Origin of the sequence: Allobosea lathyri, from assembly GCF_900108245.1 — a bacterium.
In the GTDB taxonomy this organism is placed as follows: Bacteria; Pseudomonadota; Alphaproteobacteria; order Rhizobiales; family Beijerinckiaceae; genus Allobosea; species Allobosea lathyri.
In genome coordinates this window covers 1-56,317 of the sequence record NZ_FNUY01000013.1, presented here as the reverse complement: position 1 = coordinate 56,317, position 56,317 = coordinate 1, and the positions used below count along the sequence as shown (strand labels likewise).

The following is a 56,317-nucleotide window of genomic DNA, read 5'->3' as shown; positions in this document are numbered from 1 at the left end:
GAAAACGCCATGTCGATCGTCGCCAATTTCGACCTCGTGAAAGGCAAGCTCGGACGCATCAAGGGCCGCAAGATCGAGGCGCCTGAGTTCAAGGCCCCGATGGTCAGGCGTCCAACCGGCCGCAGCCTCGATGCCTTCCATGGCTGGCGCCGCGAGAACGGTCGCGTCGGCGTGCGCAATCATGTGCTGCTGCTGCCGCTGGACGATCTCTCCAACGCAGCCTGCGAGGCCGTCGCCAACAACATCAAGGGCACGCTGGCAATCCCGCATGCCTATGGCCGCCTGCAGTTCGGCGAAGACCTCGACATCCATTTCCGCACGCTGATCGGCACCGGCTCGAACCCCAACGTCGCCGCCGTCGTGGTGATCGGCATCGAGGATGGCTGGACCAAGCGCGTCGTCGACGGCATCGCCGCGACCGGAAAGCCTGTCGTCGGCTTCGGCATCGAGGGCCATGGCGACATCGCCACCATCGCCAAGGCGTCTTATGTCGCCAAGGAGTTCGTACAGTGGGCGAGCGAATTGCAGCGCGAGAAATGCGGCATCGAGGAGCTCTGGGTCTCGACCAAATGCGGCGAGTCCGACACCACCACGGGGCTGTCCTCCTGCCCGACCGTCGGCAACATGTACGATAAATGGATCCCGCGCGGCATCCATGGCGTCTTCGGCGAGACCTCCGAGATCACCGGCGCGGAGCATCTCTGCAAGGCCCGCGCGGCGACGCCGGAAGTCGGCGAGCGCTGGTACAAGATGTGGAAGGCCTATCAGGACGACGTGATCGAGGCCCACAAGACCGACGATCTCTCCGATTCGCAGCCGACCAAGGGCAATATCGCCGGCGGCCTGACCACGATCGAGGAGAAGGCGCTTGGCAATCTCGAGAAGATCGGCCGCGAATGCACCTATATCGACATCCTGCAGCCGGCGGAGACGCCGACCAAGGGGGCAGGGCTCTATTACATGGACACCTCCTCTGCGGCGGCCGAATGCGTCACGCTGATGGCGGCGGGCGGCTATGTCGTGCACACCTTCCCGACCGGGCAGGGCAACGTCATCGGCAACCCGATCGTCCCGGTCATCAAGATCACCGGCAACCCGAAGACGATGCGCACCATGCCCGAGCATATCGACGTCGACGTCTCCGGCATCCTGCGCCGCGATCTGACCATCCCGCAGGCCGGCGACGCCCTGATCCAGAACATCGTCAGGACGGCCAATGGCCGCCTCACGGCGTCCGAAGCATTGGGACACCGCGAATTCTCGATGACCAAGCTCTACCGCTCGGCCTGAGCCGCTGCTATCAGCCAAAGCGGCTCGGGCAACCTGCCGCTTTGGCCTCCATTCTGCTTCCAGATCGGCAAAACGAGCCGGAGCCGCCTTCTTGTCTGTTGCGACCATCTCACCGCTTATCGCCTGGCGCCCGCGCCTCGACGGCATCGTGCTCTCGGTCGCGGTCGCCATTGCCTCGGTGGTCGCCGAGCCGCTGTTGAAGGCCGCTTTGGGAGGGCGCGTCGGCGTTCCCGCCATCGTCATCGCGCTGGTCATCGGCATGCTGCTGCATCCCCTGGCCAATACCGCGCGCTTCGAGCCGGGCATGACCTTCTGCGTCAAGAAGCTGCTGCGCTGGGCAATTGCGCTTCTTGGCCTGCGCATCGCATTGGGCGACATCATTTCGCTTGGCATCAGCACGGCGCTGCTGGTCGTGGGTTCGATGGTGATCACCGTCGTGACCGGGATGCTGCTGGCACGCTGGCTCGGCCGGGAGGCGGGCATGGGCGCGTTGGCCGGTGTCGCGACGGCCGTCTGCGGGGCATCGGCGGCGCTCGCCACGGCGACCGTGGTGCCGGACTATCGTAACAAGGCCGCCGACGTGGCCTTTACCGTCATCGCGATGAACGTCTTGGCCACGATCGCGATGCTGGCCTATCCGCTGATCTGCGTCTGGCTGGGATTTTCGACCGAGCAGACCGGCATCATGCTGGGCGCGACGATCCATGACGTCGCGCAGGTCGTCGGCGCGGGCCAATCGGTTTCCGACGAGGCCGCGAATGCCGCGGTCATCGTCAAGCTCTTCCGCGTCTTCATGCTGCTGCCCGCGGTCCTGATCGTCGGCTGGTGGCTGGTACGCGACAGTGCCAAAACTGCGGACGTGACCGCCAAGGCCAAGGTCCCGGTGCCGGTCTTCGCCATTGTGTTCCTGTGCCTGTGCCTGCTCAACAGCTTGATGGCTACGCAACCGGCGCTTACCGGGATCTATCAGCCGCTGCGAGACGCATTGCTCGAGGCGTCGCGCTGGGGCCTGCTGATCGCGATTGCGGCGCTGGGGCTGGCCACGTCGATGGGCGCCATGGCGCGGCTGGGTTGGCGCCACCTTGCTCTGGTCACGGGCACGACCCTTACGATCCTGTGTATCGTCACCGGTGGCCTGTTGATGCTGGGCTGAGGCTATCGTGCTTTAGGGCATCGGCCCTGAAACTGGATTGCGATTTCCGGAAAAGGCCGATGCGATAACAGAGGTCTGGCTCATCGGAACGGATGCGATATCCGGCCCGATGATCTGGGCCGGAAGCCAAGGCGGGAGATCCATGACCGACATCGTCATCACCGAATTCATGGACGAGGCTGCCGTCGCCACGTTGAAGGCGCGCTACAAGGTCCATCACGATCCCGAGCTTTTCGGCAAGCCAGACGAACTGGCTGGCCTGCTCGCCAATGTCCCGGCCCTGATCGTGCGCAATCAGACGCAGGTGAGGGGGGCTGTGCTGGAAGCCGCCGGCAAGCTGAAGGTCGTCGGCCGGCTCGGCGTCGGCCTCGACAATATCGACATGGACGCTTGTGCGAAGCGCGACATCCGGGTTTTTCCCGCGACCGGGGCCAACAGCCTTTCAGTCGTGGAATATGTGATCTGCAGCGCGATGGTGCTGTTGCGCGGGGCCTATTTCGCCAATGCCGCGATGCTGGCCGGCGAATTCCCCAAGACGAAACTGATCGGCCGCGAGATCGCCGGCAAGCGTCTGGGACTGGTCGGCTTCGGCGCGATCGCGCGCGATGTCGGCCATCACGCCCGCGCGCTCGGCATGGAGGTCGTCGCTTATGACCCCTATGTCGCGGCCGACGATCCCGCCTGGCAGTCGACGCAAGCGCTCGATCTCGACGCCGTTCTGGGGAGTGCCGACGTCATCAGTCTCCACCTGCCGCTGACGCCGGAGACCCGCGGGCTGATCGGCAAGGAAGCCTTCGCCAAGATGAAATCCGACGCAATCCTCGTGAATGCAGCCCGGGGCGGCGTCATGGATGAAGCGGCGCTGGTCGCCGCCTTGAAGGGCGGCAAGCTCGGAGGTGCCGCGATCGATGTCTTCGACGAGGAACCGCTTCGGGACGGGGCAAAAATCTTCGCAGGCGCGCCGAACCTGATCCTGACCCCGCATATCGCCGGCAACACGGTCGAATCGAACAGCCGTGTTTCCGGCCTGGTGGCCGAGCGCGTCATGGCGGCGCTGGAGGGCCGGACATGATGCGGCTCTCGCTGTCCGAAGCCGAAGGAGCGGTCAGCGCGCTGTTCGTGGCGGCCGGTGCCTCGCCGGCCAATGCGGCCTCCGTCGCCTGGGCGCTCGTCATGGCCGAGGCGGACGGGTTGAAGGGGCACGGACTGTCGCGCGTGCCGACCTATCTCGCGATGCTGAAGGCGGGCAAGATCGACGGGCAGGCGGTGCCGATCGCGCGCCGCCCCCGGCCCGGCGTGCTGGCGATCGACGCCGGCCATGGTTTTGCCTATCCGGCGATCGATCTCGCTGTCAGTGAATTGCCTGCGATTGCGCGCGAGCAGGGCGTGGTCGCTGCTCCGATCCGCCGCTCGAACCATTGCGGCGCGGCGGGCCTGCATGTCGAGCGCCTGGCCGAGCAGGGGCTGGTCGCTCTGCTCTTTGCCAACACGCCGGCTGCGATTGCGCCCTGGGGTGGCGCAAAGCCGGTCTTCGGCACGAATCCGATCGCCTTTGCCGCCCCGCTCGCCGGTCGCGAGCCTGTGGTCATCGACATGGCCCTGTCCAAGGTCGCGCGCGGGCCGATCGTCGCCGCCAGGCAGAAGGGCGAGGCCATCCCCGAGGGCTGGGCGCTCGATCCATCGGGCAAGCCGACGACCGACGCGGGCGCTGCGCTGGCCGGAACCATGGTGCCGCTCGGCGATGCCAAGGGCGCGACCTTGGCGATGATGGTCGAAATCCTGGCCGCCGCGCTGGTCGGCACGCATTTCGCCTTCCAGGCCTCGTCCTTCATCGACGACAAGGGCGGACCTCCCGATACCGGCCAGCTCATCCTCGCGATCGACCCTTCGAGCATGGGCGGCCACTGGTTCGACGAACGCATGCGCATGCTCGCCCACGCCATCGAGGATCAGGGCGGCACAAGGTTGCCCGGCGTCCGGCGCTTGAATCTGCGTGCGAAGGCTAAGGCGGAAGGGATTGAGGTCGCTGAGGAAATCCTCGCGGTCTAGTGCGATATCCGCTCTACCTGCCCCGTCATTGCGAGCGAAGCGCAGAAGCTCGGTCATCCCGGGCACAGCGAAGCGGAGACCCGGGATCCATTCCGGAGCCTTGACGATTGAGGATCCGGAATGGTTCCCGGATCGGCGCCGCTATGCGGCTTGTCCGGGATGACCGCCCTCTAAAGCGGCCTGAAGGCGAAGCGCTCCTCGCAATGACGGTTCCTGATCTCACACCAGGCTGAACCGGTCGACATCGACCAATCCTTTGTCGGTGATCTTCAGATGCGGGATCACCGGCAGCGTCAGGAATGCCACCTGCAGGAATGGCTCGGCCAGCACGACGCCGAGCGCCTTTGCCGCCATGCGCAGGGCTTCCAGCTCATGGCGAACCGCCTCGAAGGGCTGGTCGCTCATCAGCCCCGCGACCGGGAGCGCCAGTTCGGCCGTGACCTCGCCATCATCGGCGACGGCAAAGCCGCCCCCGATCGCGATCAGCCGGTTGGCGGCCGCGGCCATCGAGACCTCGTCGACGCCGACGACGCAGAGATTATGGCTGTCATGCCCGACTGAAGAGGCGATGGCGCCGCGCTTCATGCCAAAGCCATGGACGAAGCCGGTCGCGATGCCGCCATTCTTGCCGTGCCGCTCGATCACGGTGACCTTGGCGACATCGTTCGTCAGATCCGGCAAGGCCTCCCCGTCCAGCGACGGCAGGGGCATGCCAAGACGTTCGGTGATGATGCGGCCGGGCACCACGCCGATGACGGGCGTGTCACCGCTGCGCGCCACCGCCTTGAAATCCTCCGGCGTCAGCCTGCGGCTATGGACGCTGCCGAGGCCCACAGGTGCGATCGTCGCTCGATCCTTGAACAGGGCATCCTCGACAAGCCTGCCGGCGGCGAAGACCTGCCTGACCGAGCAAGTGGCGAGATCCTCGACGAGAACGATATCGGCGCGCTTGCCGGGCCCGATGAAGCCGCGGTCGAACAGCCCGAAATTCCGCGCCGCCGACAAGGTCGCGACGCGGTAGGTCGCCAGCATGTCGGCTCCCTCGGCGATCGCGGTGCGGATCATGTAATCGAGATGGCCTTCCTCCGCGATGTCGAGCGGGTTGCGGTCATCGGTGCAGAAGGCGAGCAGGGGCGATGCGTCGCGCGTGATCAACGGGATCAGCGCATGCAGGTCCTTCGAGACAGAACCTTCGCGGATCAGGATCGCCATGCCCTTGGCCAGCTTTTCGCGGGCCTCGTCTGCCGTCGTGGTCTCATGGTCGGTGCGGATGCCGGCCGAGAGATAGCCGTTGAGGTCCTTGCCCCGCACCAGCGGCGCGTGGCCGTCGATATGCCTGTGCGAGAAAGCCGCGAGCTTGTCGAGGCAGCCCTGATCGCGGTGCAGCACGCCCGGAAAATTCATGAATTCCGCGAGGCCGATGACCTTGGGATGGTGCATCAGCGCGACGAGGTCCGCAGCTTCGAGCCTTGCGCCGGCGGTCTCCAGATGCGTTGCCGGGACGCAGCTCGAAAGCTGCACCCGCAGATCCATCCGCATCGCCTCGGCACAGGCGAGGAAATAGGTGATGCCCTCGACGCCCAGCACGTTGGCGATCTCGTGGGGGTCGCAGATCGCGGTCGTCACGCCATGGGGTAGCACGCAACGCTCGAATTCGAGCGGGGTCACCAGCGAGGATTCGACATGCAGATGCGTGTCGATGAAGCCGGGCACAGCGATCAGGCCGGCAGCATCGAACTCCGCCTTGCCGCGATAGCTGCCGTAAGTGCCGACGATGGTGTCGCCGCACAGCGCGATATCGCTCTCGACGAGCGCGCCGGTGACGAGATCGAGGAGCCTTGCGCCCCGGATGACGAGATCGGCCGGCTCGTCGCCGCGTCCCTGGGCGATGCGTCGGGCGAGCGTCTGGGTGTCGGTCATGGCGCTGATTCCGTGCGATGCGGGAGCTGAAGCCTGCACGCGCATCTGCCGAATGTCGACTTGGAGGTGAGCCCCTCCCGGCTTAGAACGACGGGCGCCATTCCTTTCGTCCGGAGCCCGCAATGAAACTGACCTGGTTCGGCCATTCGGCCTTCCGCATCGACCTTGTCGACGCGTCCCTGCTGATCGATCCCTTCTTCACCGGGAATCCGGCGTTCGAGGGCGATATCGCGACCGCTTCGAAAGGTATCAGCCACATCGTCATCACCCATGGCCATGGCGACCATATCGGCGATTCGCTTGCGATCGCGGAAGCGACAGGCGCGACCGTTGTCACGAATTTCGACCTGTGCATGTACTTGGCCTCGAAAGGCCTGAAGAGCTTCGAGCCGATGAACACCGGCGGCACGGTCGATCTCGTCGCCTTCAGCGTCAGCCTGGTCCGGGCCGATCATTCGGCCGGCCTGGTCGAGGGCGGCGTCAATTTTCCGCTGGGGAACGCCAATGGCGCGGTGATCAAGGCCAAGGGCGAAAAGACGCTCTGGCATATGGGCGACACCGACATCTTCGCCGATATGGCGCTGATCAGCGAGCTCCATGGTGTCGAGGCCTGCATCTGCCCGATCGGCGATCGCTTCACCATGGGCGGCAAGACCGCGGCGCTCGCCATGACGCGCTTCGTCAAGCCGAAGGTCGCGATCCCCTGCCATTACGGCTCGTTTCCGATGATCGATCCGAATGCCGGCGCCTTCCTCGACGGACTGAAGGGCAGCGATGTCCAGGCCCTGGTGCCGGAGAAGGGCGAGGCGATTTCGCTTTGATTCGGATGATTTCGATCATCCCGCCGTCATCCCGGACGCAGCGAAGCGGAGATCCGGGATCCATCGGAGGCCGCTGCACTCTACGATGGATCCCGGCGCTTCGGCCGGGATGACGAGGATAATTCAGTAATGACTTATCGTTTCGTCGTTGGCGCGCTATAGCGCGGCAACTCATTCTCGACGCTGTTCAAGCCGTCCATCTCAGGAGTCCGCCATGTCGGTCGATCTCGCCACCGTCAAGCGCGTCGCGCATCTCGCGCGCATCGCCGTCCCGGAGGCTGACCTGCCGAAGCTGCAAGGCGAGCTCAATGCCATTCTCGGCTTCGTCGAGCAGCTGAACGAGGTCGATGTGACCGGCATCGAGCCGATGACCTCGGTGACGCCGATGGCGATGAAGCAGCGCGAGGATGTCGTGACTGACGGCGAGATCGCCGACAGGATCGTCGCCAACGCTCCTGCGTCCGAAGACAACTATTTCATGGTGCCGAAGGTGATCGAATAGGCGCGCAGCCCTCTTTCGATCACCCCGGACGCGCGAAGCGTGATCCGGGGCCGCCAGCCGCATGCAGAACCGGATATCTCCCGTGACCGATCTCACAAGCCTGACCCTGACCGAGGCCCGTGACGGCCTGAAAGCCAAGACCTTCTCCGCCACCGAGATCGCCACGGCGCATATCGCCGCTGTCGAGAAGGCAAGGGCGCTCAACGCCTATGTGCTGGAGACGCCGGAGCATGCGCTGAAGCAGGCCGCCGCTTCCGATGCGAAGCTGGCCAAAGGCGAGGGCGGCCCGCTCGAAGGCCTGCCGCTCGGCATCAAGGACCTGTTCGCGACGCAGGGCATTCGCACCACCGCCTGCTCGAAGATCCTCGGCAATTTCGTGCCGCCCTATGAGTCGACCGTGTCGGGCCAGCTCTGGCGCGATGGCGCGGTCATGCTCGGCAAGCTCAACAATGACGAGTTCGCCATGGGCTCGTCTAACGAGACCAGCGCCTTCGGCAATGTCGTCAATCCCTGGCGGCGTAAAGGCTCCAATGTCGGAGCAGCCGGCACGGGCTCGGTCGAGGGCAACCACCTCGTTCCCGGCGGCTCCTCGGGTGGCTCGGCATCAGCCGTTGCAGCCGGTCTCTGCCTTGCTGCAACCGCGACCGACACGGGCGGCTCGATCCGCCAGCCCGCGGCCTTCACCGGCACGGTCGGCATCAAGCCGACCTATGGCCGCTGCTCGCGCTGGGGCATCGTCGCCTTCGCCTCTTCGCTGGATCAGGCAGGGCCGATCGGCAAGACCGTGCGCGACTGCGCCGTGATGCTGCGCTCCATGGCCGGTCACGATCCCAAGGACACGACCTCGGCGAACCTGCCCGTACCCGATTACGAGAAGGCGGTCGGCCGCTCGGTCAAGGGCATGAAGATCGGCATTCCCCGGGAATATCGCTTGGACGGCATGTCTCCGGAGATCGAGGCGCTCTGGCAGCAGGGCATCGCCTGGCTGAAGGCGGCCGGTGCCGAGATCATCGACATCTCGCTGCCCCACACGAAATACGCCCTGCCGGCCTATTACATCGTCGCGCCGGCGGAAGCCTCGTCCAATCTCGCCCGTTATGACGGCGTGCGCTACGGCCTGCGCCATCAGGGCCGCGACATCGTCGAGATGTATGAGAAGACCCGCGCCGATGGTTTCGGCGCCGAGGTCAAGCGCCGCATCATGATCGGCACCTATGTGCTCTCGGCCGGCTATTACGACGCCTATTATCTGCGCGCCCAGAAGGTGCGGACGTTGATCAAGCGCGATTTCGACGAGGCCTATGCGGCCGGCATCGACGCAGTGCTCACGCCGGCGACACCCTCGGCGGCGTTCGGCATCGGCGAGAAGGGCTCGGCCGACCCGGTCGAGATGTATCTCAACGACATCTTCACGGTGACGGTGAACATGGCCGGCCTGCCGGGCATTGCGGTTCCGGCGGGGCTGGACAGCCAGGGCTTGCCGCTCGGTCTCCAGCTCGTGGGCCGGCCCTTCGACGAGGAGACGCTGTTCTCGCTCGGACAGGTGATCGAGGACGCGGCCGGCCGCTTCAAGGTCGGTGAGCGCTGGTGGGGCTGATGGTCGAGCCGGTCGCCCCCGATACACTCCCGGCCCTGCGCCGGGAGATCGACGCTGTCGATGCCGGGCTGATAGACCTGCTGAGCAAGCGCTTCGACATCGTGCAGCGGGTCATCGTGGTGAAGCAGCGCGACGGACTTCCGGCCAATATTCCCGAGCGCGTCGAGGACGTCGTGCGCGCCGCACGCGCGTTGGCGGGGGAGGCCGGCTTGCCGCAGGATCTGGTCGAGACCCTCTGGCGTTCGATGATTTCCTGGACGATCGACTATGAGGACAGCCATCTCGCACGTTCGTCCTGAAGCGAGCGGGATGCAGGCGGACGTACCGAGCGGCTCAACCTGAGACTTGAATGTGAAAAGAGCGCCCCGTCACCGGGGCGCTCTTTTCTTGTTTCAACGCGACGTCGATCAATGCGTCGCGGGACTGACCTTGCTCTCCGCGGCCAGCTTGCGCCTCCTGCTGCCGAGATCGGCCAGCCAGCGCACCACGACGTAGAACACCGGCGTGAAGATCAGGCCGAAGACGGTGACGCCGAGCATGCCGGAGAACACGGCGACGCCGAGCACCTGCCGCATTTCCGCGCCAGCGCCGATCGAGATCGTCAGGGGCAGCACGCCGAGGATGAAGGCGAGCGACGTCATCAGGATCGGGCGCAGCCGGGTCCTGGCCGCCGCGATCGCGGCCTCGCGCCGGCTCATGCCTTCGTCCTCGGCCTGCTTGGCGAACTCGACGATCAGGATCGCGTTCTTTGCAGCGAGGCCGACGAGCACGACGAGACCGATATCGACCAGCACGTTGCGATCGAAGCCCTTGTAGCCGACGCCGATCATTGCCGCGAGAATACACATCGGCACGATCAGGATGACGGCGAGCGGCAGGGTCCAGCTCTCATACAGCGCCGCGAGCAGCAGGAAGACGAAGACGACGGCGAGGCCGAAGGCGACGATCGCCGTGTTGCCGGCGAGCTTCTCCTGCAGCGCGATTTCGGTCCATTCGAAACCGAACCCGGTCGGCAGCACCTGCTCCGCGATCTTTTCCACCGCCGCAATGCCCTGGCCGGTCGAGTAGCCGCGCGCCATCGAAAGCTGCACTTCGGCTGCCGGGTAGAGATTGTAGCGCGGCACGCGATAGGGGCCGGTCGTGTCGGAGAAGGTCGCGACCGAGCCGATCGGCACCATCTCGCCATCGGTATTGCGCGTCTTCAATGCCGCGACGTCGCGGGTGTCCAGCCGGAAGGGATTGTCCGCCTGCGCCGTCACCCGGAAGGTCCGGCCCAGGATGTTGAAGTCGTTGACATAGGCCGAACCCATATAGATCGACAGGGTTTCGAACACGCGGGTCACGGGGACGCCCAGCATTTCCGCCTTGGTCCGGTCGATATCGGCGTAGACCTGCGGCGTCTTGGTCGAGAACAGGGTGAAGGGCTGCTGGATTCCCGGCGTCTGGCCCGCCGTTCCCGCCACGGCCCAGGTCGCGCCTTCCAGCGCCACGAGACCACGCCCGCCACGATCCTGGACATAGCCCTTGAGGCCGCCGCCATTGCCGATGCCGGGAACGGCTGGAGGCTCGATCACCAGGGCGAAGGCTTCGCTGATCTGGAACAGCTGGGTACGCAGGTCGTTGAGGATGCCCTGGGTCGTCAGGCCGGCCTTGGCCCTTTCCCGGAAGTCGGTGAGGGTGACGAAGGCGACGCCGGCATTGGGCGCCAATGTGAAGGTTGCCCCGTCGAGGCCGGCGAAGGCAACGGCATGGGCGACGCCGGGGCGCGACAGCAGCACGTCGGTCGCCTTGCGGATCACCGCGTCGGTTCGCGGCAGCGAGGAGCCCGGAGGCAGCTGGAAGACCGCGATGAAATAGCCGCGGTCGAGCTGCGGCACGAGACCCGTCGGGATTGCAGCGAGGCGCTGGCCGGCGACCGCGATCAGGGCGGCGTAGACGAGCAGCATCACGACGCCGAAGCGAATCAGGCGCGAGGTGACCGCACCATAGCCGCGCGAGAGCCAGTCGAAGCCCATGTTGAAGTACTTGAAGAACCAGCGGAGCGGCGCACCGAGCGCCGCGAAGAAGCCGGTCGGCTTCTCATGGCTGTGCGGCTTCAGCAGGATTGCCGACAGCGCCGGCGACAGCGTCAGCGAGACGAAGCAGGAGATCGCCGTCGAGGCCGCAATCGTCACCGCGAACTGCTGGTAGAACGTGCCTTGCAGGCCGGTGATGAAGGCGGTCGGGATGAACACGGCGCAGAGCACGAGCGCGATCGCGAGCAGGGCGCCGCCGACCTCGTCCATGGTCTTGTGCGCCGCGTCCTTGGCGCTCATGCCTTGCGCCAGATAGCGCTCGACATTCTCGACGACAACGATCGCGTCATCGACGACGATGCCGATCGCTAGCACCAGTGCCAGCAGCGAGATCGTGTTGAAGGAGATGCCGACTGCGCTCATCACCAGGAAGGTACCGACCAGCGAAACCGGGATCGCGATGATCGGGATGATCGCGGCGCGCCAGGTCTGCAGGAACAGGATCACGACGAAGACGACGAGTACGATCGCCTCGAGCAGCGTCGTGACCACGGCGGAGACGGATTCCGCGATGAACTCGGTCGGGTTGTAGACGATCTTGTATTCGAGCCCGGCCGGGAAGTCCTTCGACAGCCTGTCCATCGTCTTGATCAGCGATTCCGAAGCCGCCAGGGCGTTCGAACCAGGACGCTGGAAGACGCCGATCGCGACGGCTTCCTTGTTGTCGAGATAGGAGTTCGACAGGTAGTCCTGCGCGCCGAGTTCGACGCGTGCGACATCGCGAATCCGGATCGTGCCGGCATCCGCGTCAGAGCGGACGACGATGTTGTAGAATTCCTCGATGCTGGTGAGGCGTCCGAGCGTATTGACCGAAAGCTGGAACGCGCCGTCGGACTTGGCCGGTGGCTGGTTGATCGCGCCCGCCGCGACCTGGATGTTGGCGGCGCGGATCGCAGCGACGACATCGCCGGCCGTCAGGTTGCGCGATGCGACCTTGGCCGGATCGAGCCAGACGCGCATCGAGTAATCGCGGGCACCGAAGACCTGAACGTCGCCGACGCCGTCAACGCGGGTCAGCACGTCCTTCACATTGAGCGTCGTGTAGTTGGAGACGTATTGCTGGTCGCGCGAGGCGTCGGGCGACAGCATGTGGATGACCATCAGGAAGTCCGGCGAGGCCTTGCGGACCTGCAGGCCGAGCAGACGCACATCCTGCGGCAGGCGCGGCTCGGCCGCGGAGACGCGGTTCTGCACCAGCACCTGAGCCTGGTCGACATCGGTGCCGGCCTTGAACACGACGCTGATCGTGACGCGTCCGTCGCCGGTCGATTGCGACGAAATATAGAGCATGTCGTCGACGCCGTTGACTTCCTGCTCGATCGGGGCCGCGACCGTCGCGGCGACAACCTCGGCCGAAGCGCCCGGATAGGTCGCGGTGATCGTGACGGTCGGCGGCGCGATCTCGGGATATTCGGCGATCGGCAGACCGCGTTGGGCGATGGCGCCTGCGATCGTCAGCAGGATGGACAGCACCGTGGCGAAGATCGGCCTGTCGATGAAGAAATGCGCGAAGCGGAACATGAGGATGTCCTGGCCTTAAGACGGCGGCGGGCGCCCGGAGGCGCCCCTGGCTTATGCTGGGAGAGGCGCGATCAGTTCGTCACGACGGGCTTGATCTCGCCCGGCTGCGGCGTGACCGTCCCGCCAGGGCGCACCATCGGATTGGCGAAGCCGCTGATGATGACCTTGTCATCGGGGGTCAGGCCTTTGGTGACGACGCGAAGTCCCTCGGTGAGCTGCCCGAGCACGACGGGCTTGGGCACGACCTTGTTCTCAGGCCCGACCGTCAGCACGATCTTGCTGGCCTGGTCCGACACGATGACGGTGTCGGGCACCAGCAGCGCATCGACCTCTCCGGCATAGACGCGCAGCCGCCCGAAGGTGCCCGGCGTCAGGAACTGATCTTGGTTTTCGAAGATCGCGCGCCGGCGAATGGTGCCCGAGCGGGCATTCAGGGCGTTGTCGACGAAGTCGATCTGCCCCTTGCGATTCCAGACGGCTTCATCGGACAGCCGGGCCTCTGCCGGGATGTTCTGGCTGTTGGTCGCCTTGCGGATGTCGCCGGCAAGCCGCGACGAGCGCAGGTAGTCCGCTTCGGAAGCGTCGAAGGTGAAATAGATCGGGTTCACGGCGACGATCGTCGTCAGCAGCGTGGCGCCCGATTGTCCACCGGCGATCAGGTTGCCGGGGTCGACACGGCGGTTCGAGATGCGGCCCGCCAGCGGCGCGCGCACCTGCGTCCATTCGAGATTGAGCTCGGCCGTCTTGAGATTGGCCTCGGCGCCTTGCTGCGTGCCGATCGCGCTGTTGAGGTTGGCGCGGCGCTGGTCGACATCGCGCGCCGTGATGGTGCGGTTCTGCGTCAGTCCTTCGGCGCGCTCGACTTCGTTCTGTGCGAGCTCGACCTGCGCCTTGGCACGCGCGACATCGGCGCGGGCGACATCGACGGCCAGCTTGTAGGGGCGCTGGTCGATCGTGAAGAGCAGGTCGCCCTTCTGGACAAGCGCGCCGTCGCGGAAGTGCAGCGAGTCGAGGAAGCCGGAGACGCGGGCGCGCACCTCGACCTGCTCGCTGGCCTCGAAGCGGCCGGTGAACTCGTCCCAATTGGTGACGCGCTTGGCGAGCGGGGCCGAGACCTGCACCGGCGGGGCGGGCGGCGCCCCCTGCGCGAGCGCGATTGACGCTGAGACGATGGACGCCGAAAAGGCGGTGAGCATCAGACCGATTGAACGGCTGCCTGACATAGCGGAACTCCGGATTACGGGGCCGTTGCAACCAAAGCGGGTTTCCGGCCTGTGGCGCAAGAAGCGCGGACCCTGACGAATGTCAAGTTCCATCACTCGACACGAATGGCGATCGGTAATGAATAAGCAACAATCCGGCCAGGAGATGACAGGAGGCAACAGGTGCTTGCCGCCCGGCCGCCGAGGTCGTAACGCGTAAGGCAGCAAACCAAGCCGCAAGCAAACCAAGTCGGAAGACCAACGATGAACGCGCATGCCCGCCCCGCCGACCCGAAGAAGCTGATCAAGGGCGCGACTGGCGATTGGGAAGTTGTGATCGGCATGGAGATCCATGCACAGGTTACCTCCAACGCAAAGCTGTTTTCCGGCGCCTCGACCACGTTCGGCGCCGAACCCAACGAACATGTCAGCCTTGTCGACGCCGCCATGCCCGGCATGCTGCCGGTCATCAACGCCGAATGCGTGCGTCAGGCGGTTCGCACCGGACTCGGGCTCAATGCCCAGATCAACAACCGCTCCGTCTTCGATCGCAAGAACTACTTCTATCCCGATCTGCCGCAGGGCTACCAGATCAGCCAGTACAAAAGCCCGATCATCGGCGAAGGCGAGATCATCGTCGACCTGTCGCCGACCGAACAGATCACCGTCGGCATCGAGCGGCTGCATCTCGAGCAGGATGCCGGCAAGTCGATCCACGATCAGCACCCGACGATGAGCTTCGTCGATCTCAACCGTTCGGGCGTCGCACTGATGGAGATCGTCTCGCGGCCCGATCTGCGCTCAGCCGACGAGGCCAAGGCCTATGTCACCAAGCTGCGCACCATCCTGCGCTATCTCGGCACCTGCGACGGCGACATGGAGAAGGGCAATCTGCGTGCCGACGTGAACGTCTCCGTGCGCCGGCCCGGCGAGGAGCTCGGCACGCGCTGCGAGATCAAGAACGTCAATTCGATCCGCTTCATCGGCCAGTCGGTCGATGTCGAGGCCCGCCGCCAGATCGGCATCCTCGAAGACGGCGGCAAGATCGACCAGGAGACGCGCCTCTATGATCCCGGCAAGGGCGAGACCCGCTCGATGCGCTCCAAGGAAGAGGCCCATGACTACCGCTATTTCCCGGATCCGGACCTGCTGCCGCTCGAATTCGACGATGCCTTCGTCGCTGAGCTGAAGGGCTGCCTGCCGGAGCTGCCGGACGCCAAGAAGACCCGCTTCATCGCGGAATACGGCCTGTCGCCCTATGATGCATCGGTGCTGGTCGCGGAGCGCGAGCAGGCCGATTATTTCGAGGCGGTCGCCAAGGGGCGCGACGGCAAGGCTGCAGCCAACTGGGTGATCAACGAGCTCTTCGGCCGCCTGAACAAGGAAGGCCAGGACGTCACGACGTCGCCTGTCTCCGCCGCACAGCTCGGCGGGCTGGTCGATCTGATCGGCGAGGGCGTGATCTCCGGCCGGATCGCCAAGGACTTGTTCGAGATCCTCTGGTCGGAGGCAGGAAACGGACCTCTGGACCCGCGCGAGATCGTCGAGGCCCGCGGCATGAAGCAGGTCACGGATACCGGCGCGATCGAGAAGGCTGTCGATGAACTGATCGCGGCCAATCCCGACAAGGTGGAGCAGGTCAAGCTGAAGCCCACCATGCTCGGCTGGTTCGTCGGCCAGGCGATGAAGGCTTCGGGTGGCAAGGCCAACCCGCAGGCACTGAACGAGATCTTGAAAGCGAAGCTGGGCATCGAGTGACGCCAAAGGGTCTGATCATCCGCGATGCGCTCGCCGCCGATCTTCCGGCGGTCCGCGGTCTGCTGGTCGAGACCTGGCACGCGACCTATGACGGCATCTATGGCTGGCAGCGCGTTGCCGAGATCACCAATGCCTGGCATTCGCTGGAAAATCTCGGTGCCCAGCTCGAACGCGAGGGCGAGACCTTCCTCATCGCCCTGGTCGGCGAGGAGGTCATCGCCACATCGTCGGCGCGGTTGGAACGTGACCGCGCGGCGCTGCTGACGCGGCTTTACGTCCTGCCGGCCTATCAGGGCATCGGTATCGGCCGCACCCTGCTCCAGGTCACGCTTGCCTGCTTTCCGCAGGCTCCCGTCGCGCGCCTCGAGGTCGAGAGCCAGAACGAGCCGGCGATCACCTTCTACGAGCGCATGGGCTTCTTCCTGCAGCGGCAGGCCCGTTTCGATGGGCGCGAGGACACTCCCAACACCCTGATGATGGCCAAGCGGCTCTTTGCCGAATGAAACGGGCCGGCGCCTCGCCCGGCGCAACGACAGCGAGAGAACCAGACCGATGAACGCCAGCCCGCGCGAACTGCCTCAGATCACCATCCGCGCCGCGCGCCGCGAGGACGTTGCCCCCATCGCCAGCCTGATCATGCTGGGCGCGGCGACGCAGACGATGACGGCGGCAGAGATCGAGGCCGAGGCGGCCCACCCATCCTATGAACAGGCTTTCGAGACAGTCTCTGCAAGCCCTGGCAGCACGTTGTTCGTGGCGGAGCGGGCGGGGGAGGTCGTCGGCACCTTCCAGGTGACGCTCATTCCGGGCCTTGCCGCGCGCGGGCGCACACGGGCCAAGATCGAGAGCGTTCACGTCGCCCCGGAGAGCCGCAGCCTGGGCATTGGTGCGCTGATGATCGAGGCCGCGCTGGCCTTCGCCAGTGAAAATGGGGCGAAGCTGGTCGAACTGACCTCCGACAAAGCCCGCCCCGACGCGCATCGCTTCTATCGCAGACTCGGCTTCGCGCAGAGCCATGAGGGCTTCAAGAAGCTGGTCTGATCCTCGTCGTGTTCGGCGCCAAGGCGGGTTCGTCCTGCCCGGATCGGCCTTCACGACATGGCGATCCCGCAAGGCGAACACGTCGGGTCTCTTTTCTTGGCGCCCGGATGGGGTCTAGATGTCGCGCGATCTCAACCGTGACAGGAAGCCTCGATCATGTCCGCCAGCCAGACCAAGCCGATCGATCTGTATTACTGGCCTACGCCCAATGGCTGGAAGATCAGCATCATGCTGGAAGAGTGCGGGCTGCCCTACACGGTCATCCCCGTGAACATCGGCAAGGGCGACCAGTTCAAGCCCGAATTCCTGGCGATCTCACCCAATAACCGCATGCCGGCGATCGTCGACCCCGAGGGGCCAGACGGCAGGCCGATCTCGGTGTTCGAGTCGGGCGCGATCCTGCAATATCTCGGGCGCAAGACCGGACAGTTCTACCCGGCCGACGAGCGCGCCCGCGTTGCCGTGGATGAATGGCTGTTCTGGCAGATGGGAGGGCTTGGGCCGATGCTGGGCCAGGCGCACCATTTCCGGCTCTACGCGCCCGAGAAGGTGCCCTACGCCATCGAACGCTACACCAATGAGGCCAACCGCCTCTATGGCGTGCTGAACAAGCGCCTGGCCCGGCGCGAATACATCTGCGGTGAATATTCGGTCGCCGACATGGCCTGCATCGGCTGGTCGAAGGGCTGGGAAAAGCAGGGGCAGGACATCAAGCAGTTCCCGCATGTCGAACGCTGGATTGCGACCATGCTGGCGCGGCCCGCCGTGGCGCGCGGCCTTGCCGTCGCCTCCGAACTGCGCAAGCCGCCTGAGGCGCGCACGCCCGAAGAGCACGCCATGCTGTTTGGCCAGAAGGCGCGCTGACTACGCTCTGCCGCCATCCCGGAACTTAGAGAGTGTTGATTTCGCTCGGAAACACGCCGTCGTCCCGGGCTTGACCCGGGACCTATGCCGGAGCGCTTGCCGACAAATCTGCCGGGAAGGATCCCGGCTCTGCCTTCGCTCCGGCCGGGACGACCCGCGCTTCCACGAAAACGCAGCGTGCTTTGGGGCCGAGCCCCCTCCGGCACGAGATCCTCGGGGCAAGCCCGAGGATGACGCGCTTTACGGGGTCGTGCGCGACCATTTTACCGAGCGGCAGATCAGGCCGCCGAGCACGCAGCCCGACGTGGTCAGCATGTCGCCCGAGAGCGTCATCGTGCCCGAATAGTTTTTGCCGTCCTCGGGATTGAAGGCGTTTCCGCTCCATTTGCCGGCGCCCGCAGGCTTCATGTCGTAGAAGATGCGCTGGCCGACCTTGGCCGGTCCGTTGGTATCCTTGAGCCAGGCCAATGTGCCGCAGATCGCTTCGCCGCATTTGGCGAAGCGGACGCGCGAGGCGCCGGTGTCGCGCAACCAGGTGCCTGTCACGTCCTGCGCGAGTACAGGCGATAGAAATCCCCCCATCGCCAGTCCGGCTGCCGCTACAGACGCCCTGAGCGCGCTTGATCCACTCTGCATGCCATCCTCCCTCGTTCGACCAGGCTATGACTGCATGGTTCAGATATGAACGATATCCGGGATCCTCGCGGCTTCCAAGCTGCCCTTGGGGCAGACGTATCGACGGGCGCCTTGCGCCAAGGTGAACGCACCGTCAACGAGGCAGTCGATAAGAGTTTCACAGGCCATTGATATTAAAACGATTTTCGAATTTAGAACATGAATCCTTCGTTGATTTAACCTGGCGATTACGTCTCGTTGAGCTTCGATTCATCTCGAATTTTAGCGCCGCCTTTAACCGCTGGCGCCAATTCTCATCGTCAAGAGCCGGGGCCTTGGACGGGTGGCCGGCACCACAGAACGAGAGGGTGGTTGTCATGGCACGCATGGAAATGAGCGCGGTCCCCGCTTCACTGGTCATCCCGACCGAAGTTTCGGCGCAGGCCTATTACGAGCTCGGCCTGATGTACGCTGCCGGTCGCAGCACACCGGTCGATCTGGTCGCGGCGCAGAAATGGTTCAACGTCGCCCAGGCTCGCGGTTGCAGCCGTGCAGCGGCCCATCGTCAGGAACTGGCGCTTGAAATGACGCGCGACCAGATCGCCGAGGCGCTGCGCGAGGCCCGCTGCTTCCTGACCCGCCACTGAGCGCTGCCGGATCAACGATCGCGTCAGCACGAACATCGCGTCAGCAAGAACCATCGCATAAGCAGGACTTGCCGGACCGAGCCTTGTGGGGCCGGGAGGTGGCCGCTATAAGCGCGCCGCATTCCCAGATTTCCCCAAGGATTCATCGATGGCTCTCCAGCGTACCTTTTCCATTCTCAAGCCCGACGCAACGCGGCGCAATCTCACCGGCGCCGTCAACGCCGTCATCGAGAAGGCTGGCCTGCGCATCGTCGCGCAGAAGCGCATTCAGATGACCAAGGGCCAGGCCGAGACCTTCTATGCGGTCCACTCCGCGCGTCCCTTCTTCGACGAACTCGTCGAATTCATGATGTCGGCGCCGGTCGTTGTGCAGGTGCTCGAGGGCGAGAACGCCATCGCGACTTATCGCGAAGTCATGGGCGCGACCAACCCGGCCAACGCCGCTGAGGGCACCATCCGCAAGCTCTTCGCAGAATCTGTCGGCGAGAACACCGTGCATGGTTCGGATGCGCCCGAGACCGCCGCGATCGAGATCGCGCAGTTCTTCTCCGGCAACGAGATCGTCGGCTGAGCCGTTTCGGGTTCCAGCGATCTTGAAGATGTGGAGGCGGGCCGGATCGGCCCGCCTTTTTTCATGACCCCACGCAGCATGCTCTAAGCCACGGCCCGCGGAAACGCTCCCTGCTCGGCTGCCTCGATTTCATGCCGAGGCGCGGTACCGGTGAAGGATGCGAGCTTTTCGCTGTAGGTCGTGACCGTGAGATCGATCTCGCGGCCGCCCTCGCAGACCAGCGTCATGCTGTCGAAGAAGGCGCAGCGCTCAAGGCGAACGAGTTTGCCGGAGAAGCAGCCCTCCAGAACACCCGGACGCCGCGACGATGCGTATTCATAGGTCACAGCAAGGCTGAAGCCGCTGCGCAGGATAATGCGACCTTTCCCAGCAGGCATTACGGCCTCCCTAGACGCTGACGAGTTGATCGCTGGTCGAGATGTCGGGGACTAACAACGCAACCGCGTTCCGGTTCCACAATTCGTTTACGATAGGATAAAAACGTCTATCGTATTTGTATCATAATTATGACAAATGATTATGGATAGCCGCCAAATAGTTTTCGGATTCATTTGAAGAGAATCCTAGAAAGCGCTGTGTAATTCGGCGATTTCTGTCAGCGGAATAGCGAATATATATTCGGCTAAGATTACAAGTTGACGAGAACGTGAGGCGTGAAGAGGCGGCGCGGCGGCGTGCCAGTCGTCGATGGTCCGAAACTGGTGCCGCGTCTTGGCGCAGGCGGATGGCCTGCCACGGGCGCCTGCTGTTCGCGGGCTGATTGACGAACGGTGCTGTCCCGCGCGGTTGGTTCAAAAAAGGCGAAGCCCGGCGCATGCCTGCGCCGGGCTTCGTGTCGCTCTCGTGGAACGGGTACCCGGTGCTCAGAAGCCGAGATCGAAGGCGTAGCTCGCGGAGATGCCGAGCGTGATTGAATCGCGCGAGCCGTAGGTCTTGACGATCGGCGATTTCGCCGCGTCGCCGACCAGATGCTTGTACTCGACATAGGCCGTCGTCTGGAACTTGTCGGTCCAGTTATAGGTCGCCTGCGCGATCGCGCCGACAGAATATACGCCGGCATTGAAGCGCTGCAGCAGCCCGCCTGTTCCCGGCCAGCCGCCATAAGTTCCGAAATAGGTGCGGACATAGTCGGCGCCGGCGATCCGCATGCGCGGTCCGGCGCCGAGCGACCAGGCTCCGATCCGGGTAAAGGCTTCGAGCTTGACGTCGGCGACGAGCGCGTCATGGGTGACGAAGCCGCGGCGAAGATCGACCCGACCGCGCAGCCACGAGGTCGGATAGAATTCGACGAAGCCACCGGCCTCGACGCCGAATTTGGGCTCGGGCATGCCGATCAGCGCAACATTGGTGCTGGCATTACGCTTCCACAGGATGTCGCCGGAGAAGCCGACGCGCCAGGCCTGGCCGGAGAAGAAACCGATGCTGATCGCGTCGTCCTCGGCCGACCACCAGGTGCTCTTGACGCCGCGGCCGAGCGAAATGATCGGCCTCGCACGGAACATGTAGTCGTTCGAGCCTTCGTAATCGGGCTGATAGCGCAGCCCTGCGCCAAGCGTGAGGTGCCAGTTCTGGGCGGACTGAGGCGAGGTGAGGGTGGTGTAGTCGCTCGACTGGGCGAAGGCACGGTCAGTTGACGACAAGGCAAGGCAGGCCAACAGGCCCGTCAGGAACGCAAGGCAACGCATGGACTCGAAACTCCGGCGCGAACGGCGCCTTGAACGCAGGAAACACCGACAATCTGAGTCATGAGGCTTAATTAGTCGTTAGCGTTTACAGCTCGTTACGAGCTCTGGCTGGCAACGGGCATCAACCTGCTGCCTAAATGTCGCTGGCAGCCCGGTTTGCCGGGGAGCGGTCGATCGAGGGCTTGTATGGAAGGCTTGCTTGTATGGAAGGCTTGCACTGAGGCTTGCATGCCCGGAGCGAGACACCGCCATGCGGCTCCGCATTTCACTTTTCCCAGTCATGCTCTAGGAAATGGACATGACCGAACTTCCGCGCATCACCCATCATTCGTCGGTTTGCCCGCATGATTGCCCCTCCGCCTGTTCGCTGGAGGTCGAGGTCATCGACGGGCGCAGCATCGGCCGGGTTCGCGGCAACAAGCGCCAGAGCTACACGGACGGCGTGATCTGCGCCAAGGTCGCGCGCTATTCGGAGCGCATTCACCACCCAGACCGGCTGCTCCATCCGCTGCGCCGCACCGGTCCCAAGGGCTCGGGCGCCTTCGAGCGCATCTCCTGGGACGAGGCGCTCGACGAGATCGCGCGGCGTTTCCTGGCGATCGAGGCCGAGCACGGTTCCGAGGCGGTCTGGCCGTACTACTATGCCGGCACCATGGGACTGGTGATGCGCGACGGCATCAACCGCCTGCGTCACGCCAAGCGCTATTCCGAGCAATATTCGACGATCTGCACGACGACGGCCTGGACCGGCTTCATCGCCGGCACGGGCAAGCTCGCGGGGCCCGATCCGCGGGAGATGGCGAAGTCCGATTGCGTGGTGATCTGGGGCACGAATGCCGTGCACACGCAGGTCAATGTCATGCATCACGCCATCAAGGCGCGAAAGCAGCGTGGCGCGAAGATCGTTGCGATCGACATCTACCACAATGCCACGCTCGCCCAGGCCGATCTCGCTCTGGTGCTGCGGCCCGGAACGGATGCAGCGCTCGCCTGCGCGGTCATGCATGTCCTCTTCCGCGATGGCCACGCCGACCGCGACTACCTGGCTGCCCATACGGATGCGCCAGACGAGCTGGAGGCGCATCTGGCGACGCGCACGCCGGAATGGGCGGCCGCCATCACCGGCCTGAGCGTCGCCGAGATCGAGGAATTCGCGACCCTCATCGGCACGCGCAAGAAGAGCTTCTTCCGGCTGGGCTATGGCTTTGCCCGCCAGCGCAACGGTGCCGTCGCGATGCATGCGGCGCTCTGCGTGCCCACCGTGACGGGCGCCTGGCAGTATGAGGGCGGCGGCGCCTTCCACAGCAACAGCGGCATCTATAAATGGCGCAAGAGCCTGATCGAGGGGCTCGATGTTGCCGATCCCAAAGTACGCAGGCTCGACCAGTCGCAGATCGGCCGCGTGCTCACCGGCGACGCTCAGGCTCTGCGCCAGGGCGGGGCGGTGAGGGCGCTCTTCATCCAGAATACCAATCCGGTTTCGGTCGCCCCCGAGCAGGAGCTGGTGAAGCAGGGCTTTGCGCGCGAGGACCTGTTCACCGTGGTCCACGAACAGTTCATGACCGAGACGGCGGCGATGGCCGATATCGTCCTGCCCGCGACGCAGTTCATGGAACATGACGATCTCTATCAGGGCGGCGGCCACCAGCACATCATGTGGGGCGGCAAACTCGTCGAGGCGCCCGGCGAATGCCGCTCGAACCATGAGGTGATCTGCGCGCTGGCGCAGCGCCTGGGTGTGGATCATCGCGGCTTCACCATGACGCCGCGCGAGCTCGCCGACTGGACGCTGCGCGAAAGCGGACGAGGGACGCTCGACGAGCTTGTCGCCAACGACTTCCTCGACATCCAGCCGGACTTCCGCACGGCGCATTATCTCGACGGCTTCGGCTATCGCGACCGCAAATTCCGCTTCAAGCCGGACTGGCCGAAGGTGCCCAACGCCAATGCCGGCCCGACCGGGCCCTATGAGCAGATGCCGGCTCTTCCCGATCAGTGGGACGTGATCGAGGCCGCCGATGATAGCCACCCTTTCCGGCTCGCGACGAGTCCTGCGCGCAATTTCCTCAATTCGACCTTCACGGAGACGCCGAGCTCGCTGAAGAAGGAGGGCGGGCCGACGCTGATGCTGCATCCCGACGACGCTGCGAAGCTCGATATCGTCGCAGGCCAGGAGATCATCGTCGGCAACCGGCGCGGCAGCGTCCACCTCGCGGCCGCGCTGTTCGAGGGCGTCGTGCGCGGCGTCGTCATCGCCGAGTCGATCTGGCCCAACGCCGCCCACAGGCACGGCCGCGGCATCAACACGATCACCGGCGCGGATTCCCCCGCGCCCTTCGGCGGGGCCGCTTTCCACGACAACAAGGTCTGGATCAGGAAAGCGTGATCTCACGAAGTCTTGACGTTTGGACGACTGTGTGGACCATCCCGCCGCATGGGCGGGGCATGAAATATGCTTGATCTGTCTATTCTCGAAGGGCTAGCGAACTCATGACGATGCGGCGGTTTGGTGCGGTCATTCTGGCCGGAGGGCTATCGATTTTGCTTGGAGGCGCGGCTTTTGCCGCCAGCGGCACGAGCGCCCTGCCGCCGCCGGACCCGACCGCGAAGAACCTCACCCCTTACATGATCCAGCTCAGGGCCTTCGACGCCTGCCTGGTGACGCAGTCGCAGTTGCTGGGCACCACGCGCGAAGCCGTGCATTCGCCGTGCAGCTGCTATGCAAAGGGCACGGTCAACGCCATGACCAAGGACGAGATCCAGGCCTTCCGCGAGACCGGCTATTTCAACGATTCCGCTCGCGCCAAGGGCCTGGGCTATATCGACCAGTGCAAGCTGAAGCGCCCGATCTGATCGCTGCGATGCGCTGACCGCACCGGCTCGCTTCCGGGCCGGTGCTTGCGGGCTCGATTGGAAACTCCGCCTTGCTGCTGACACGCTGCTGACAGAACTTGTCACCGGATTCGGCCATCGTGTCGCCGATACAGCCGAGGTGGGGACCTTCATCATGCAGCGCGCCGAACGATTGCTCGACATGATCCAGGGCCTGCGCCGCCGGCGCCGGCCGGTGACGGCTGAAACGCTCGCCTCCGAGCTCGATGTCTCCGTACGCACGGTCTATCGCGATATCGCCGCCCTGATGCGCCAGGGCGTGCCGGTTCGTGGCGAGGCTGGGATCGGCTATGTGCTCGATGCCGGCTTCGACCTGCCGCCGTTGATGCTGTCGCCAGACGAGATCGAAGCGGTGCTCGTCGGCATGCGCTGGCTCAGTGAGCGCGCCGACCCTGTGCTCGCCCGCGCGGCGGAGGATGTCGTCAGCAAGGTCGCGGCCGTGCTGCCCGCGCATCTGCGACCGATCCTGCTCGACGGTGCGCTGTTTGCTCCTGCCTATGGCGGCGACACGCCGGTCGATCAGGTCGATGTCGCCAGCGTCCGCGCCGCGATCCGCCAGGGCCGCAAGCTCGCTATCCGCTATCGCGACGAGAGCGGACAGGACACGGAGCGAATGATCTGGCCGATCGGCATGACCTTCTACGAGCGGGTTCGCATCGTCATTGCCTGGTGCGAGCTGCGCGAGGCCTTCCGGCATTTCCGCACCGACCGCATCACCGAGCTGACCGCCCGCGAGGAGCGGTATCCGGCCCGCCGCGCCGATCTGTTTCGCCGCTGGCAGAAGGAAGAGGCCGAAACGCAGCGCGACCGGGCGGCCTGCGACAGCCAGGGCGCCGCTCAGCGCCGCGCGATCACCCCGTCGACCAGCGCGACGCGGCCCGAAGCGACCTCGGCCAGCGCGCGCGGATAAAGCGTGTGCTCCTGCGCGAGTACGCGCGTCGCCAGGCTCTCCTCGTCGTCACCCGGCAGCACCGGGACCTTCGCCTGGGCGATCACCGGTCCGGCATCGAGCTCCGGCACGACGAAATGCACGCTGCAGCCATGCTCCGTCATGCCGGCCTCCAGCGCCTGCCGGTGCGTATGCGTGCCCTTGAACAGCGGCAGCAGGGAGGGGTGGATGTTGATCATCCGGCCTTCCCAGCGGCGCACGAACCAGGACGTCATGATGCGCATGAATCCGGCAAGCACGACGAACTCGATCTGGTTGACGCGCAGGACCTCGTCCATCGCCCGTTCGAAGGCCTCGCGGTCCTTGTTGAAGGCGCGGTGATCGACGGTTGCCGTCGCGATGCCAAATTCGCGGGCGCGTTCGAGCCCGCCTGCCCCGGGAACGTTCGACAGCACGAGCGCGATCTCGGCAGGAAAATCGGGCGCCTGCGCCGCCTGCGCCAGCGACACCATGTTGGAGCCGCGTCCGGAGATCAGGATCCCGACGCGTTTGCGAGCCGGCAGCGTCGTCACAGGGCGAGCTTGCCGCGATAGCTGACGGCCTCATTCCCCTCGTTGATCGCGATGACCTCACCGAGCCTGACAGGAGCCTCGCCAGCCGCGCGCAAAGCGGCCGCGACCTCATCGGCCTTGCCGGCCTCGGCAGCGACGATCATGCCGATGCCGCAGTTGAAGGTCCGCAGCATCTCGCGCTCGGCCACGCCGCCGATCTTCGCCAGCCAGCCGAACACCGGCGGAACCGGGATGGCGGCGAGATCGAGCGCAACGCCGAGGCTTTCGGGCAGGACGCGCGGAATGTTGTCCGGGAAACCGCCGCCGGTGATATGTGCGAGAGCCTTGATGCCGTCCGTCGCCCTGAGGGCGGCGAGCAGGGGCTTCACATAGATCCGCGTCGGCACGAGCAGGGCTTCTGCAAGGCTCTGTTCCGGAGCGAAGGGCGCGGGCGCGTCCCATGCCAGACTGGTCATGGCGACGATGCGCCGGACCAGCGAATAGCCGTTCGAATGCACGCCGGAGGAGGGCAGGCCGAAAACGACGTCGCCAGCTTCGAGATCGGCGCGCGGCAGCAGCGCCCCACGCTCGGCCGCGCCCACGGCGAAACCGGCCAGATCGTAGTCCTTCTCGGCATACATGCCGGGCATTTCGGCCGTTTCGCCGCCGATCAGGGCGCAGCCCGCCTGCCGGCAGCCATCGGCGATGCCGCGCACGATCTCGACGCCGACCTTGGGGTCGAGCTTGCCGGTCGCATAATAGTCGAGGAAGAGCAGGGGCTCGGCGCCCTGCACGATGAGATCGTTGACGCACATCGCGACGAGATCGATCCCGATCGTCGAATGCAAACCGCTCTCGATCGCGATCTTCACCTTGGTGCCGACGCCGTCATTGGCGGCGACCAGGATCGGATCGCTGAAGCCGGCGGCCTTGAGGTCGAACAATCCGCCGAAGCCGCCGATCTCGGCGTCGGCGCCCGGCCGGCGCGTCGCGCGCACCAGCGGCTTGATGGCGTCGACCATGGCGTTTCCGGCGTCGATGTCGACGCCCGCTTGCGCATAGGTCAGTCCGTTCGCGCCCGGCTTGGTCATGTCATGTGGCCTTCGATGCTGTTCGCGCGAGCGATAGGCAAGCGCGCCGCCGCTGGCAAGGCGTAGCAGTGTTTTCGCTGCTGCCGATCCACCGTTTCGGCCATTTCGGCAGCGCAGCAGCCAATGCGACCCTGAAATGCGGTTTCCACCTTTGCCGTCATGCTCTAGCGTTGGGTTCCGTCCTAAAAGAACCTTCCCTTCCCAAGAACCCTGCCGGCATGACGCTTCCCAATATCATTACCATCGGCCGGCTGTTCCTGGTGCCGCTGGTGATCGTCATGATCGTCAATACGCGCTGGCAGGCCGCCTTCATCATCTTCGTCCTGGCCGGCGTCTCCGACGCCATAGACGGCTTCATCGCCAAGCGCTTCAACATGACCAGCGAGCTTGGCGCCTATCTCGATCCGATGGCCGACAAGGCGCTGATCGTCTCGATCTACATCACCCTGGCGATGGTCGGCGCTATCCCGTCCTGGCTCGCCATCCTCGTCGTGTCCCGCGACGTGATGATCGTGTCGGCCGTGCTCCTGTCCTGGGTGATGGCGCGCCCGGTCGTGATCGCGCCATTCGTGGTCAGCAAGCTCAACACTGCCGCACAATTGATCTTCGCGGCCCTGCTGCTGGGCTCGCGCGCCTTCGGGCTCGATCTTGGCTCCGCCGTCGACGTGGGGCAGCTTGTCGTGGCCGTATTGACGCTTGGCTCGATGACCGCCTATCTCGCCTTCTGGCTGCGCCACATGGCGGCATGAGGGCAAGGCAGCAGGCAGGACAACAGGCAAGACAACAGGCAAGACAGCACATCGACAGCGATTTCCGGGCCAGCCTTGGAACCGTCACCGCTCTCGCCCATTTGTGCAGCGCACCCCCGCCGACCCGCGAGAGGCTTGGATCTATGACCTTGCAACGACAAATCGGCTTCTGGCTGGGCTCGCTGGTCGTCTGCGTGCTGCTGCTCGTGCTGCTGCGCGACGTGTTGCTGCCTTTCGTGGCGGCGCTGGCACTGGCCTATCTGCTCGATCCGCTCGCCGACCGGCTTGAGCGGATCGGGATGAGCCGGCTCGCTGCGACGCTGGCGATCCTGATCGTCTTCCTGCTGATCTTCGTGGTTGGCCTGGTATTGCTGGCGCCTCTGCTCGGACAGCAGCTGGCTGGTCTCGTCGCCCGCCTGCCGGCGGACGCGGCCAAACTGCAGGCGCTGATCATGGAGCGGGGCGCGCCCTGGCTCGAACGGCTCGGCGGCGCCAAGCTCGCCGAAGACGCCCAGAGCTCGCTTGGCAATCTCGTCGGCGAAGCCACGAAATGGGTCGGCAGCGTGCTGCAATCGCTCTGGACCGGCGGCACCGCCATCATCGGCGTGTTCTCGCTGCTCGTGCTGACGCCCGTCATCGCCTTCTACCTCCTGGTCGACTGGGATCGCATGGTGGCGGCCGTCGACAGCTGGCTGCCGCTCGATCATCGCGACACCATTCGCGGCCTGCTTCACGAGATGGATGTCGCCATTGCCGGGTTCCTGCGCGGGCAGGCTCTCGTCTGCCTGCTGCTCGGCAGCTTCTATGCCGTGGGCCTGAGCCTGATCGGGGTGAATTTCGGCGCGCTGATCGGCATCATCAGCGGCTTTCTCTCCTTCATCCCCTATGTCGGATCGCTGACCGGCCTCGTTCTTTCGGTCGGCGTCGCGATCGTTCAATTCTGGCCGGAATGGACCTGGCCGCTGGCGACGCTCGGCGTCTTCGCCGCCGGGCAGTTCCTCGAAGGCAATATCTTCCAGCCGAAATTCGTCGGCGACTCCATCGGCGTCCATCCGGTCTGGCTGATGTTCGCGCTGCTCGCCTTCGGCACGCTGTTCGGCTTCGTCGGGCTCTTGCTGGCCGTGCCGCTGGCGGCCGTCATCGGCGTGCTCTGCCGCTTTGCGCTAAGGCAATATCTCGCCAGCAACATCTATCACGGTGGCGATGTGACCAAGGCCGCGCAGATCCAGGCGACGCAGATCCAGGCGACGAAGGTCAAGGCCAGCATCGGGACCGAGGTCTGATCGCATATGGCCGAAGTTCCTGCCCGCCCGCGCCAGCTCGCATTCGACCTGCCCGTCGATAGCCGCCACGGCGTCGAGGATTTTCTGATTGGTCCCTCAAACGAGGCGGCCTATGGGCTGGTCGAGGCCTGGCCGCATTGGCCTGATGCCTGGCTTCGGCTGATCGGGCCTGAAGGCGCCGGCAAGACGCATCTCGCCGCGATCTGGGCCAAGACCGCCCATGCCTGGACCGTGTCGGCAGCGGAAGTGACGGAGGCCAAGGTGCCTCATCTGATTTCGGGTGGCGCGCTCGTGGTCGAGGATTGCGATGAGGGCCCGCGCGACGAGGCGGCGCTGTTCCACCTGATGAACGCGATCAAGGCGAAGGGCGGTTCGCTGCTCCTGACCGCCCGCAGCGCGCCCGATCTCTGGGGGCTGCGCGTGCCGGATCTGCTGTCGCGGTTGAGGCTTGCCCCCCATGCCACGATCGACGCGCCCGATGATGCGCTGCTGCGCGCGCTGCTGGTCAAGCTCTTCATCGACCGCCAGCTGATCGTCGACACCGGCATCATCGAGGCGCTGACGCTGCGGATGGAGCGTTCCTTCGCAGCCGCCCGCCAGGTGGTGGACCTGCTCGACCGTCGGGCGCTGGAGCGCGGCCGCCGCGTCACGCGACCGCTGGTTCAGGAGGTTCTCGCGGAACTGTTTCCGCAGGAACCGATCTGAGGGCTGCGCTCAGGCGTTGGGGCTGGGCCCGGCGGCCGCAGGCTGCGCGATCAGCCGCGCATGCATCGCCTCGACGAGCAGTTCATGCGCCCGCGCTGCGATCGCGTCGAGAGAAGGCGTCTTGACGAACATCGCCGCCGCCTTCTCGCTGAGCTCTTCGCGGCTCGGCAGCACCGGCATGTGCCAGTTCGCATAGGCGTCCTGGGCCTGCTGCTGCATCTGCGCGAGCCGGTCGCTGGCGCGGCTGCTCAGCTCGGTCAGCGCGGCGCGCAGCTCCGCCGTGGTCATCGTCGGCAGATGCAAGTCGGCCAGCGTCGGCGTCGCGGCATAGGCCTCCTGGAAGGCCGCGACGATGCGGTCCAGCGGTACGGAGGCTGCCAGCGTTTCCGCGGAGCGTTCGATCACGCGCGGCGGCAATGCCTGCGAACGCTCGATGACGGCCTGCGGCGGCTCTTTCAGATCCCAGACCAGCCTGAGCTTCGACAGGCCGAGGATGAGATAGTAGGTCGGGTCCCACTGCCACCAGCGGAAACCCTGGCGCACGCTGTACTGATAGGCGTGGTGGTTGTTGTGCCAGCCTTCACCCATGGTGATGATCGCGAGCCACCAGTTGTTGCGGCTCTCGTCGCCGGTGACATAGTCCTTGTCGCCATGCACATGCGCCAGCGAGTTGATGCAGAAGGTGGCGTGATAGACCGCAACCGTCGACCAGAAGAAGCCGACGAACAGGCCGGCCCAGCCATCGATGGCAAAGCAGATCAGCGCCAGCAGGATCGCGGGAGCGATCTCGAAACGGTGCAGCCAGCGCAGCTCCGGAAACTTCGTCAGGTCGGCGATGCTGGAATCGTCGAAGCGCGCGTGCTGGGTGCTGAAGATCCAGCCGAGATGCGAATAGGCGAATGAGGTGTGCACGGGCGAATGCACGTCATGCTCGGTATCGGCATAGCGATGGTGATGACGATGCTTGGACGCCCACCAGAGCACGCTCTTCTGCGCGGTCGACTGCGCCAGCAGGGCCAGCAGGAACTGTCCGAAGCGGTTGGTCTTGTAGGTCCGGTGCGAGAAATAGCGGTGGTAGCCGCCGGTCACCGCGAACATGCGCAACCAATAGAGACCGATCGCGAGCCACACCGAGGTCCAGGTCACGCCGCTCAAGAGCGCGCCGAAACACGCCAGATGGGCCAGTACGAAGGGGACGGCGGACGGATAGACGATGTCGCCTTCGTCATGGGGGGCGTCATTGCGGGTCAAGTTTGCCTCTGGAGTGTCGTTTCGCGAGCGTTGATCGGGTATGCTCATGACCGAGTCGCGCATCGGCCATGTCAACGAAACAGGACCGCGCGATCCCGCGCAAGTAGGCCGCTTGCCGCATGGGCAAAATCGGCTTGCAATCCGATATGCGCCTCGCCCGTCATCGAAGCGTCACGCTAGGATGGCTTCAACGTCGCAAGGGAGACTGATGTGGCCAGAATTGCGACCCGAACGAAAGCAAGGCGGATGAATATCGAACCTGCGAACATCACGGCCGTCGATTCCACGCCCGTAGCCGAAGGGTTTTCGCTCAGGCAGTCGCCGGCGCGCTTCATGAACCGCGAACTGTCCTGGCTCCAGTTCAACCGCCGGGTCATGGAAGAGGCCTCCAACCAGCACCATCCGCTGCTCGAGCAGCTGCGCTTCCTGTCGATCTCGGCAGCCAATCTCGATGAATTCTTCATGGTCCGCGTCTCCGGCCTGCGCGAGCAGCTCAAGGCCGGCGTCGTGACGAGGAGCCAGGACGGGCTGACCCCGGCCGAGCAGCTGGCGGAGCTCGGCAAGGCGGTCGTGGCACTGACCGACGACCAGCAGGCGCGCTGGGACAAGCTCAGGCATGATCTCCAGGACAACCGCATCCGCCTGCTCAAGCCCCGGGATATCGGCCCGCAGGAACGCGTCTGGCTCGAGGATTATTTCCTGCATTACGTCTTCCCGGTCCTGACGCCGCTGGCGATCGACCCGGCCCACCCGTTCCCCTTCATTCCCAATCTCGGTTTCACCCTGGCGCTGGCGCTGGAGCGCATGACCGACGGGCGCCAGCTCGACGCGCTGATCCGCGTGCCCATCAAGATGGATCGCTTCATCGAATTGCCCGATCTGGCGCGCGATGGCGTGCATCGCTTCATCACGCTGGAGGATGCGGTCTCGCTCTTCATCGGCAAGCTGTTCCCCGGCTATGACGTCAAGGGTACCGGCTCCTTCCGCGTCATCCGCGACTCCGACCTCGATATCGAGGAGGAGGCCGAGGACCTGGTGCGGGTCTTCGAGACGATGCTGAAGCAGCGCCGGCGCGGCGTCGTCATCCGGCTCGAGGTCAGCGTCGGCATGCCCGCGCATCTGCGCAAGCTGATCGTGCGCGAGCTGAAGGTCGATCACGACGAGATCGTCGACGTCGCCGGCATGATCGGCCTCAACGAACTCTCCCAGCTCGTCGGCGTCGATCGGCCGGACCTTAAGTTCAAGCCCTACAACGCGCGTTTCCCCGAGCGCATCCGCGAGCATGGCGGCGACTGCTTCGCCGCGATCCGCCAGAAGGACCTGATCGTCCACCACCCCTATGAGAGCTTCGACGTCGTCGTGCAGTTCCTGCAGCAGGCGGCGCGCGATCCCAGCGTGGTCGCGATCAAGCAGACGCTCTACCGGACGTCCTCGAACTCCCCGATCGTGCAGGCGCTGGCCGAAGCCGCCGAGGCCGGCAAGTCGGTGACCGCGCTGGTCGAGCTCAAGGCGCGTTTCGACGAGGAGGCCAATATCCGCTGGGCCAAGGACCTCGAGCGCGCTGGCGTCCAGGTCGTCTACGGCTTCATCGAGCTGAAGACGCATGCCAAGCTCTCGCTCGTGGTGCGCCGTGAGGCCGGCCAGCTCGTCAGCTACTGCCATATCGCGACCGGCAACTACCATCCTATCACGGCGCGCATCTACACCGACGTCTCCTTCTTCACGGCCGACCCGGTGATGTCGCAGGATGTCGCCCGCATCTTCAATTTCATCACCGGCTATGCCGAGCCGGCCGAGCTGGAGAAGATGTCGGTCTCGCCGGTGGGCCTGAAACAGCGCCTGCTCGACGACATCGCCGAGGAGGTCGCCCACGTCAAAGCCGGCCGCAAGGGAGCGATCTGGGGCAAGTGCAATTCGCTGGTCGACCCTGAGATCATCGACGCCCTCTATGATGCGAGCCAGGCGGGCGTCGAGATCGACTTCGTCGTGCGCGGCATCTGCTGCCTGCGGCCGGGCGTGCCCGGCCTCTCCGACAATATCCGCGTCAAGTCGATCGTCGGCCGCTTCCTCGAGCATACGCGCGTCTATGCTTTCGGCGCCGGCCATGGCATGCCGTCACCCAAGGCCAAGCTGTATATTTCCTCGGCCGATCTGATGCCGCGCAATCTCGACCGTCGTGTCGAGGCTCTGACGCCGATCCTGAACGCGACGGTGCACCAGCAATTGCTGGAGCAGATCATGCTTGCGAATTTTCTCGACAACGAACAGAGCTGGACGATCTTGCCCGATGGGGGCTCAGCCCGCATTGTCCCGGCGCCGAACGAAGAGCCGTTCAACGCGCATAAATACTTTATGACGAATCCGAGCCTGTCAGGACGTGGAAAATCACTCTCCAATTCAAGTCCCCGCTCCCTCTCCAGGCACGGCGGGAAAAAGCGCTGAAGTGGCGCAGGCTCCCGGCCGCCTGAGCCAGGGCGGCACTCTCGCCATCATCGACATCGGCTCGAACTCGGTCCGCCTCGTCGTCTATGAAAATCTGGCGCGGGCTCCCGCACAGGTCTTCAACGAGAAGGAGATGGCCGGGCTTGGCCGTCAGGTCGCGAGCACAGGCCGGCTCGCGGTCGACGCGATGGCGAAAGCGATCTCCGCGCTGGTCCGCTTCCGCATTCTCTGCGAGGCCATGCATGTCGGCTCGATCCGCGTCATCGCGACCGCTGCGGCGCGCTACGCCAGCAACGGGCCTGAATTCATCGCGCGGGCCGAGGAGGCGATCGGCCAGCCGATCGAGCTGATCTCGGGCGATCGCGAGGCGATCCTGTCCGGGCTCGGCGTCGTCTCCGGCTTCGACAATCCCGATGGCGTGGTCGGCGACCTCGGCGGCGGCAGCCTGGAGCTGATCAGCATTTCCGGCGGTGAGGTCGGCGAGGGCGCGAGCGTCCCGCTGGGCGGCCTTGCCTTGCTCGACCGTTCCAAGGGCTCGCTCAAGGCGGCCGAGAAGATCGTCAAGGACGAGCTCGACAAGCTGCCTCAGCTCGCCGCGATGAAGGGGCGCGACTTCTACGCCGTCGGCGGCACCTGGCGCGCGCTGGCGACCCTGCATCAGCGCCAGTCGCGCTATCCGCTCAACGTCATGCACGGCTACACCATTCCGGCTCGCGACATCGCCGATTTCGCCCGGCTGGTCGAACGGGCGGATGCGGTCGTGCTCGATGCGATCGATGCCGTCTCGTCGGCCCGCCGGCCCTTGCTCTCCTATGGCGCGCTGGTTCTGGACGAGCTGATCAAGCGCGGCAGGCCGCGCAGCGTCATCGTCTCCGCGCAGGGCGTGCGTGAAGGCCTCCTGCATGAGCAGCTGTCGCCGGAAGAGCGCGCGGCCGACCCGCTGCTGCGCTCGGCCAAGGACTACAACCACCTGCGCGCCCGCGATCCCCGCCATGCGGCCGAGCTGATCGCCTGGACGCGCACGATCATCGAAACGGCCGGCCTGTCAGAGGACGAACCGTCGCGCAGATTGATCGAATCGGTCTGCCTGCTCTCCGATATCGGCTGGCGCGCCCATCCCGATTATCGCGGCGAGCAGAGCATGAATGTCGTCGCCCACGCTTATTTCACCGGGGTCGATCATGTCGGCCGGGCCTTCCTCGCGCTGACGATCTTTCACCGCTATGCGGGGTTGAAGGCCTCGTCACCGGCCGCCATGGCGCTGCGGGGTCTGGTGCCGCCGCCGATCCTGGAGCGGGCACTGCTACTGGCGGCGATCTTCCGCGTCGCCTATCTGCTCTCGGCCGGCATGCCGGGCATTCTGGGGCGGCTGCCGGCGACCTGTGTCGATGGCCGGCTGATCCTGCGCTTCCCGGCCGATCTCTACCCGCTCGCCAGCGAGAGGGTCATCGGGCGGCTGAAGCAGCTGGCGCGGCTTCTGGGGCGCGATTACGAGATCGCGCGTCTCTGACCATTAGCGAGATGGAACCCGAGCCCTCACCCTGAGGAGCCGCGCAGCGGCGTCTCGAAGGGTGGTTCCTGAGTGGACTGGATCATCCTTCGAGACGCGAACTCCGTTCGCTCCTCAGGATGAGGGCTCGAAGGGGTAGTCGGTCGATCTCAGCCGACGATAACGCGACCTCGTGCGATCTTGAGGCTGAGCGTCCCGCTCTTGAGCGCAAGCGCCTTCTCGCCGAAGACCTCACGGCGCCAGCCCTGCAAAGCCGGCACCTCTGCGAGATCGTCCGAGGCGATCGCCTCCAGATCGTCCGAGGAGGCGATGATCTTCGGAGCGACGCGCTCGGCATCGGCGACGGCCTTGAGCAAGACCTTGAGCAGATCGAGCACTGCGCCATTGGCGGCGCGACCACGTTCCCGCTCCAGGCGCGGCAGGCCCTTGGGATCGAGCGCGAGCCCGCGTTCGATCGCCGCGAGCACCTCGCCCCCGGCGCGCGAGCGCTCGAAGCCGTTGGGTACGGAGCGCAGCTCGGCGAGCGCCTCGACCGAACGTGGCGCACGCTGGACGATATCCATCATGGCATCGTCCTTGAGAACGCGCTGGCGCGGCACGTCGCGCGTCTGCGCCTCGCGTTCGCGCCAGGCCGCGAGCTCCATCAATAGCGCGAGTTCCTTGGGCTTGCGGATGCGGCCCTTCAGGCGCTGCCAGGCATTCTCGGGCTTGACCTCATAGGTGCCCGGCGAATTCAGCACCGACATTTCTTCCGCGACCCAGGTCTCGCGACCGCTGGCCTTGATGTCGGCGTCGAGCGCCAGATAGATGTCGCGCAGATGCGTGACGTCGGACTCGGCGTAGACCAGCTGCGCCTCGCTGAGCGGGCGGCGCGACCAGTCGGTGAAGCGCGAGGATTTGTCGATGCGCGCCTTGGCGAGATCGTTGGCGAGCTGCTCGTAACCGACCGAGTCGCCATAGCCGCAGACCATGGCCGCGACCTGCGTGTCGAAGAGCGGCGTGGGGATCAGGCGGCCGATGATCCAGACGATCTCGAGATCCTGCCGAGCCGCATGGAACACCTTGACCACGGCCTCGTTGGCCATCAGCTCGAGGAACGGCGCGAGGTCGATCTCGGGCGCAAGCGGATCCACCAGCACGGCTTCGTCGGGCGAGGCAAGCTGGATCAGGCAGAGCTTGGGGTAATACGTCGTCTCCCGCAGGAACTCGGTATCGACCGTGACGAAAGGATGCATCGCCAGGCGCGCGCAGGCGTGGGCGAGATCCTGGGTGGTGGTGATGAGGCTCATGATCCGGGCTTAGCGGAGGAGGGGGGCAGACGTCGAGTCCACTCTGCGGTTATCGGCTGATGCCGCATTGGCTCCAGAGTTCGCCCTTGAAGGCCCCGCCGGCCGGGGCCGACCAGTGGCTCCTCTTTTCCGGGTGGTTGCTGCGGCGCGCGTGAATGGCGAAAACCCGCGCATAGCAATCAGGTTTCTCGTAGTGGCGGCTGTTTGCGATCCTCAGGCCGGCGCGATAGGCCGGCGATTGGGCCAGGGCCGGGCTGTAGCTCAGCATCGTCATCAACACGCAAAGGCCGGCTGCGGCAAAGCGTCGATCGGCTAACAGTTCTGCACGCACGCAGCATATCCTTCTGGCTGAGATCGCGGTTATCTGCACTTGATGCTACATATGCGCATGCGCTCTGTCCTGCGCATCCTTGACAAGCTGCCCGCCCGCGTGTGCTTACGCCCCAGTTCAAGGCCTTGCCGCAAGCGGGCCTATTCGCGTTTTCGAGAGACGTTTTCCGTGACCTTGCATCGCTACCGTTCCCACACCTGCGGCGCCCTTCGCGACAGCGACATCGGCAGCCAGGTCCGCATCTCCGGCTGGTGCCACCGCATCCGCGATCATGGCGGCGTGCTGTTCATCGATCTGCGCGATCATTACGGCGTGACCCAGGTGGTCATCGACCCGGATTCGCCGGCCTTCGCGAATGCGGAAGTGGTGCGCTCGGAATGGGTCGTGCGCATCGACGGCAAGGTCAAGGCCCGGCTCGAAGGCACCGAGAACGCCAACCTCGCCACCGGCGCGGTCGAGGTCTTCGCGACCGGCATCGAGGTGCTCGGCCCTGCCGCCGAGCTGCCGCTGCCGGTCTTCGGCGATCTCGAATATCCCGAGGACACACGGCTGAAATACCGCTTCCTCGATCTGCGCCGCGAAAAGCTGCACAACAACATCATGCTGCGCGGCAAGGTGATCGACTCGCTGCGGACGCGGATGAAGAATTCCGGCTTCTCCGAATTCCAGACGCCGATCCTGACGGCGTCCTCGCCGGAAGGCGCGCGCGACTTCCTGGTGCCGAGCCGCCTTCATCCCGGCAAGTTCTATGCGCTGCCGCAGGCGCCGCAGCAGTACAAGCAGCTGCTGATGATGGCGGGCTTCGACCGCTATTTCCAGATCGCGCCCTGCTTCCGCGACGAGGACCCGCGTGCCGATCGCCTGCCCGGCGAGTTCTATCAGCTCGACGTCGAGATGAGCTTCGTCGAGCAGGAGGACGTCTTCGCCACGATGGAGCCGGTCATCGCCGGTGTCTTCGAGGAGTTCGGCGGCGGCAAGTCCGTGACCAAGAACTGGCCGCGCATTCCTTACGCCGAGTCGATCCGCAAATACGGCTCCGACAAGCCGGACCTGCGCAACCCGCTGGTGATGCAGGACGTCTCCGAGCATTTCCGCGGCTCGGGCTTCAAGGTCTTCTCCCGCATCCTCGAAGACGAGAAGAACCGCGTCTGGGCCATTCCCGGCCCGAAGGGTGGCAGCCGCGCTTTCTGCGACAGGATGAACTCCTGGGCCCAGGGCGAGGGTCAGCCGGGGCTCGGCTATCTGATGATCAAGGAAGACGGCGAAGGGCAAGGGCCGATCGCCAACAATATCGGCCCCGAGCGCGTGGCCGCTATCGTCGCCCAGATGGGGCTGAAGGGCGGGGATGCCTGCTTCTTCGCCGCCGGCAACCCCGACAAGTTCTACAAATTCGCCGGTGCGGCCCGTAACAAGGTCGGGTCCGAGCTCGGCCTGATCGACGAGAACGCCTTCGCCTTCGCCTGGATCGTCGACTTCCCGATGTACGAGTACAACGAGGAGGACAAGCGGGTCGATTTCTCGCACAACCCGTTCTCGATGCCCCAGGGCGGGCTGGAATCGCTGAAGAACGACGATCCGCTGGCGATCAAGGCCTTCCAGTACGACATCGCCTGCAACGGCTATGAGCTGGCCTCCGGCGGCATCCGCAACCACCGCCCCGAAGCGATGGTGAAGGCCTTCGAGATCGCCGGCTATGGCGAGGAGACCGTGATCGAGCGCTTCGGCGGCATGTATCGCGCCTTCCAGTACGGCGCACCGCCCCATGGCGGCATGGCAGCCGGTGTCGACCGCATCATCATGCTCCTGGCCGGTGCTACGAACCTGCGTGAAGTCGCGCTGTTCCCCATGAACCAGCAGGCGGTCGATCTGCTGATGGGCGCGCCGTCCGAAGCCTCTCCCAAGCAGCTTCGCGAGGCGCATCTGCGCGTCAACGCGCCCGAGAAGAACGGCTGATCCAAGATGCCTGCCCTGCCTGCCTTGCCTGTCGCGCGGCTGCTTGCGCTCGCCTGCCTGCTTGCCTTCCCGCTCTCGGCCTGCGTTGCCGGCCAGGCCAATCCCAGCGCGGGCAGGGCGTCGGAGCTTGCGAGCCTGGTTTCGCGGTCGGTCGCCTGCAAGGCGGGCTATCCGCGCGCCAGCACGCTGGACCGTTTCATTGCGGCTGAGGTTGCGCGCGGCGCGACCCCCGAACAGGTCGCAGGCGCACGTTCGACCTATGTCACCGTGTCGGAAGCCGAGACGATCAATCAGGATATCCAGCCTCAGGCGTGCTTGCCGGAGGAGCGTGCGGCCGTGAAGGAGCGGATGTCACGCATCCGCGCCGGAAAGTTCGACGCGCTCTGATCCCGTGCCGTGATGTCCTCGCTGAAACTCTGCCTTGCCGCGCCGGTCCTGCTCGGCCTTGCCGCCTGCACGACGGTCGGCCCGCTGCCGGGCACACCGGAATACCTGGCCGCGCGGGTGTCACGCGCCTATGATTGCGGCCTGCGCGTCGACAGGGCACACATCATCGCCCGGCTCGACCAGCAGGAACGCCCGCGCTTCGTCAGCGCGAACGCCACCTTCGCCGTGAGCTCCTACAAGGCGCCGCGCTCCTGCGACGCATCGGAGCGCTCGAGCGTGCAGCGCGAGATCGGCGCTTTGGACAAGCGGTGATTTCCGCTTGCCTTGAAGCCGCCATCGCGGCCACAACCCCCTGATGCGGTTTGCCGAATCCATCACCGCCATCGTCGTCAGCTATGACAGTGCCGAGGTTCTTCCGGCCTGTCTCGACGCTCTTGCAGGCGAGGGGGTCCCGGCGCTTGTCGTCGACAATGCCAGCAGCGACGGCAGTGGCGAGATCGCCAGGGCGCGTGGTGCCGTGGTCATCGCCAACCTCCGAAATGAGGGTTATGGCCGCGCCAACAATCAGGGCGTTGCGGCCAGCACCACGCCCTATGTCCTGATCGTCAATCCCGATCTCGAATTGCGGCGGGGCGCGGCTGCCGCGCTGCTGGCGGCGGCCGAGCTCTATCCGGATGCCGGCATGCTCGCTCCCCGCATCATCGAGCCATCCGGCCGGGTTTTCCTGCAGCCACGCTCGCTGCTTTCACCCGCTCATCTCAATCGGGCCGGCGACATGGACATCCCCGAAGGCGATGCCTGCCTGCCGTTCCTGTCCGGCGCCTGCCTGCTCATCCGCCGGGAGGTGTTTCTCAAGCTCGGCGGCTTCGATCCGGCGATCTTCCTATTCTACGAAGATGACGATCTCTGCCGCCGCATGCGCGATTCCGGCCATGCTCTCGTGCATGTCGATGGAGCCGAGACCGGGCATGGCAGGGGGCGTTCGAGCGGCTCTTCCGCGAAGCGGCGCTTTCGGGCACGCTGGCACCTCGCCTGGTCGGAACGCTATGTCGCGCACAAATACGGCCTGCCTGTGCCCAGTGGGATAAAAACCATCGGAAATATCGCGAAATCAATTGGTTATGGCATTTTCCTGAATCAGGACAAGATGTTCGCCCATGCCGGTTCGGTCGCCGGGGCATGGGCATGGCAGCGCGGCGCGACGGCGCTTGCGCGCGAGCATCTGGAGACGGTTGCGTGACCCGCCCGCGCTTAGAGTGCTTCGCGGATGCGCTGGTCTGCGGGCGCAACAATTTTGGCCTGCTTCGGCTGGTCCTGGCGCTGGCGGTGGTGGTGTCGCATGCGTTCAGCGTCACCACTGGCCTGGTCGAAGACGAGCCCCTGTTCCAGAGCACCGGGTTCACGCTCGGCGAGCATGCCGTCAACGCCTTCTTCGCGATCTCGGGCTTTCTGGTGACGATGAGCTTCGTCCGCCGGGGCTGGCGCGACTATTCGCTGGCGCGCGTGCTCCGGATCGTGCCTGGCCTGGTCGCGGCGACGCTCGTCGTGGCCTTTCTGATCGGGGGGGCGATGACGCGCCTCGACCTGGCGTCATACCTCACCGATCCGCGACTCTGGCGCTTCATCCAGGGCACGTTGACGACCTTCAAGAGCGCTGCGGCGCTGCCGGGCGTCTTCGAGACGAATCCGCTCCAATTTCCGATGGGGACGGTCTGGACGCTGAAATACGAGACCTTCTGCTATCTCGGCGTGCTCGTCGCGGGCGTCGCAGGTCTGTTGCAGATGCGCAGGCTCGCGCTCGGAATCGGCTGTGTTCTGGTCGTTGCGGTCGTCCTGCGCGAGATCGCCGCGCCCCATGACGTCAAATGGGGGGAGACCGTGCTGCGCCTGCCTCTGATCTTTCTGTCCGGCAGCCTGATCTATCTCTGGCGAGACCGTGTGCCGCTTTCGCTGCCGGGGCTTGCCCTGCTGCTCGTCGTTCTCGCGGTGCTATCGCATACACCGCTCTACAAAGCTGCCCTCTATGTCGGAACGGCCTGGGGCATCCTTGTCCTGGCGATGGCGCCGTCATTGACCCGCTGGCATACGGAGCCGTCGGCCGACCTGTCCTACGGCGCTTATCTCTATGGCTGGCCGGTGCAGCAGATGCTGCATGCGCTGTTTCCGAGCCTTGGCGTGTTCATATTGCTGTGGCCGTCGCTGGCCGTAACCCTCGTTCTGGCGGCCTTGTCGTGGTTCCTGGTCGAGAAGCCGGCGCTGCGCCTCAAGCGGCGCTGGCTGCTCGGCCCTTGAGCGCGGCAACCAGCTCGTCGATCCGGTCCGACATCAGCAGCGGCAGCAAGGCCGTGATCGTCTCGGGCGCCTGGTCCCACCAGCGCGTCGCGAGCAATTCCGCGACCTGCGCCTCGCTGAAGCGCGACCGCACGACGCGCGCGGGATTCCCGGCCACGATCGCATAGGGCGGCACATCGCGCGTCACGACGGCGCGCGCCGCCACGACGGCGCCATGGCCGATGCTCACGCCCGACATCACCATGCTCTGCGAGGCCAGCCAGACGTCGTGGCCGATGGTGACATCGCCCCGGCTGGTATCGCTGCCGCTGACGCCCGCAGCCGCCAACCACAGGCGCGGCAGGGCCGGGAAGGGGTAGGTCGTTGCCCAGTCGAGCCGATGATTGCCGCCGAGCAGGATCTCGACGCCATCGGCGATCGAGCCGTAACGGCCGATCGTCAAGCGCGCGCCGCTCTCGGGGAAGCGTACCTTGGGCCGACCATAGGTGTAGCGACCGATCGCGATCTGCCCCGGACGCCGCGCAACCAGATGGGCCAGATGCAGCCGCGTCTGGTTGTCGGGGTTAAGGCGTCGCCGCAGCAACCCGCGCGCGACGTTCGGCAACCCTGCCCACCAGGCGATGAGAGCACCCGGGCGCCAGCTCTCATCCTCCGGCGAGAGCACGCCGCCTGCTTCACTCGGCATTGGCTTTGAGATCGATTTTGTCGAAGATCTCGGTCGGATCGGCGAGCGTGATGACGTCGGCAAGACCGAGACCGCTGGTCGATTTCGCACTGGCCTGGATGGTGAGGGTGCCGGGCTTGGCCGCGAAGCGCGACACGGCCGCCGTCAGCGCCTTGGCGGCGTCGGAAGGGCCGAGGATCGCGGCAAGGCCGAGGCTCGCCATCATCGCGAATTGCTGGCGCATCTCGTCGGGCTTGCGCTTGGCCTTGCGGGCCTCGTTGGCGATCAGCTTCTCGATCAGGCCGAAATTCTGCAGCCTGGCTTCGATCGTGCGTGCGGTTGCACCGAGCGCTGCGACCTGAGCCAGCGCGAGATCGCTCGAAAACAGGTCCTTGGTGACATTGCCGAGCGTGCCCGACGCGTCGAACTTGATCAGCCCAGCGCTGCCCAGCGAGATCGAGCGGATGGCGAGTTCGTTGCGCGCTGCCTCCCAGGCGAGATCGAGCTTGGCCGAGAGGTCGAGCGAGCGGATGCCCATGGCGATCAGGTCGGTCGCGGTGGGATTGCCCGCGCCTTCCGTAATCGGCGCGACGAGCTTGTCGATCGTCAGGGCGACGCTGGTGGGGATGCCGTTGAGCTGTTCGCCCGCCTGCAGCTCGAACGTGCCGAGCGCGACCTTGATCGGCTGGGTGCTTCCGGTCGCGGGCGGCGCATCGACGGAAAACCCGGTCATTCTGATCGTCCCGATGGTCGGGATGAACTTGCGGAAGTCGAGCGTATCGAAATCGGTGTCGGGCGTGGCGAGCGCTGCCTGCAGTTCGCGGATCACGGGGCCGAAGGAAAAGCCGGAATGGCTGATCGAATCGATCTGTCCCTTGGCGCCGCTGCCGGCGAATTGCAGCCCCTCGACGACGAAGCCGGATTTCGCCGGGGTGTCCTCGCCATAGGCGATCCGGGCGATCCGCATCTCGATCGCTTCGGTCTTAGCGCCGGGCTTGGCGCCGGGTTTGGGCGGCGCGACCATGTTGGCCACGAAGTCGCGCACTTCGCCGCTGCCATATTCGACCGTGTCGAACAGGGCGAGCAGCGACAGACCCAAGCGCCTCTGGATCTCGCGCTGCGCGGGATCGATCTTCGCGTCGGAGTCGTCGGTTTTTTTCTCCGCCTGCTCGAAAAAACTGACGATGCGAGACAACACCTCGCCCAGCGGCTCCGCGCCGACCCGGGCGGAAAAGCCGCGTCCGCTCGCCTTGCCGAGCGACATCTTGCCCGCTGCGCCCATGTCGAGCGTGTAGCCGTCCTGCTCGAACCGGCTGAACAGCGGCAGGGCCGGCTCGATGACGCCGGGGGCCGCCTTTTCCGTCATCACGCGCACGGTCTGCTTGAGATCGAGGGCCTCGAAGCTCGTGCGCTTGAGCTCGCCCTTCATCGCCCCGCTGGGAGCGCCTTCGACCGAGACGGTCGCGCTGGCCGACTCGCCTTGTCCGATCCTGCCGTCCCGAACATCCGAGAAGCGGATGTCGCGATAGACGGTCACCTGCTTCTGCGGGCCCAGCGTATGCTCGAATCTGAGTTCCGGCGCGCTGATTTCGGCAGCGTTCAGGCGGCCCATCCGCGCGACCGCGCTTTCGCCGGTATTGCCGTTGAACAGCGAAATGAAGGCCTCGCGCTCCAGCGGAGAACCCTTGACCATGATCTTGGGCGCCGCGATCACGATCTTGCCGAATTCGAATTTGAGATTGTCGATCTGAAAATCGGCTGCTGCGGCAGGCTGCGCAAGCGCGAAAATGACAGCGGCGAGGGCTGCGCCCGTATAGCGCATCGGCCGAGAGAGGCTCGGGCGAGAAGCACTCGGACGAGAAAGACTCGGAGCGGTCATTGTAGTCTCCTGTTTTGTGAAGCGGACCCTGCCGCAAGCAGACGGCGAAGGAAAGGCAAGCGCGCCGATCATCCAGACGAAAAACTTGACCGCGACAGCGCGATGGCCGGTATCTGTCGAAGATTCGCCATGGCCGCCTCGTAGCGATGGTGGCGCGACGTTGTCCCCGGGAGTTCGAGCCGATGCAGGCCACCAGACGTTTCCTTGCCGCCTGTATCGCCGTCGCGATGGTCGCATTCGCGCCCGCCGCGGTGTTCGCACAGGCTCAGCCAGCGCCGGCGGCATCTGCGGCCGGGCTGGAGTCGCTGGTGATCGTCAGCGGCGACAAGCGCCACGCCTTCCAGGTGGAGGTTATGCGCACGCCCGACCAGCGCGCGCGCGGCCTCATGCATCGCAACTACATGCCGGCCGATCGCGGCATGCTGTTCGATTTCGGCAGCACCGAACCGGTCGCGATGTGGATGCAGAACACCTATATTCCGCTCGACATGTTGTTCATCCGCGCCGACGGCACGATCGCCCGCATTGCCGAGCGCACCGAACCGCTCTCGACACGCACGATTCCCTCCGGCGAACCCGTGCTCTCGGTGCTCGAGATCAATGGCGGGGTCAGCAAGACGCTCGGCATCAAGGCCGGCGACAGGATCGAACACGTACTTTTCAAGCGTTGAGCGACAAAGACGCGGGCTTTCGCTTGCGGCGCAAGCCCGCGACGTGATAGCCAACCGCGACGTTGAAATGCCAGTCGGGGTATAGCGCAGCCCGGTAGCGCATCTGCTTTGGGAGCAGAGGGTCCCAGGTTCGAATCCTGGTGCCCCGACCATTTCAACCGCAATCCAGGGCCCGCATGAACGCGGGCCTTCAGGACATCTGGTGACGGCCGAGCGAGACTAATGACCGCACGCATCTATCGCCCCGCCCGCACGGCCATGCAGTCCGGCACTGCCAAGACGGATCGCTGGCTCCTCGAATATGAGGCCGAGCGGCCGCGCGAGATCGAGCCGCTGATGGGCTGGACCTCGTCGGGCGACATGAAGAGCCAGCTGAAGCTCTGGTTCGACACGCAAGAGGAGGCCGTCGCCTACGCGACGCGCAACGGCATTCCCTATCGCGTCGAGCAGCCGCACGAGCCCAGCCGCCGCACGATGGCCTATTCCGACAATTTCAAGTTTTCCCGCGTCGGCCAGTGGACGCATTGATATTCTTTTCAGGCGAGGGCGCTTAAGCCCTTGCTTACGGGCCCGTAGCTCAGATGGATAGAGCAGCAGCCTTCTAAGCTGCTGGTCGCTGGTTCGAATCCAGCCGGGCTCGCCATTCTATTCAATGAAGAATTTCCCGTCGGGGAGTTCTTCATTCTGACACTGCCCGCTGCTGGTCATTTTGACAATTGACCTCTGTCTGCTCCTGACGCCCGATGCTTTCGGGCGCCGTGACCTGCTTCATCGTTTTCTTGACGTAGCGGGGCAGCAGCTTCGCAGACTTTCGGGCGGACTGCGCGAGGATCTCGCGATCCGTCATGTCCGGCTCGCCGCCCTTGGTCAGGCCCCATGGCGGAGCGACGAGAACGACAGATCGTCAACGGCGCCGTGGGAGCAGGCGAGGGCCCTGCTGCGGCCTTTACCCGATGGCGCCCTGGTCGAAGCGCGCGGGTGAAGGAGGACGAGGCAGCCTAGCGAGGCCGACTACATCCAAACCCAGTGGCAGCGTCGGACTCTGCGTCCCCATCTGTCGATATGGACGCGGCAGACATGCCGACGGCGGACGTGCCGTCGATGGTGGCGATACCTGCGATTTCGATGATGCCAGTGGGGCGAGTTGCGATACTGCGCAAACTCGGCGGGCGCGTCGTCTGGAATCAACGCGGCATTTTCAACCGGGGCATCGGTGCAGGCCGCGGAAGCAAACGGGGCAGCGACTGCTCCGGAGGCCCCCAGCGCGACCCCAAAAGCCGGGAATCCAAGCATCGCAGCCAGAAATGATCGACGGTCCATTTTGACCTCCTCGTCTTTGACCTGCTCGTCCCCGCTAGCGGAGCTTAGCATTTGCCCACTAGGCTAGGAAGGCTGCCAGATTCGGACGTGACGTGGGTCGGACAATATTCGGACCGATTGGCGGCGTGGGCGAACCGCGTGGATACGGCCAGACGTTGCTTTCTCGTAGGGAACAGCGCTCACGGCCATGCCCTCCGCAAAATCAGCGACTGACGCAAAATCCGTATTTGAAGGCGCTGCAGCCTTTGATATTATTGCGGTGGGTGAGCAGCGCTCGCCCAACCAAGCACCGGCATTGCCCGGTGAAAACACGCCGGAGTCGTCCGGCGTAGGGGCGGCGCCAGCAGGCAACGCCGAGCGGCCGCCCCAGTCCCGCGCTTCGCCCAGAGGCATTCTGACGCGGGCGAATTCCCCAGCAGTCTCAATGCTGGGCAAAACCGGGAACATGTGAGAATAAGGCGGCGATCCACTCGATTCTCCGAGGAGCCCTAGCTGCTGGTCGCTGGTTCGATCCAGCCGGGCTCGCCATTTTTCTGCCGCAGGCGGCGGCGTTGCGCTTCGCCGTTGCGGCCGCCCCAGTCTTTTCAGGAAGAGCCATGAGCGACGTCAAGGACAGCAACGGCACCGCGCTGAACGACGGTGATTCCGTCACGCTGATCAAGGACCTCAAGGTCAAGGGCACCTCGGTCACCCTGAAGCGCGGCACGTTGATCAAGAACATCCGCCTGACCGGCGATGAAGAAGAGATCGAATGCAACGCCGACAAGGTGAAGGGCCTCGTCCTCAAGACGGCGTTTCTCAAGAAGGCGTGAGCGGACGGGCCTGGCGCCTCCTTATTCTTCACGCCCCCAACTGCGCAGCCGTTTGATGGCCGATGCCGGGTTTGTCGGCCTTCGCTGCCACAGGCTGTGCACGAGGCTGATCATGAAGAACAGCCCGAAGCTCGGCAGCGCGATGGCGAGCGGCGCTGTGACCAGCCCCATGGCGCAGCCGCCTGAATCTCCGACACCGCATTTCGGATCGAAAATCATCGCCGCGACCACCATGAGGATCGCGAGCAGCGGGCCGAGCAGAAGGCCGCACAGCCCGGCAGATAGTGCCTTCCACAGAATTCGCCCCATCAGAGCCCCCGAGAACGGGCGCGAGGCTAGCGCCGGCGCGCAGCCCTGTCACCGCGTCCGGCTTGCCGCGAGGCGCCGGGCGGCGTAAACCGCGCCGGCTGCAGTCCAAAGTGACGGCTCCGCCTTGATCGCGCCCGAAAGGCTGGTCATCCGGGCGTCGTTCCGCTTGGCCTTCGCAGGCTGCGCGGGGCCGGTCTCGCCGCTTATGGCTTCAAGACAGGCGCGACCCGGCGGTCGCGAGGATGGATCATGCTCTCGCTCACGCCCGCGCTCGACCGCCTGACGGCCATGGCCTCTGCCAGCCATGTCCGCGCCTGCGCCTTGCTGCTCCTGCTCTCGCTGGTCGCCTTCCTGCCGGGTTTCAGCACGTTGCAGCCGCTCGATCGCGACGAGCCGCGCTTTGCGCAGGCCAGCAAGCAGATGCTCGAGAGCGGCGATTTCGTCGACATCCGGTTCCAGGGCGAGGCGCGGCACAAGAAGCCGGTCGGCATCTACTGGCTGCAAAGCGCGACGGTAGCGGCCGGCCAGGCGCTCGGCGTGCCCGAGGCACGCACGCAGATCTGGCTTTACCGGCTGCCTTCGCTGGTCGGCGCGATCGCAACCGTGCTGCTGACTTATTGGGCACTGCTCGCCTTTGTCGGGCCGCGCCTTGCTCTGCTCGGCGGCGCGCTTATGGCGGCGGCCGTGCTGCTTGGCGTCGAGGCCCGCATCGCCAAGACCGATGCCGTGCTGGCCGCCTGCGCGGTTGCAACGATGGGGGCGCTGGCCCGCTGCTGGCTCGACTGGACGCGCTCGCTCGCCTTTGTGCCGAGTTCGCGCAACTGGCTGGTCTTCTGGGGGGCGACCGCCATTGCGCTCCTGATCAAGGGCCCGATCGTGCCCATGGTCTGGGGCCTCGCCATTATCGTGCTGAGCCTGAGCGAACGCTCCTTCCGCTGGCTGAAGCCGCTTCGCTTCGGCTGGGGTCTGCTGTTGTGCGTGGTTGTCGTGCTGCCCTGGTTCGTCGCGATCGCCTGGAAGACCGGCGGCAGCTTTTTTGCCGAAAGCGTCGGTCAGGACATGCTCGGCAAGGTCGCCGAAGGGCAGGAAAAGCACTGGGGTCCGCCGGGACTCTATCTGCTGATCTTCTTCGGCACCTATTGGCCGGCTGCGGCTTTCGCGGCGATGGCGGTGCCCTTCGCCTGGGTCCGGCGGCGCGAGCCGCAGATCCTGTTCCTGCTGGCCTGGATCGTGCCGTCCTGGATCGTCTTCGAGGCCGTGCCGACCAAGCTGCCGCACTATGTCCTGCCGCTCTATCCGGCAGTGACGGCGCTGCTGCTGCTCGCCGTGATCAATGGCGGCATCGACCGCTTCCGGCGCGGCGCGGTCGCCACGGCCGCGCTCGTCTTCCTCGTTCCGCTCGCGCTGGTGGCAGTCATCATCGGTGCGAACTGGTCGCTCGACAACACCCTGCCTTATCTCGCACTGCCCTTCCTGCTGGTGACGCTGTTCCTCGCCGGGACAGTGATCGGCGCGTTCCGGCGCAGCGATTTCGAAGGCGCGCTCTGGCGCTGCGTGCTGGCGAGCCTGTTCCTCAGCATTGGCGTCTACGGCTTTGCCGTGGAGAGCCTGCGCTCCCTCAAGCTCTCCCCCCGGCTTGCCGAGACGGTGCGCGCCGCCGGCTGCGCCAATCCAGCCGTGATGACGCTCGGCTATCGCGAACCGAGCCTCGTCTTCCTGACCGGCACCGACCTCGCCATGGCAACGACCGGCGCGGAAGCCGCCGCCTTCCTGAACCAGCCGGGCTGCCGCGTCGCCTTCGTCGAAAGCCGCTTCGCCGGCGATTTCCAGACGGCGATCGCTCAATCGGCGATCAAGCCCCGCCTGCTGACTACGATTCGCGGCTTCAACATCAATGGCGGACGAAAACTCGATATTGCCGTCTATGCACGCGAGTAGATGTTCGAGGCGCCGTTTTTCGCTGTAGCTTTTTGCCTCCAGGTTCTTGTCCCTGTATTTCTTGTCCCTGTTTTTCTTGCCCTGTTTGCCGCACTGACGCAGTTTGCGGGCCGCTTTTCCGGATGATGCTCTGTTGACCGAAACTCTTGTCCCCCCGCCGCTGCTCAGCGTCGTCGTGCCAGTCCGCAACGAGGTCGGCAATGTCGGCCCCCTGCTGGCCGATATCGAGACGGCCTGCGCTGGCATCGGCGCCTTCGAGGTGGTCTTCGTCAATGACGGCTCGACCGACGGCACGCCTGCTGCGCTCGCCGCGCTGGCCTCTAGCCGGCCATGGCTGCGGATCGTCACCCACGCGCAGTCCTGCGGCCAGAGCGCTGCCGTGCGCAGCGGCGTTCGCCATGCCCATGCGCCCGTCGTTGCAACGCTCGACGGAGACGGCCAGAACGACCCAGCGTTCCTGCCCAGGATGCTGGAGGCCTTGCAGGCGGCCGGGTTGCAGGCGGGGCTGGTCCAGGGCCAGCGGGTCGGGCGCAAGGATACCGGCTTCAAGAAGCTCCAGTCTCGCATCGCCAACGGCGTGCGCGGGCGCATCCTCAAGGATGGCACGCGTGACGCCGGCTGCGGGCTGAAGTGCTTCCGTCGCGAGGCCTATCTCGCTCTGCCCTATTTCGACGCGCTGCATCGCTTCATGCCGGCGCTGATGGTGCGCGAGGGCTACCGGGTGGTCCATGTCGACGTCCGTGACCGGCCGCGGCTGACGGGCGTCTCGAACTACGGCTTCTTCGACCGGCTCTGGGTCGGCATTGTCGACCTGGTCGGTGTCTGGTGGCTTATCCGGCGGCGCAAGCGCGTGCCGCAGATCGTATCGGAGACAAGGTGATGCTGATCGATCTTCAGCACAGGATCGGCGACTACTTCCACGACGTGTTCGTGAACAATCTCGACTGGTGGGTGCTGCTCGGCATCGTCGCGCAGGCGCTCTTCACCATGCGCTTCGTCGTGCAATGGCTGGCGAGCGAGAAAGCGAAGCGCTCGGTCGTGCCGATGACGTTCTGGTGGTTTTCCATCGGCGGCGGAATGCTCTTGCTGATCTACGCGCTCTATCGCCGCGATCCGGTCTTCATCATCGGACAGGGCTTCGGTGTATTCGTCTATCTTCGCAACCTGCAATTCGTCCTGAGAGCCAGGGCCCGCGGCGAGGATAGCAACGCCGGGCCCGGCTAGCGCATCTGGCTGAGAGCCGTTCTAAAATTCTACAGCCCTCATCCTGAGGGGCCATTTCGCTGGAAATGGCGTCTCGAAGGATGTTCCAGATGGATCGGGAGCCTCCTGAACCCTCCTTCGAGACGCCGCTTCGCGGCTCCTCAGGATGAGGGCTGAAGTATCAAACAGTCTCCGAAAATTGAGTGGCGGTTGTCGGACGACCCCACGCAAAACAAAGAACTGGACCATCGGACCGAATAGAACATACGGCCCGATGATCCAGAGGCGTTAGCTCGCAGCGCGCAACCGCGCGAAGCCGGCGTCCAGATCGGCCTTCAGGTCATCGAGATCCTCGAGCCCGATATGCAGCCGGATCGTCGGCCCCTTGAAGTCCGGCGTCGTTGCCGTGCGATAGGCCTTGCAGTCGAACGGCAGGACCAGGCTCTCATAGCCGCCCCAGGACGCGCCGATGCCAAACAGCGTCAACCCGTCCAGCATCGCGCCCACGGCCTTCATCGAAACCGGCGCGAGCTCGATGGCAAAGAGCGACGACGCACCGGTGAAGTCGCGCTTCCAGATCTCATGGCCGGGAGCGCCCGGCAGGGCCGGGTGCAGCACGCGGGCGACCTCGGGTCGCTCGCCGAGCCACTGCGCCATCTCGAGGCCGGCCGGCATCTGCTCCTTCAGGCGCAGCGCCATGGTGCGCATGCCGCGGAGGGTCAGGAAGGCGTCTTCCGGCGCGATGATCAGGCCAAGCTCGTGCCAGGCGCGGTTCAGGCTCTTGTAGAGCTCCGGTGTCCGGGCCGAGACGGTGCCGATCAGCACGTCGGAATGGCCGGCATAGTACTTCGTGCCGGCCTGCACGGAGATATCGACGCCGAATTTGTGGCTGTCGAAGAACAGCGGGGTCGCCCAGGTGTTGTCCATCAACACCAGCACGTCGCGCGCATGCGCCGCCGCGACGATCGCCGGGATGTCCTGCATCTCGAAGGTCTGCGAGCCCGGAGCCTCGGTCCAGACCGCCTTGGTGTTCGGCTTGAACAGCGTGGCGATATCGGCGCCGATCGCCGGGTCGTAATAGGTCGTCTCGATCCCCATCCGCTTCAGGAAGGTCTCGCAGAAGTTCCGCGTCGGCCGGTACACGCTGTCGGTCACCAGGACGTGGTCGCCCGACGAGAGCATCGCCAGGAAGGCCAGCGTGCAGGCCATCAGCCCTGAAGGCGTGACCACGACACCGGCACCGCCCTCGATCGTGTTTGCGGCCGCCAGCAAGGCGTCGATCGTCGGGTTGCCGTCGGTCCCGTAGGTATAGCGGGCCTTGCGAACCAGGAAGTCCTCGGTGTTCGGGTAGACCACCGTCGAACCGCGCACGATGGCCGGGTTGACGAAGCCGTAACTGTCGGTCGGGTCGCGTCCTGCGAGGTTCAGCCGGGTTTTCACGCGAAGGCGGGCAAATTCAGGTGGAGACAGCTTTTTCATGGAACCGGCAGGCAGGAGAGGGGGGCTTTGGTCAGGCTTGACCACCTTCGCAAACTCGCATGTGATGCATGCTATGGACAAGGGCGTTACTGATGGCCACCGGTTGCTTGACGCTCATGTATAGCTCTGGCAATCGCATCCGAGGGGATGTCGCTTAATTAATGAGCATGCGCGCGGGGCCTTCACAACCGCTGGCGACTGAACCAACGACGGACTGCCGGCTGCGGCCAGGTAGAAGATTTCAATGGGAGAGATATCGATGAAAAAGTTCATGACAGCCGCGCTAGCAGGGCTCGGATTCGCGATCACCGCGACCGCAGTCTCGGCGCAGGCGCCCGCCACGCTGGCTCAGGTCAAGCAGCGCGGCATGCTCAACTGCGGTTCGAACACCGGCCTCGCCGGCTTCGGCGTGCCCGATGCGCAGGGCAATTGGGGCGGTCTCGACGTCGAGTTCTGCCGCGCGATCGCCGCGGCGATCTTCAACGACCCGACCAAGATCAAGTTCATTCCGCTCTCCGCGAAGGACCGTTTCACGGCCCTGCAGTCGGGCGAAGTCGATGTCCTCGTCCGCAACTCGACCTGGACGATGACGCGCGATGCCTCGCTCGGCCTGCTCTTCACCGGCGTGAACTATTATGACGGCCAGGGCTTCATGGTCCGCAAGAAGCTCGGCGTCACCTCGGCGCTGCAGCTTTCGGGCGCCTCGGTCTGCACGCAGCAGGGCACGACGACCGAGCTCAACCTCGCCGACTATTTCCGCGCCAACAACCTGAAATACGAGGTCGTTGCTTTCGCGTCTTCGGACGAGACGGTGAAGGCCTATGACGCCGGCCGTTGCGATGCCTTCACGACGGACGCCTCGGGCCTCTATTCCGAGCGCCTGAAGCTGACCGCTCCCGACGAGCATATCGTCCTGCCGGAAATCATCTCCAAGGAGCCGCTTGGCCCGTCGGTCCGCAACAACGATCCGCAATGGTTCAACCTGGTGAAATGGGTGCATTTCGCCATGCTGAACGCCGAGGAACTCGGTGTCACCAAGGCGAATGTCGATGAGCAGCTGAAGTCGACGAACCCCGAGGTCAAGCGCCTGCTTGGCACCGAGGGCAAGTTCGGCGAGACGGTCGGCCTGACCACCGACTGGGTCGTGCGCATCGTCAAGCACATTGGAAATTACGGCGAATCCTTCGAGCGCAATGTCGGTCAGGGCTCGCTGCTGAAGATCGCGCGCGGCCAGAACGCGCTCTGGACCAAGGGCGGATTGCAGTACGCCGCTCCGGTTCGCTAGGGCATTGGAACGGGCGCCGGCGATGCCGGCGCCCGTTCTCTTTTGCATCGCATTTGCAGGCTGAAGATACAGCCGAAAGGAGGATAACCGGGCCCGGGGGCTTGGTCTGGGACTTGCAAGGTAACCGAGAACGGGGAGGAACCCGTTCCGCCAACAGGGGATACGAGCATGAAGAAATTTTTGGCAGCAGCGATCGTCGCTGCCGCAACGAGCATCTGTATCGGCGGTGCGCAGGCACAGACCGGGCTGCTCGCACAAATCAAGACCAAGGGTGTCCTGACCTGCGGTGTCGGCCCGGGCCTCGCCGGCTTCGGCATTCCCGATGCACAGGGCGCGTGGAGCGGCCTCGACGTCGATCTCTGCCGGGCGATTTCCGCCGCCATTTTCAATGACCCGAACAAGGTCAAATATATCCCGCTTTCGTCGAAGGATCGTTTCACTGCGCTCCAGTCGGGCGAAGTCGATCTCTTGTCCCGCAACACCACCTGGACGATGTCGCGCGATACCTCGCTCGGCCTCAACTTCGCGGGCATCAACTATTATGACGGCCAGGGCTTCCTCGTCCGCAAGAAGCTCGGCGTCGATTCCGCGCTGAAGCTGGCTGGCGCGTCGGTCTGCACGCAGCAGGGCACGACGACCGAGCTCAACCTCGCCGATTTCTTCCGGGCCAATAAGCTGAAATACGAGGTCGTCGCCTTCGCCTCGGCCGATGAAACCATCAAGGCCTATGAGTCGGGCCGTTGCGATGCCTTCACCACCGACGCCTCGGGTCTCTATGCCGAGCGCCTGAAGCTTTCGGTGCCGGCCGACCATATCGTCCTGCCTGAGATCATCTCCAAGGAGCCGCTTGGACCGGCTGTCCGCCATGGCGACGACAACTGGCTCGATATCGTCAAATGGACCCATAACGCCATGCTGAACGCCGAGGAACTCGGCGTGACCAAGGCCAATATCGACGAGATGCTGAAATCCGATAATCCGGAGATCAAGCGGCTGGTCGGAACCGAGGGCAAGTTCGGCGAGGCCGTCGGCCTGACCACGGACTGGGCCTATCGGATCGTCAAGCATGTCGGGAACTACGGCGAATCCTTCGAGAAGAATGTCGGCCAGGGCTCGCTGTTGAAGATCGCTCGCGGCCAGAACGCGCTCTGGACCAAGGGCGGGCTGCAATACGCCCCCCCGATCCGCTGATCTGACGGTGCCGCGCGGTGTAAAGCCGCGCGGCACGCTCATATTGAACGAACGGCAACGGACAACAGCACGACCGTCGGCGGCCTCAAAGCCCGTCTCCGGATCGCCGGCCGCAACAAGCGACGAAGAGGGCGTAAACAGGTGTCGACCATACCGACCGAGACCGTTTCTAGCGGAAAAGCCTCGCTATTCTACGATCCAAGGATCAGAGGCTACGTCTATCAGTTTGCGCTGCTGGCTATCGTCGGCTTCCTGATTTATTCGGCCGCATCCAACGCGATCGAGAACCTGCGCGCGCAGAAGATCGCCTCGGGCTTCGGCTTCTGGCACAATGCGGCCGGCTTCGACGTCAACCAGAAGCTGATCCCCTTCAGCGCGTCGGGCAGCACTTATGGCCAGGCTTTCTATGTCGGCCTGCTCAATACGCTGCTGGTCGCGGCCATCGGTATCGTGCTGTCGACGTTTCTTGGCTTCTTCGTGGGCGTCTCCCGCCTGTCGAGCAACTGGGTGCTGTCCAAGCTGGCGATGATCTATGTCGAGGTCATCCGCAACCTGCCGCTGCTGCTGCAATTGTTCTTCTGGTACAATGCGGTGCTCAAGCCCTTGCCCGATGCGCGCAACTCGATCGCGCTTCCGTTCAACATCTTCCTGAACAACCGCGGCCTGATCCTGCCGAACCCGCAATTCGCGCCGGCCTTCGAGGCGGTGGTCATTGCGTTCTTCCTCGCGATCGTGGCTGCGATCGCCTTCTATATCTGGTCGAAGAAGCAGCAGGAGCGCACGGGCACGCAATATCCGAACGGCCTGATCTCGCTCGCGCTGATTCTCGGCGTGCCGCTCCTGACCTATTACGCCGCGGGGCAGCCGCTCTCCTTCGATCTGCCGCAGCAGGGGCGCTTCAACCTCACTGGTGGCCTACAGATCTTCCCTGAATTCGTGGCGCTGCTGATCGGCCTGACGACCTATACGGCGGGCTTCATCGCCGAGGTGGTCCGAGCCGGTATCCTCGCGGTCTCCAAGGGGCAGACGGAAGCCGCCAACGCGCTTGGACTGCGCGCCGGCCCGACGCTGAAGCTCGTGGTGATCCCGCAGGCGATGCGCGTGATCATTCCGCCGCTGACCTCGAACTACCTGAACCTGACCAAGAATTCGTCGCTGGCGGTGGCGATCGGCTATCCGGACCTCGTCCAGGTCTTCACCGGAACCGTTCTGAACCAGACCGGCCAGGCCGTCGAGGTCGTCGCCATCACAATGGCGGTCTATCTGACGATCTCGCTCGTCACGTCGTTCATCATGAACATCTACAACAAGCGCATGGCGCTGGTGGAACGGTGAGGGCGCCACGATGACCGATGCAACCACCGAGAACGCACCATTCGCCTTCGTCCGGCGCGAGCAGCTTGAGCAACAGGCGGCGCCGCTTTCTGTCGCGGGTCCCATCGCCTGGGTCCGGGCCAACCTGTTTTCCAGTCCGATCAACTCGCTGATGACGCTGGTCTGCGTCTATATCGTCGTGACCAGCGTGCCCGAGCTGATCCGCTTCTATTTCCTCGATGCGGTCTGGACCGGTACGAACCGCGACGCGTGCCTCGCAGACAAGGTCGGCCGTCCCGTGGGCGCCTGCTGGGCCTATGTCGGCGATCGCCTGCAATACTTCATCTACGGCTCCTATCCGGTGCCGCAGCGCTGGCGCGTCAACATCGTCTTCGCGATGTTTGCGCTCGGCGTCGTCTGGATGCTCTGGGACAAGGCGCCGCTGAAGAAGGTCGGAGCCTTCTTCTTCTTCGTCATGCTGCCGATCAGCGCCTATCTGCTGTTGCTGGGTGGCAACGGGGCCGAGAGCTTCCTGCGTTTCCTGATCCTGCTCACCTTCGCACTGGCGGTGCTTTACCTGGTGCTGTCCTTCGTGCCGACCCTGGCGCGGTTCTGGGTCGGCCCGGCGCTGCTGGCCGTCGAGGTCGCCGCGCCGCCCTGGCAGCGCTTCTACAGGCCCAAGCGCCTGATCCTGATGTCGATGGTGGTCTTCGGCATCATCGCCATGCTGGCGAGCACGGCCGGCCTGCCACGCGTCGACACCGGCCTCTGGGGCGGCATGATGGTGACCTTCCTGATTGCGGCGGTCGGCATCGTGTTCTCGCTGCCGCTCGGCGTGATGCTTGCTCTCGGCAGACGTTCGCGGTTGCCGGTGATCCAGCTGCTCTCGGTGATCTTCATCGAGCTCGTGCGCGGCGTGCCGCTGATCACGGTGCTGTTCATGGCAAACACCATGCTGCCGCTGTTCGTGCCGCAGGAGTATTCGCCTGACCGCCTGCTGCGCCCGCTCATCGGCGTCGCGCTGTTTGCCGCCGCCTATATGGCGGAGGTCATCCGTGGCGGTCTGCAGGCTATTCCGAAGGGCCAGTACGAGGGCGCGATGTCGCTGGGCCTGGGCTACTGGCAGATGATGCGGCTGATCATCCTGCCGCAGGCGCTGCGCATCGTCATTCCCGGCATCGTCAATACCTTCATCGGGTTGTTTAAGGATACGACGCTCGTCACGATCGTCGGCATCTTCGACTTCCTGCGCACCATCGAAGCCACCCTGGTCGATCCGACCTGGGCGACGCCGACCACGCGCGCGACGGGTTACGCCTTCGCCGC

The 56,317-nt window shown here is 64.9% G+C and carries 53 protein-coding genes and 2 tRNA genes; 39 read left to right on the top strand and 16 right to left on the bottom strand.

Annotated features, from left to right (window positions below; genetic code table 11):
• Positions 1-99: 99 nt before the first annotated feature.
• The 4 genes from C4S73_RS23865 to C4S73_RS23850 all read left to right on the top strand — a co-directional run bounded on the left by C4S73_RS23865 (position 100) and on the right by C4S73_RS23850 (position 4,492).
• Positions 100-1,290 carry a UxaA family hydrolase gene (locus tag C4S73_RS23865; RefSeq protein WP_103875179.1) on the top strand — a complete coding sequence of 397 codons (1,191 nt, stop codon included), beginning with the start codon at positions 100-102 and terminating at the stop codon, positions 1,288-1,290.
• Positions 1,291-1,381: 91 nt separating this feature from the next.
• The gene (locus C4S73_RS23860) at positions 1,382-2,443 is read left to right on the top strand and encodes a YeiH family protein (RefSeq protein WP_244595752.1); all 1,062 of its coding nucleotides are present in this window, start codon (positions 1,382-1,384) and stop codon (positions 2,441-2,443) included.
• A gap of 142 nt (positions 2,444-2,585) precedes the next feature.
• Positions 2,586-3,515 carry a hydroxyacid dehydrogenase gene (locus C4S73_RS23855; RefSeq protein WP_103875177.1) on the top strand — a complete coding sequence of 310 codons (930 nt, stop codon included), beginning with the start codon at positions 2,586-2,588 and terminating at the stop codon, positions 3,513-3,515.
• Positions 3,512-4,492: an Ldh family oxidoreductase gene (locus C4S73_RS23850; RefSeq protein ID WP_103875084.1), complete on the top strand. Its 981-nt coding sequence runs from the start codon at positions 3,512-3,514 to the stop codon at positions 4,490-4,492. The genes C4S73_RS23855 and C4S73_RS23850 overlap by 4 nt, the downstream gene beginning before the upstream one ends.
• A 219-nt stretch (positions 4,493-4,711) precedes the next feature.
• On the opposite strand, the gene ade is transcribed toward C4S73_RS23850, so the two are convergent.
• Positions 4,712-6,412: an adenine deaminase gene (gene ade / locus C4S73_RS23845; protein ID WP_103875176.1), complete on the bottom strand. Its 1,701-nt coding sequence runs from the start codon at positions 6,410-6,412 to the stop codon at positions 4,712-4,714.
• 122 nt (positions 6,413-6,534) lie between these two features.
• Between ade and C4S73_RS23840 the strand changes: the two genes are divergently transcribed.
• The 4 genes from C4S73_RS23840 (at position 6,535) to C4S73_RS23825 (ending at position 9,631) form a co-directional block, all read left to right on the top strand.
• On the top strand, positions 6,535-7,233 hold the full coding sequence (locus C4S73_RS23840) for a metal-dependent hydrolase (protein WP_103875083.1): 699 nt from the start codon (positions 6,535-6,537) through the stop codon (positions 7,231-7,233).
• Between the two features lie 214 nt (positions 7,234-7,447).
• A complete protein-coding gene (gene gatC / locus C4S73_RS23835; RefSeq protein ID WP_103875082.1) occupies positions 7,448-7,735 on the top strand; it encodes an Asp-tRNA(Asn)/Glu-tRNA(Gln) amidotransferase subunit GatC in 288 nt (95 codons plus the stop codon).
• Between the two features lie 82 nt (positions 7,736-7,817).
• On the top strand, positions 7,818-9,332 hold the full coding sequence (gene gatA, locus C4S73_RS23830; protein WP_103875175.1) for an Asp-tRNA(Asn)/Glu-tRNA(Gln) amidotransferase subunit GatA: 1,515 nt from the start codon (positions 7,818-7,820) through the stop codon (positions 9,330-9,332).
• Positions 9,332-9,631 (top strand): chorismate mutase, encoded by a 300-nt coding sequence (locus C4S73_RS23825; protein WP_103875081.1) that lies wholly within the window; start codon positions 9,332-9,334, stop codon positions 9,629-9,631. Before gatA ends, C4S73_RS23825 begins: the two co-directional genes overlap by 1 nt.
• Before the next feature lie 108 nt (positions 9,632-9,739).
• Here C4S73_RS23825 and C4S73_RS23820 read toward each other — a convergent pair whose 3' ends face one another.
• Positions 9,740-12,928 (bottom strand): efflux RND transporter permease subunit, encoded by a 3,189-nt coding sequence (locus tag C4S73_RS23820; protein WP_103875080.1) that lies wholly within the window; start codon positions 12,926-12,928, stop codon positions 9,740-9,742.
• Positions 12,929-12,999: 71 nt separating this feature from the next.
• Positions 13,000-14,151, bottom strand: coding sequence for an efflux RND transporter periplasmic adaptor subunit (locus C4S73_RS23815; protein ID WP_103875079.1), 1,152 nt, complete (start codon positions 14,149-14,151; stop codon positions 13,000-13,002).
• Between the two features lie 243 nt (positions 14,152-14,394).
• Here C4S73_RS23815 and gatB point away from each other — a divergent pair, with 243 nt between their 5' ends.
• The 4 genes from gatB to C4S73_RS23795 all read left to right on the top strand — a co-directional run bounded on the left by gatB (position 14,395) and on the right by C4S73_RS23795 (position 17,793).
• A complete protein-coding gene (gene gatB, locus C4S73_RS23810; RefSeq protein ID WP_103875078.1) occupies positions 14,395-15,888 on the top strand; it encodes an Asp-tRNA(Asn)/Glu-tRNA(Gln) amidotransferase subunit GatB in 1,494 nt (497 codons plus the stop codon).
• A complete protein-coding gene (locus tag C4S73_RS23805; RefSeq protein WP_160115896.1) occupies positions 15,885-16,391 on the top strand; it encodes a GNAT family N-acetyltransferase in 507 nt (168 codons plus the stop codon). The genes gatB and C4S73_RS23805 overlap by 4 nt, the downstream gene beginning before the upstream one ends.
• A 49-nt stretch (positions 16,392-16,440) precedes the next feature.
• Complete coding sequence (locus C4S73_RS23800) at positions 16,441-16,929, top strand: GNAT family N-acetyltransferase (RefSeq protein ID WP_103875076.1); 489 nt, start codon at positions 16,441-16,443, stop codon at positions 16,927-16,929.
• Between the two features lie 156 nt (positions 16,930-17,085).
• Positions 17,086-17,793 carry a glutathione S-transferase N-terminal domain-containing protein gene (locus C4S73_RS23795; protein ID WP_103875075.1) on the top strand — a complete coding sequence of 236 codons (708 nt, stop codon included), beginning with the start codon at positions 17,086-17,088 and terminating at the stop codon, positions 17,791-17,793.
• 240 nt (positions 17,794-18,033) lie between these two features.
• On the opposite strand, the gene C4S73_RS23790 is transcribed toward C4S73_RS23795, so the two are convergent.
• Complete coding sequence (locus C4S73_RS23790; RefSeq protein WP_103875074.1) at positions 18,034-18,429, bottom strand: DUF2147 domain-containing protein; 396 nt, start codon at positions 18,427-18,429, stop codon at positions 18,034-18,036.
• Between the two features lie 356 nt (positions 18,430-18,785).
• Between C4S73_RS23790 and C4S73_RS23785 the strand changes: the two genes are divergently transcribed.
• A complete protein-coding gene (locus C4S73_RS23785) occupies positions 18,786-19,055 on the top strand; it encodes an SEL1-like repeat protein (RefSeq protein ID WP_244595751.1) in 270 nt (89 codons plus the stop codon).
• A gap of 148 nt (positions 19,056-19,203) precedes the next feature.
• A complete protein-coding gene (ndk, locus tag C4S73_RS23780) occupies positions 19,204-19,626 on the top strand; it encodes a nucleoside-diphosphate kinase (protein WP_103875073.1) in 423 nt (140 codons plus the stop codon).
• 83 nt (positions 19,627-19,709) lie between these two features.
• Here the strand turns inward: ndk and C4S73_RS23775 are convergent, their stop codons facing one another.
• Together C4S73_RS23775 and C4S73_RS23770 are read right to left on the bottom strand one after the other, a co-directional pair.
• A complete protein-coding gene (locus tag C4S73_RS23775; protein WP_103875072.1) occupies positions 19,710-20,003 on the bottom strand; it encodes a hypothetical protein in 294 nt (97 codons plus the stop codon).
• A 486-nt stretch (positions 20,004-20,489) separates the two neighbouring features.
• The gene (locus tag C4S73_RS23770) at positions 20,490-21,311 is read right to left on the bottom strand and encodes a MipA/OmpV family protein (protein WP_103875071.1); all 822 of its coding nucleotides are present in this window, start codon (positions 21,309-21,311) and stop codon (positions 20,490-20,492) included.
• A 298-nt stretch (positions 21,312-21,609) separates the two neighbouring features.
• On the opposite strand from C4S73_RS23770, the gene C4S73_RS23765 reads away from it, so the two are divergent.
• From C4S73_RS23765 to C4S73_RS23755, 3 genes are all read left to right on the top strand, one after another.
• Positions 21,610-23,697 carry a molybdopterin-containing oxidoreductase family protein gene (locus C4S73_RS23765; protein ID WP_103875173.1) on the top strand — a complete coding sequence of 696 codons (2,088 nt, stop codon included), beginning with the start codon at positions 21,610-21,612 and terminating at the stop codon, positions 23,695-23,697.
• Between the two features lie 104 nt (positions 23,698-23,801).
• Complete coding sequence (locus C4S73_RS23760) at positions 23,802-24,164, top strand: hypothetical protein (protein WP_103875070.1); 363 nt, start codon at positions 23,802-23,804, stop codon at positions 24,162-24,164.
• A 154-nt stretch (positions 24,165-24,318) separates the two neighbouring features.
• Complete coding sequence (locus tag C4S73_RS23755; RefSeq protein WP_103875172.1) at positions 24,319-25,113, top strand: helix-turn-helix transcriptional regulator; 795 nt, start codon at positions 24,319-24,321, stop codon at positions 25,111-25,113.
• On the opposite strand, the gene purN is transcribed toward C4S73_RS23755, so the two are convergent.
• Both purN and purM read right to left on the bottom strand, forming a co-directional pair.
• Positions 25,041-25,664, bottom strand: a complete 624-nt coding sequence (gene purN / locus C4S73_RS23750) for a phosphoribosylglycinamide formyltransferase (protein ID WP_103875069.1) — start codon at positions 25,662-25,664, stop codon at positions 25,041-25,043. The genes C4S73_RS23755 and purN overlap by 73 nt on opposite strands.
• Positions 25,661-26,734, bottom strand: a complete 1,074-nt coding sequence (gene purM, locus C4S73_RS23745) for a phosphoribosylformylglycinamidine cyclo-ligase (protein ID WP_103875068.1) — start codon at positions 26,732-26,734, stop codon at positions 25,661-25,663. The genes purN and purM overlap by 4 nt, the downstream gene beginning before the upstream one ends.
• Positions 26,735-26,952: 218 nt before the next feature.
• On the opposite strand from purM, the gene C4S73_RS23740 reads away from it, so the two are divergent.
• The 3 genes from C4S73_RS23740 to C4S73_RS23730 all read left to right on the top strand — a co-directional run bounded on the left by C4S73_RS23740 (position 26,953) and on the right by C4S73_RS23730 (position 29,471).
• Positions 26,953-27,483 (top strand): CDP-alcohol phosphatidyltransferase family protein, encoded by a 531-nt coding sequence (locus C4S73_RS23740; RefSeq protein WP_103875067.1) that lies wholly within the window; start codon positions 26,953-26,955, stop codon positions 27,481-27,483.
• Between the two features lie 143 nt (positions 27,484-27,626).
• Positions 27,627-28,766: an AI-2E family transporter gene (locus C4S73_RS23735; RefSeq protein WP_103875066.1), complete on the top strand. Its 1,140-nt coding sequence runs from the start codon at positions 27,627-27,629 to the stop codon at positions 28,764-28,766.
• Between the two features lie 6 nt (positions 28,767-28,772).
• Positions 28,773-29,471 carry a P-loop NTPase family protein gene (locus C4S73_RS23730; RefSeq protein ID WP_103875065.1) on the top strand — a complete coding sequence of 233 codons (699 nt, stop codon included), beginning with the start codon at positions 28,773-28,775 and terminating at the stop codon, positions 29,469-29,471.
• A 9-nt stretch (positions 29,472-29,480) separates the two neighbouring features.
• Here C4S73_RS23730 and C4S73_RS23725 read toward each other — a convergent pair whose 3' ends face one another.
• Positions 29,481-30,722 carry an acyl-CoA desaturase gene (locus C4S73_RS23725; RefSeq protein WP_244595750.1) on the bottom strand — a complete coding sequence of 414 codons (1,242 nt, stop codon included), beginning with the start codon at positions 30,720-30,722 and terminating at the stop codon, positions 29,481-29,483.
• A gap of 246 nt (positions 30,723-30,968) precedes the next feature.
• Here C4S73_RS23725 and C4S73_RS23720 point away from each other — a divergent pair, with 246 nt between their 5' ends.
• A complete protein-coding gene (locus C4S73_RS23720) occupies positions 30,969-33,164 on the top strand; it encodes an RNA degradosome polyphosphate kinase (protein ID WP_103875064.1) in 2,196 nt (731 codons plus the stop codon).
• Position 33,165: 1 nt separating this feature from the next.
• Positions 33,166-34,674 (top strand): exopolyphosphatase, encoded by a 1,509-nt coding sequence (gene ppx, locus C4S73_RS23715; RefSeq protein WP_103875063.1) that lies wholly within the window; start codon positions 33,166-33,168, stop codon positions 34,672-34,674.
• Between the two features lie 149 nt (positions 34,675-34,823).
• Here ppx and rnd read toward each other — a convergent pair whose 3' ends face one another.
• Positions 34,824-35,963, bottom strand: a complete 1,140-nt coding sequence (rnd, locus tag C4S73_RS23710) for a ribonuclease D (protein ID WP_103875062.1) — start codon at positions 35,961-35,963, stop codon at positions 34,824-34,826.
• Positions 35,964-36,012: 49 nt separating this feature from the next.
• The gene (locus C4S73_RS23705; RefSeq protein WP_146071478.1) at positions 36,013-36,294 is read right to left on the bottom strand and encodes a hypothetical protein; all 282 of its coding nucleotides are present in this window, start codon (positions 36,292-36,294) and stop codon (positions 36,013-36,015) included.
• 174 nt (positions 36,295-36,468) lie between these two features.
• Here C4S73_RS23705 and aspS point away from each other — a divergent pair, with 174 nt between their 5' ends.
• From aspS to C4S73_RS23680, 5 genes are read left to right on the top strand one after another with little or no spacing between them, the layout of a single operon-like run.
• A complete protein-coding gene (gene aspS, locus C4S73_RS23700) occupies positions 36,469-38,247 on the top strand; it encodes an aspartate--tRNA ligase (RefSeq protein ID WP_103875170.1) in 1,779 nt (592 codons plus the stop codon).
• 6 nt (positions 38,248-38,253) lie between these two features.
• Positions 38,254-38,634: a hypothetical protein gene (locus C4S73_RS23695; RefSeq protein WP_103875060.1), complete on the top strand. Its 381-nt coding sequence runs from the start codon at positions 38,254-38,256 to the stop codon at positions 38,632-38,634.
• 12 nt (positions 38,635-38,646) lie between these two features.
• Complete coding sequence (locus C4S73_RS23690; RefSeq protein WP_103875059.1) at positions 38,647-38,946, top strand: hypothetical protein; 300 nt, start codon at positions 38,647-38,649, stop codon at positions 38,944-38,946.
• A gap of 43 nt (positions 38,947-38,989) precedes the next feature.
• Positions 38,990-39,874 (top strand): glycosyltransferase family 2 protein, encoded by an 885-nt coding sequence (locus C4S73_RS23685; RefSeq protein WP_103875058.1) that lies wholly within the window; start codon positions 38,990-38,992, stop codon positions 39,872-39,874.
• The gene (locus C4S73_RS23680; protein WP_244595749.1) at positions 39,871-40,926 is read left to right on the top strand and encodes an acyltransferase family protein; all 1,056 of its coding nucleotides are present in this window, start codon (positions 39,871-39,873) and stop codon (positions 40,924-40,926) included. The genes C4S73_RS23685 and C4S73_RS23680 overlap by 4 nt, the downstream gene beginning before the upstream one ends.
• Here C4S73_RS23680 and C4S73_RS23675 read toward each other — a convergent pair.
• Positions 40,898-41,611: a CatB-related O-acetyltransferase gene (locus tag C4S73_RS23675; protein WP_103875057.1), complete on the bottom strand. Its 714-nt coding sequence runs from the start codon at positions 41,609-41,611 to the stop codon at positions 40,898-40,900. The two genes, C4S73_RS23680 and C4S73_RS23675, sit on opposite strands and share 29 nt — an antisense overlap.
• Positions 41,601-43,412, bottom strand: a complete 1,812-nt coding sequence (locus C4S73_RS23670) for a hypothetical protein (RefSeq protein WP_103875056.1) — start codon at positions 43,410-43,412, stop codon at positions 41,601-41,603. The genes C4S73_RS23675 and C4S73_RS23670 overlap by 11 nt, the downstream gene beginning before the upstream one ends.
• A gap of 239 nt (positions 43,413-43,651) precedes the next feature.
• Here C4S73_RS23670 and C4S73_RS23665 point away from each other — a divergent pair, with 239 nt between their 5' ends.
• The 4 genes from C4S73_RS23665 to C4S73_RS23650 all read left to right on the top strand — a co-directional run bounded on the left by C4S73_RS23665 (position 43,652) and on the right by C4S73_RS23650 (position 44,783).
• Positions 43,652-44,140 carry a DUF192 domain-containing protein gene (locus C4S73_RS23665; RefSeq protein WP_200828086.1) on the top strand — a complete coding sequence of 163 codons (489 nt, stop codon included), beginning with the start codon at positions 43,652-43,654 and terminating at the stop codon, positions 44,138-44,140.
• A gap of 75 nt (positions 44,141-44,215) precedes the next feature.
• A tRNA-Pro gene (locus tag C4S73_RS23660) sits at positions 44,216-44,292 on the top strand.
• 70 nt (positions 44,293-44,362) lie between these two features.
• Positions 44,363-44,668 carry an ETC complex I subunit gene (locus C4S73_RS23655; RefSeq protein WP_103875055.1) on the top strand — a complete coding sequence of 102 codons (306 nt, stop codon included), beginning with the start codon at positions 44,363-44,365 and terminating at the stop codon, positions 44,666-44,668.
• A gap of 38 nt (positions 44,669-44,706) precedes the next feature.
• A tRNA-Arg gene (locus tag C4S73_RS23650) sits at positions 44,707-44,783 on the top strand.
• 36 nt (positions 44,784-44,819) lie between these two features.
• Here the strand turns inward: C4S73_RS23650 and C4S73_RS28375 are convergent.
• Positions 44,820-44,987 carry a hypothetical protein gene (locus C4S73_RS28375; protein WP_160115895.1) on the bottom strand — a complete coding sequence of 56 codons (168 nt, stop codon included), beginning with the start codon at positions 44,985-44,987 and terminating at the stop codon, positions 44,820-44,822.
• A gap of 1,069 nt (positions 44,988-46,056) precedes the next feature.
• Between C4S73_RS28375 and C4S73_RS23640 the strand changes: the two genes are divergently transcribed.
• Positions 46,057-46,272: an alkylphosphonate utilization protein gene (locus C4S73_RS23640; protein WP_103875053.1), complete on the top strand. Its 216-nt coding sequence runs from the start codon at positions 46,057-46,059 to the stop codon at positions 46,270-46,272.
• Between the two features lie 21 nt (positions 46,273-46,293).
• Here C4S73_RS23640 and C4S73_RS23635 read toward each other — a convergent pair whose 3' ends face one another.
• On the bottom strand, positions 46,294-46,581 hold the full coding sequence (locus tag C4S73_RS23635) for a hypothetical protein (protein ID WP_103875052.1): 288 nt from the start codon (positions 46,579-46,581) through the stop codon (positions 46,294-46,296).
• A gap of 249 nt (positions 46,582-46,830) precedes the next feature.
• Here C4S73_RS23635 and C4S73_RS23630 point away from each other — a divergent pair, with 249 nt between their 5' ends.
• From C4S73_RS23630 to C4S73_RS23620, 3 genes are all read left to right on the top strand, one after another.
• Positions 46,831-48,519, top strand: a complete 1,689-nt coding sequence (locus tag C4S73_RS23630; protein ID WP_103875051.1) for an ArnT family glycosyltransferase — start codon at positions 46,831-46,833, stop codon at positions 48,517-48,519.
• Between the two features lie 133 nt (positions 48,520-48,652).
• On the top strand, positions 48,653-49,399 hold the full coding sequence (locus tag C4S73_RS23625; RefSeq protein ID WP_103875167.1) for a glycosyltransferase family 2 protein: 747 nt from the start codon (positions 48,653-48,655) through the stop codon (positions 49,397-49,399).
• Complete coding sequence (locus C4S73_RS23620) at positions 49,399-49,743, top strand: lipid-A-disaccharide synthase N-terminal domain-containing protein (RefSeq protein WP_103875050.1); 345 nt, start codon at positions 49,399-49,401, stop codon at positions 49,741-49,743. The genes C4S73_RS23625 and C4S73_RS23620 overlap by 1 nt, the downstream gene beginning before the upstream one ends.
• 267 nt (positions 49,744-50,010) lie before the next feature.
• On the opposite strand, the gene metC is transcribed toward C4S73_RS23620, so the two are convergent.
• The gene (gene metC, locus C4S73_RS23615) at positions 50,011-51,201 is read right to left on the bottom strand and encodes a cystathionine beta-lyase (protein WP_103875049.1); all 1,191 of its coding nucleotides are present in this window, start codon (positions 51,199-51,201) and stop codon (positions 50,011-50,013) included.
• A 259-nt stretch (positions 51,202-51,460) separates the two neighbouring features.
• Here metC and C4S73_RS23610 point away from each other — a divergent pair, with 259 nt between their 5' ends.
• The 4 genes from C4S73_RS23610 to C4S73_RS23595 all read left to right on the top strand — a co-directional run.
• Positions 51,461-52,486, top strand: coding sequence for an amino acid ABC transporter substrate-binding protein (locus tag C4S73_RS23610; protein WP_103875048.1), 1,026 nt, complete (start codon positions 51,461-51,463; stop codon positions 52,484-52,486).
• 168 nt (positions 52,487-52,654) lie between these two features.
• Entirely contained in the window at positions 52,655-53,677 is a 1,023-nt protein-coding gene (locus C4S73_RS23605) for an amino acid ABC transporter substrate-binding protein (RefSeq protein ID WP_103875047.1), read from the top strand.
• A 150-nt stretch (positions 53,678-53,827) separates the two neighbouring features.
• Positions 53,828-55,012, top strand: coding sequence for an amino acid ABC transporter permease (locus C4S73_RS23600; protein WP_425290370.1), 1,185 nt, complete (start codon positions 53,828-53,830; stop codon positions 55,010-55,012).
• 10 nt (positions 55,013-55,022) lie between these two features.
• Positions 55,023-56,317, top strand: a 1,295-nt coding sequence (locus tag C4S73_RS23595) for an amino acid ABC transporter permease (RefSeq protein WP_244595747.1), incomplete at its 3' end; no start/stop codon positions are given.

Bases quoted from the DNA above. Each gene is read 5' to 3' on its own strand.
- C4S73_RS23865 (WP_103875179.1), top strand. From the start codon at position 100: ATGGTCAGGCGTCCAACCGGCCGCAGCCTCGATGCCTTCCATGGCTGG.
- C4S73_RS23855 (WP_103875177.1), top strand. From the start codon at position 2,586: ATGACCGACATCGTCATCACCGAATTCATGGACGAGGCTGCCGTCGCC.
- C4S73_RS23850 (WP_103875084.1), top strand. From the start codon at position 3,512: ATGATGCGGCTCTCGCTGTCCGAAGCCGAAGGAGCGGTCAGCGCGCTG.
- ade (WP_103875176.1), bottom strand. From the start codon at position 6,412: ATGACCGACACCCAGACGCTCGCCCGACGCATCGCCCAGGGACGCGGC.
- C4S73_RS23840 (WP_103875083.1), top strand. From the start codon at position 6,535: ATGAAACTGACCTGGTTCGGCCATTCGGCCTTCCGCATCGACCTTGTC.
- gatC (WP_103875082.1), top strand. From the start codon at position 7,448: ATGTCGGTCGATCTCGCCACCGTCAAGCGCGTCGCGCATCTCGCGCGC.
- C4S73_RS23825 (WP_103875081.1), top strand. From the start codon at position 9,332: ATGGTCGAGCCGGTCGCCCCCGATACACTCCCGGCCCTGCGCCGGGAG.
- C4S73_RS23820 (WP_103875080.1), bottom strand. From the start codon at position 12,928: ATGTTCCGCTTCGCGCATTTCTTCATCGACAGGCCGATCTTCGCCACG.
- C4S73_RS23815 (WP_103875079.1), bottom strand. From the start codon at position 14,151: ATGTCAGGCAGCCGTTCAATCGGTCTGATGCTCACCGCCTTTTCGGCG.
- gatB (WP_103875078.1), top strand. From the start codon at position 14,395: ATGAACGCGCATGCCCGCCCCGCCGACCCGAAGAAGCTGATCAAGGGC.
- C4S73_RS23800 (WP_103875076.1), top strand. From the start codon at position 16,441: ATGAACGCCAGCCCGCGCGAACTGCCTCAGATCACCATCCGCGCCGCG.
- C4S73_RS23795 (WP_103875075.1), top strand. From the start codon at position 17,086: ATGTCCGCCAGCCAGACCAAGCCGATCGATCTGTATTACTGGCCTACG.
- C4S73_RS23790 (WP_103875074.1), bottom strand. From the start codon at position 18,429: ATGCAGAGTGGATCAAGCGCGCTCAGGGCGTCTGTAGCGGCAGCCGGA.
- C4S73_RS23785 (WP_244595751.1), top strand. From the start codon at position 18,786: ATGGCACGCATGGAAATGAGCGCGGTCCCCGCTTCACTGGTCATCCCG.
- ndk (WP_103875073.1), top strand. From the start codon at position 19,204: ATGGCTCTCCAGCGTACCTTTTCCATTCTCAAGCCCGACGCAACGCGG.
- C4S73_RS23775 (WP_103875072.1), bottom strand. From the start codon at position 20,003: ATGCCTGCTGGGAAAGGTCGCATTATCCTGCGCAGCGGCTTCAGCCTT.
- C4S73_RS23770 (WP_103875071.1), bottom strand. From the start codon at position 21,311: ATGCGTTGCCTTGCGTTCCTGACGGGCCTGTTGGCCTGCCTTGCCTTG.
- C4S73_RS23765 (WP_103875173.1), top strand. From the start codon at position 21,610: ATGACCGAACTTCCGCGCATCACCCATCATTCGTCGGTTTGCCCGCAT.
- C4S73_RS23760 (WP_103875070.1), top strand. From the start codon at position 23,802: ATGACGATGCGGCGGTTTGGTGCGGTCATTCTGGCCGGAGGGCTATCG.
- C4S73_RS23755 (WP_103875172.1), top strand. From the start codon at position 24,319: ATGCAGCGCGCCGAACGATTGCTCGACATGATCCAGGGCCTGCGCCGC.
- purM (WP_103875068.1), bottom strand. From the start codon at position 26,734: ATGACCAAGCCGGGCGCGAACGGACTGACCTATGCGCAAGCGGGCGTC.
- C4S73_RS23740 (WP_103875067.1), top strand. From the start codon at position 26,953: ATGACGCTTCCCAATATCATTACCATCGGCCGGCTGTTCCTGGTGCCG.
- C4S73_RS23735 (WP_103875066.1), top strand. From the start codon at position 27,627: ATGACCTTGCAACGACAAATCGGCTTCTGGCTGGGCTCGCTGGTCGTC.
- C4S73_RS23730 (WP_103875065.1), top strand. From the start codon at position 28,773: ATGGCCGAAGTTCCTGCCCGCCCGCGCCAGCTCGCATTCGACCTGCCC.
- C4S73_RS23720 (WP_103875064.1), top strand. From the start codon at position 30,969: ATGAATATCGAACCTGCGAACATCACGGCCGTCGATTCCACGCCCGTA.
- rnd (WP_103875062.1), bottom strand. From the start codon at position 35,963: ATGAGCCTCATCACCACCACCCAGGATCTCGCCCACGCCTGCGCGCGC.
- C4S73_RS23695 (WP_103875060.1), top strand. From the start codon at position 38,254: ATGCCTGCCCTGCCTGCCTTGCCTGTCGCGCGGCTGCTTGCGCTCGCC.
- C4S73_RS23690 (WP_103875059.1), top strand. From the start codon at position 38,647: ATGTCCTCGCTGAAACTCTGCCTTGCCGCGCCGGTCCTGCTCGGCCTT.
- C4S73_RS23685 (WP_103875058.1), top strand. From the start codon at position 38,990: ATGCGGTTTGCCGAATCCATCACCGCCATCGTCGTCAGCTATGACAGT.
- C4S73_RS23675 (WP_103875057.1), bottom strand. From the start codon at position 41,611: ATGCCGAGTGAAGCAGGCGGCGTGCTCTCGCCGGAGGATGAGAGCTGG.
- C4S73_RS23670 (WP_103875056.1), bottom strand. From the start codon at position 43,412: ATGCGCTATACGGGCGCAGCCCTCGCCGCTGTCATTTTCGCGCTTGCG.
- C4S73_RS23665 (WP_200828086.1), top strand. From the start codon at position 43,652: ATGCAGGCCACCAGACGTTTCCTTGCCGCCTGTATCGCCGTCGCGATG.
- C4S73_RS23655 (WP_103875055.1), top strand. From the start codon at position 44,363: ATGACCGCACGCATCTATCGCCCCGCCCGCACGGCCATGCAGTCCGGC.
- C4S73_RS28375 (WP_160115895.1), bottom strand. From the start codon at position 44,987: ATGACGGATCGCGAGATCCTCGCGCAGTCCGCCCGAAAGTCTGCGAAG.
- C4S73_RS23640 (WP_103875053.1), top strand. From the start codon at position 46,057: ATGAGCGACGTCAAGGACAGCAACGGCACCGCGCTGAACGACGGTGAT.
- C4S73_RS23635 (WP_103875052.1), bottom strand. From the start codon at position 46,581: ATGGGGCGAATTCTGTGGAAGGCACTATCTGCCGGGCTGTGCGGCCTT.
- C4S73_RS23630 (WP_103875051.1), top strand. From the start codon at position 46,831: ATGCTCTCGCTCACGCCCGCGCTCGACCGCCTGACGGCCATGGCCTCT.
- C4S73_RS23620 (WP_103875050.1), top strand. From the start codon at position 49,399: ATGCTGATCGATCTTCAGCACAGGATCGGCGACTACTTCCACGACGTG.
- metC (WP_103875049.1), bottom strand. From the start codon at position 51,201: ATGAAAAAGCTGTCTCCACCTGAATTTGCCCGCCTTCGCGTGAAAACC.
- C4S73_RS23610 (WP_103875048.1), top strand. From the start codon at position 51,461: ATGAAAAAGTTCATGACAGCCGCGCTAGCAGGGCTCGGATTCGCGATC.
- C4S73_RS23605 (WP_103875047.1), top strand. From the start codon at position 52,655: ATGAAGAAATTTTTGGCAGCAGCGATCGTCGCTGCCGCAACGAGCATC.